Origin of the sequence: Anabaena catenula FACHB-362, assembly GCF_014698735.1 — a bacterium.
GTDB lineage: Bacteria > Cyanobacteriota > Cyanobacteriia > Cyanobacteriales > Nostocaceae > Anabaena > Anabaena variabilis_A.
In genome coordinates this window covers 1-57,671 of sequence record NZ_JACJTQ010000032.1, presented here as the reverse complement: position 1 = coordinate 57,671, position 57,671 = coordinate 1, and the positions used below count along the sequence as shown (strand labels likewise).

Below are 57,671 nucleotides of genomic sequence, written 5' to 3'. Positions count from 1 at the left end.
AGTAATTTTACAGGGTTTTTTAACAATGTTTCTGCCTGGTCAAAAGGTGAAATTTGTGTTGGAAATACCTAATAACAAGGATTTGGTTTATTTAAAAAATTTGATTGAAGGGGGTAAAATGCGGACTGTGATTGATCGCACATATCCTTTGCAAGAATTGGCAGAAGCTCATCGATACAGTGAAGGTGAGCGTGCGGTGGGAAAAATTGCGATTGCTTTGCTCGCCGCAGGCATCGCTGTTAGAACTTCTACATAAACGCCATATCATGTTCAAATCTGTGACAGAATAGTCTTATTGTCCTAGAAGCAATACTATTTACCACTTTCAATATATGACAAACGAAAAACTACTCAACCGTATTACTACCAATCCGAAAGTAATGGTGGGAAAACCAACAATCAAAGGAACACGCTTAACAGTGGAGTATATTCTTAATCTTCTGGCACACGGCGCAACAGTAACAGAAATTCTGGAAGAATATGAAGGTTTGGTAGAAGCAGATATTCAAGCTTGTTTATTATTTGCCTCTCGCTCTCTAGAAAGTACAATCTTTATGCCTTTAACTGCGGAGATTGCGTAGATGCGATTTTTGGTAGATGAAAATACAGGTGTGGCTGTCGCTCGTTGGTTACGTGAACAAGGTCACGAAGTTTTCTCAGTTTATGAACAAGCACGAGGAATTGATGATAGCACAATTATTCAAAAGGCTTTTGATGAAAACTGGATTTTGATTACTAGCGACAAAGATTTTGGCGATAAAGTTTATCGGGATCAGTGTCCACATCGGGGTGTGATTCTTCTGCGTTTGGAAAATGAACGCTCTGGAAATAAAATCAACATTTTACAACAGGTATTTGAAAAGTATATGGAACAGTTAACGGATAGTTTTGTAGTAGTTACTGAATCTCAGATTAGATTTGCCAGGATAAAATAATTGTTGTGTCAGATATTTTGGATATTTCATATGATTACCACTATTGAGCGTTGTTACAGTTTAGATGAATTATGAAAATAAATTAGTGATTGTAAATCGGTATTAATTATGCCATTTTGATTGACAAATGGATAGGATGTGGATAAAAATTCCGGGATATTATCTTCAATTTTTTTGAGTTCAACTTCTCCTATCCAAAAACAGATATCTTCATCATTTGGATTTAGAGATTGGGAAAAAACAAGGTGAATAATTTGGTAAAATTCAATGGCTACATCATCAGCTTCAGGACCCAAGGTAAAGTCAAGACGAATTACACTTGTCGATCAAGCCTCGATGTTTGAAGCTCTTCAAGATACTTTTTAGCATCTTTTTTAAATAACCTATATCTTAAATTATTGCTCTTTAGAATTGCTTCAGACATTTTAGATAGATAAATGTCATAGTCGGGATCTTCGGAACTTCTAGCTGAGAAAGTGTTGATAGCACTATTGATCTGACTTTCTATCTTATCTATGTTTGAATACAAATCATCTACATTTTCTTGTTTGATAAGTTTGCATGGAAAATTCCAGTTCGTAGGCGGTAGTTTGGCTGTTGATGGCGTTAACAAGGTTACGTTGGAGGCGCGAATGAAACAGCGTTGGCATGGGCTTTTGCTGGGCTTGTCCCTGGATAAACTCCCAGGCAGGAGAGGCTTCAATATTAGGTTGCTGAAGAAAATTTTCTAATGGGTTAGTGAGGGTAGTAAATTGCATATTTGCTATTATTTATTGTTCACATTTTTGGGAAGTTCAGTAAATTCAATCTTTCCTTTTTAATAAATGCAACATGGAATATTCTCATCCTGTAAATCCTTTAATCCTGGACATCCTGATTCAGACAAAAATTATAACACAAGATAACTCAATAACATCCATCTCCCTATATTTCTATTTTGTATTCCCACATACAGCAAACAAATCCTAAAACAAAATAAAGAAATCGGTTTTTTGACTACCAAAACCATACACTAATAATAGTAGCTGAGTATACAGAAATCCAAGTTGTAATCCCTTCTACCTGCCATTTTTTGGCAATGAGTACAACTTAATATATAGCCAATTATCTTGCCTAAATCGCTGCAAAGCCTCACAGGTAAAGGGATTTATATTGAGTACAAAAAAACTGAATCCCTACCCCAGAAATACCATTACCCCTGTTATAAAAAGCTAGTACCCCTACCCCAATAGAAAATGTAAAGTTCTGTTAAATAGGGGTTTAAACCTATTGAGTACAAACGTAATAAATTTAATAAATCCAATCAGTATCTGCGGTTGTGTCTGCTTTCGAGTCACCTGATATAAGCATAAAAATACAACATGGCTCTTTTAACCAGACAGTACCGATGCAACAGTCTTTAGACAGTATCAGTAAAACCACAACTGCAATTACAGACTTGCGGAAAAATCAACGTTCTGGCAGTTTTTGGGAGCCATTAATGAGCGATTTTCGCATCATTTTTGAGCGTGATCCAGCAGCACGTAATTGGTTAGAGGTAATCTTTTGTTACCCTGGATTTCATGCTCTGTGTTTACATCGTCTCGCGCACTGGTTACACCTCCGTAAAGTGGGTTTTATCCCGCGCTTAATTTCTCACTGGGGACGGTTTTTCACAGGTATTGAAATTCACCCAGGTGCAGAAATTGGTAAAGGTGTATTTATCGATCATGGCATGGGTGTTGTGATTGGTGAAACTGCCATTGTGGGAGATTATGCTCTTATTTATCAGGGTGTAACTTTGGGTGGAACTGGGAAAGAAAGCGGTAAACGTCATCCCACTTTGGGTAATAACGTTGTCGTGGGTGCCGGTGCGAAAGTTTTGGGAAATATTCAAATTAGCGATCGCGTCCGTATAGGTGCAGGTTCAATTGTCTTAGGTGATGTGCCTCCAGATTCCACTGTTGTGGGGATTCCTGGACGCATTATTTCCCATAAACAAACCAAACGTCTCTCTCCTTTGGAACATGGAAAACTTCCTGATGTCGAAGCAGGTATAATTCGTTCTTTGCTTTCTAGAATTGAGAAACTTGAACAACAACTGCAAACCCTGACAAATCATCAGCAGCACGAGGATAGTTGAATTATGTTTTCACTAGGAGAACAAGTTTTGCAGATTCCTTTGAGCGATAGATGGCAAATTTATCACCGTTTGCAAGAGTTAATGATTACTTGTTCTTGTCCTCCAGATGGTTCTTTGCGAGTGCAAATCCATAGTTTGCAAGAAGCCATTCTTGTCCGCAGTGCAGTTATGCAATTTCTAGCTTCTCGCTGTGAGTTGGTGAAATGGTTAGAAGATTGTTGGCTTCACAGTATTGAGTAAAAAGTGTGTGAGTGATCACAATTTACAACTTCTAGAATGTCTAATCAATACAATATCAGAGGATAATTCATGATGCCAGCATGATTCAGACTCTGAAAAGCTCAAAGTTATTGTTCACTCACAAATTAGCTTGCAGACTGAAGAGAATTAACCTAAGCTTAGGTTTCACTCACTTTACCAAATCTGCTAAATCTACTAAATCTAAAACTTCTCTGACATATTTCATTTCTGAATAGAGTGAAATTAGCAACTAGCACTGGGGATGGAATTTGAGAAATTATTGTCTAGCTTGATATTTTCAACGTCAAATTATGGTACAGCGTAACAGCGATAAGAAATTACTTCACTTTTTGCATAATGAACTGGAACTTTCAAAAGCGGATATTGCTGTCGCATTACGACACCGTGAGTTAGATAGAGGACCAATACCGATGCTACTTTGGCAATATGGTTTTATTGATTTAGACCAATTAGAAAAAATTTTTGATTGGTTAGCAGAACACGCTTAAACAATTCAAAAAGCTGATGGAATGGCTTTTAAATCTAATCTGAGTTGTCAGTCAAAATTTTTGCACTTAGATATGAAGCAAATATTTGTGAGGCATCAATTTTCTAGATCACAAATCAATTATCGAACAAAAATGAGGTTACTACTATGATTGCTACTTTAATTGCTGGACTGAGTATTTTATTGTTTACAGGACTTGCTAATAGCTATATTAGCTACCAGCTATTTGTAGAACATCCAAATCAGAGCCGGAAAAAATCTTCTTAAATTATACCAAGATTTGGTTTTCTGTCATACAGATGTGGTGTGAGTTATTGAGCAATAATTAAAGTTCATAACCCCTGTTTAATAACTAGCGCTATTTTTAGTAGTTAAAATTGAAATTTTAATATTTGTTTTATATCTATTATTACTAGGGATTGTAGGGTTAAAGAGTATTAGTAAAAACTCGGCTAGAGGAATATTTGAGATGAGTCAAATCATTATTAATGATACTACATTACGTGATGGCGAGCAAGCAGCAGGTGTTGCTTTTAACCTAGAAGAAAAAGTAGCGATTGCTCAATTTCTTGATGCCATTGGTGTACCCGAATTAGAAGTCGGTATTCCCGCAATGGGAGAAGAAGAAATTCGGGCAATTACTGCCATTGTTAACTTAGATTTGGATGCTAAATTACTCGGTTGGAACCGCGCTGTAATTTCAGATATTAAAGCTTCTATCGCTTGCGGACTTCAACGAGTTCATATTGCTATTCCCGTTTCTGGTATTCAAATTGCTGCCAAATTTCATGGTCAATGGAGAGTAAGTTTACAAAGACTAAAAGACTGTATTAGCTTCGCAGTTGATAATGGTCTTTGGGTTGCAGTCGGGGGAGAAGATTCTTCTAGAGCAGATGAAAATTTCCTCGAAGATGTAGCATTATATGCTCAAGAATGGGGTGCATCAAGATTTCGTTTTTGCGACACAGTTGGAGTTCTTGATCCTTTTGGAACTCATCTAAAAGTTAAACGGTTAGTATCTACTTTATCAATTCCCGTAGAAATTCACACCCATAATGATTTTGGTTTAGCAACTGCTAATGCTATTGCTGGGATAAAAGCCGGAGCCGTTTCTGTTAATACGACCGTTAATGGTTTAGGTGAAAGAGCCGGAAACGCAGCTTTAGAAGAAGTTATTATGGCTCTAAAATGCATCTATGGTGTTGATTTGGGGATTAAAACCCGACACTTATTAGAACTATCTCAATTGGTTGCTGCTGCATCAGGTGCTAATGTTCAACCTTGGAAAGCAATTGTCGGTAAAAATACCTTTGCTCATGAATCCGGTATTCATGCTCATGGTGTATTACAAAACCCAGAAACTTATGAACCTTTTGCTCCTGAAGAAGTAGGTTGGGAGCGGAGTTTAGTCATAGGTAAACATTCTGGACGGCATTTAGTATCTAATTTGTTAGAACAATATGGCATCTTTTTGAATTCAGAAGAAACCCAATCTATATTAGATGCAGTACGTCAACAATCAACACTAAAAAAACGTAGTCTCACTACAGAAGAACTGTTGAATCTAGTACGTGAACAGAGGTATTCTCATGCAGCGCGATGAATTAGAACTGGACTTACCTCCTGCTTTTGAAATTGGTCAAAAAGTACGAATTCGTAAATTGATCAAAAATGATGGCACCTTTCCTGGCCAAGACATTGGTGCAGTTTTGGCTCAAAAGGGAGACGTTGGTTATGTGGCAAGTATAGGCACATTTTTACAAAATACCTATATATATGCTGTGCATTTCTTAGATACAGGGTTCGTCATCGGTTGTAAAAAGAAAGAACTAGAAATTGTTGAGGAAAATAATGAAAGTAATGCTAAGAATGAATGATGCTGGTACTTTAGTTGCTTACGTTGCTAAAAAAGACCTTGAGGAAGAAGTTGTCAAACAAACAGATAGTGATGCAGGTAAGGTTCTCACTTTAGCTAATGGTTGGGAATTAGAATTTAGTGAGTTACCAGCTACAGAAAGTTTACCTTTAACTGTAGAAGCTAAACGCCTCGCTTAGAAATTTGATGGTAGGGAGATGGTGAGATGGTACAAATCCATCTTGGAAATCATGTCAAAATAATTCGTAATTGATAATCCTTAATTTGTAATTCTCATCATTGAGAAATTGAACTGCTTAATTGATGGTGTCGTTTACTCTCTTCAATTACGAATTACGAATTACGAATTACGAATTACGAATTAGGCATGATTCACCCTATCTAACTCAGTTTGACTAAAAGTTAATTTTGTAATTTTGAGTTATTGACATGGGTGAAAAGTATCAGTCGTTATCAGAATTGAATCTTGAGGGACAGTTTTTAGGTTTTGTTGGTGATAAACCAGGAAAATATAAATATTTAAGTTTAGCAATTCCTTCTGGGAAAGTGAAAGTTAAACTACCTAAAGATTTGCGCTGTTCTCCAGTTTCTTCTTTAGTACCTGGTGAACAAATTCGCGTTGGTGCTATCAGTAAATTGAACCCACGTACAAGTAAGGTTAAACTCAAAGCTTATCAAGTAGAAGCGGTTGGTTTGTGTTTCATTGAAAATCGTCAACCTCAAACCAAAGCTAAGATTATGGTTTGTCAAAAATCTGGTTGTATGAAACGGGGTGGAAAGGGGTTATTATCAGACTTAGAGAAAACTTTGTGCGATCGCGGTTTGTTGGATAAAGTTAAAATCGAACATACCGATTGTCAAAAACGTTGTAGCAGCGCTCCCAATTGTGTTTTGATGTTGGGTAAAAAGCAATACAAGAAAGTTCATCCAGAAGCTATAGCCTCTTTGTTAGAGAATCATTTGAGTTAATTTGTCAAAATATTGTACAAAATCATTGCAAAGGTGAAAGAGATCAACTCTCATTCGCCTATTTTTGCTGTCAAGAGTTACAGCGATTTTCTGGTAAATAAACCACCTTTTTTTGTCTCACGCAGAGGCGCAGAGGCGCAAAGAGGAAACAATACAAGATTCCCCAACGTCATCAATAATTAATCATCTTGGTATTCTTTTCAAAAAAAATCATGAAAAACATCATCATATTAACTACCATTCTATCATTAGCTAGTTTAACAACTATTCCTGCTATTGCTAATTCCAGCCACCAACACCATCAAACTAACAACGGTAATAAAATCAAACCCGTCGTAATTCCTAACAATCAATTACCAGAACCTTTAACCCAAGGAATAGTATTTAGAGAAATTGCAAGTGGAGGAATAACAGGAAGAACCTATCAAACCGTTTTAATGAATAACGGTAGACTCATACGAGTATCAATAGGAGATGCTAACGACTCACAACGTAGTGTTCGTAGAGTTTCCCAAGAAAAAGTAAAACAGTTTGAACGCTTATTAAATAAAGTCAAATTTGCAAAATTCAACAAATTGAGTTATCCAGCACCTCAAGGTGCAGCAGACTATATTACCTATACCCTAACTAGTCAAACAACCACAACACAATACAATGATATTTCTCAATCTCAACTACCAAATAAATTAACTGAGGTTGTCAAAGCATGGAACGAGTTAAAAAATAGCGCCAAATAAATAACCCAAATCCTCAACTTCAAAAATTGAGGATTTAGATCAAACTCTGAATTTTTCTCTGCGCCTCTGCGCCTCTGCGTGAGAAAAAAATCATCCCTTCTCAACCAAATCCTCCAAAACCTGTTGCAAATCATTCGTCAACTCAGCCACCGCTTGTCTCGCAGCAACCCGACTACTTTTATAACCCGAATAACGTTCAGAAACAGATATCGGTTCACCCACAGTTATCTTCACCTGCTGCTTACCCAATTGCGGACGCGGTAAAGGATTAATACCCTTAATTTTATTCACCATATTCCATAAAATTAAAGTCGTTTCCGCAAATCTTTCTACTGTGGGTTTTTCGCGGATGTAAATACCAGAAACAGCCACAAAACTCTCAACTAATCTCATGTGCCACATCCGAAAATATGCTTCTTCCGCAATTCTATCCCCCAAACTTTTCTCAATGGGTGATATGAATTTAATATCTTTAAAATCTTCTCTAAATATATAATTCCAACCTGCTTGTTCTACCCGTCTACATCTATCAGTCCAATTTCCCCTAGATGGCAAATCAAAATACTGTTCAGCAATGAATAACGCAATATTCATCACAGCTTGTAACCGATAAGCTAAAGCTTCATTTCTATCTAAAATTTCCCCATTGATAATCTTTTCATCTGGCAATGTTTGATGATAGAATCGGGTGTAGAATTGCTCCATCATCGATAATAAATGTTCTGACAAAGTCAATAACCGAGGATAAAGCACATCAAAAGAAGTACTATTTGCTGACTTGACAGATAAACCACTTACTGCTTCTAATTCAGTTAATAAATTCGCTATATTTTCCCAAGGTTCATTAACATAACTATATTTAATTCCAATTGGTAAAATTAAAACTTCCTCATTTCTCCCCGCTTTTTGCAAATCTTCCGCACACCAAAAACCCATTTGAGCAATACCCGGTTCCAAAGGACTAACAATCTCCGATAACCCATTTGTCGCACCCTCCGGTGCAGCAGCCATTGGAAACTTACCATTAATATATAAATCCCGCGCTGAACGTAACCCCGTCCAGTCAGCCTTACCGCGTTGAATGGGAGTACCACCTAAATGAGAAGCAAGCCAACCAATATGTTTACCCGCCCATAGAGGAATTCCCCGATCATAGATAAAATGGGCATGAATCGGATGCTGTAGCTGTACACCCCGCTGTCGTGCTACCTTTGGCACAAGTTGGGAAAACAAGTAAGCTAAACAAAGTGGATCTTCTGTTTTAGGATGACGAAATGCCAGCATAAAGCGGATTTTCCCCTCCTGAAATTGCTGATTAAGATCCAGCAAAACTTCCACGTTTTCTGCTTCAATTTGGCTAATAGGAGTTTTCCAGCGTATCCAGTCGGGTAAAAAAAGATGAACAAATCTTAATAGTAAGGGGTTCAGCGCTGGCGGAATAAATTCTAAAGGTGGTTGTGCTTGATACATTACTTCAGACAAGGTAGTTATCTCCTCAAGTTACATAGAAAAAGCAGAATTTGGTTAGTAGTAAGGACTTTAGTCCTCACTAAATGGAAACACTTTAAACATAACCGATTTGAAAAGTTAGGAAGTAAAGGTAAAAAACGATGCGATTATCACAAATGTTATTTGTTACACTGAGGGATGATCCGGCTGATGCGGAAATCCCTAGTCATAAATTGTTACTTCGTGCCGGTTATATCCGTCGCATCGGTAGCGGCATTTACGCTTATCTTCCCCTAATGTGGCGGGTTTTGCAAAAAGTTTCCCAAATTGTGCGGGAAGAAATGAACGCTACCGGCGCACAAGAATGTTTATTACCCCAATTACAACCTTCTGAATTATGGAAGGAGTCGGGACGTTGGGACACCTATACTAAGGCTGAGGGAATTATGTTTTCTCTCGTTGATAGACGAGAACAACAATTAGGACTTGGCCCAACTCATGAAGAAGTAATTACAACAGTTGCCCGTGATATGATTCGTTCATATCGTCAATTACCTCTGCATTTATATCAACTGCAAACTAAATTTCGTGATGAAATTCGTCCCCGTTTTGGTTTGATGCGCGGTAGAGAATTTATCATGAAAGATGGTTATTCTTTCCATGCTGATGAAGAAAGTTTGCAAAAAACTTACCAGGATATGTACAAAGCATACAGTAATATGTTGCGACGTTCTGGTTTAGCTTTCCGAGCAGTAGAAGCTGATTCTGGTGCTATTGGTGGTTCTGGTTCTACAGAATTTATGGTGTTAGCAGATGCGGGAGAAGATGAAGTTCTCTACACTGAAGATGGTAAATATGCAGCAAACGTAGAAAAGGCGGTTTCTTTAGCAGCAGAAGCGGAAACTTCACCTTTTACAACTTACGAAAAACGGGAAACTCCGGGAACTGATACAATTGAAAAACTTTGTAATTTCTTGAAATGTTCTCATACTCAAATTGTCAAAAACGTTTTATATCAAACTGTATATGATAACGGTTTAACGGTTTTGGTGTTGGTAAATATTCGCGGAGATCAGGAAATTAACGAAGTCAAATTACAAAATGAATTGACTAGATTAGCTCCTCAATTTGGTGCAAAGGCTATTATTGCTTTTAGTATACCTACTAGTGAAACAATTGCAACTTGGGCAGCAAAATCTTTACCTTTAGGTTATATTGCACCAGATATTACTGATGATTATATCGCTGGAAGTAAACAGGTAAATTCCCAGTTTGTGCGCTTGGTGGATAAAACCGCTGTGGAGTTAAAGAATTTTGTCACCGGTGCAAATGAAGCTGGTTTTCATGTTGTGGGGGCAAATTGGGGTGAGCAGTTTAAGCTACCATCATTAACCGTAGATGTTCGTAAATCAAAAGCAGGCGATCGCTCTCTCCACAACCCAGAACAAACCCTACAAACAGCTAGAGGTATCGAAGCCGGTCATATCTTCCAATTAGGTACAAAATACTCTGAAGCGATGGGTGCAACTTATACCAACGAACAAGGGGAAGAAAAACCTTTGATTATGGGTTGCTACGGTGTGGGTGTGTCTCGTTTAGCACAATCGGCTGTTGAACAATCCTATGATAAGGATGGCATAATTTGGCCAGTTGCGATCGCACCTTATCACGCCATTATCACAATTCCTAACATTAAAGATGCCCAACAAATCGCAGTTGCCGAAAAACTTTACACCGAACTCAACTCTTCAGGTGTAGAAACATTACTTGATGACAGAGATGAACGTGCAGGTGTTAAATTCAAAGATGCAGATTTAATTGGAATTCCCTTTAGAATTGTCACCGGCAGAGCGATTACTAACGGTAAAGTGGAAGTAGTAAAACGCGCAACTCGTGAATCTCAAGAAATTCCGATTGAGGAAGTTGTCAATACATTGCAACAGTGGATTAAAGAAGCGATAGAAGGGTAAGATTAAACGCAGAGGGGCGCTGAGGTAAACGCGGAGGTACGCTGAGATTTTTTTCTTGGTTAGCCCCCTAAATTGTCAATCTTGTACATCCTTTAATCCTAAAAATCCTGATATGGCTACGCCACGCTACGCCACGCTACGCTATCAGACAGTCAGTAGTAGGTTGGGTTGACGGAAGGAAACCCAACATTTCCCAAAATTATAAAAGGTAAAACAAAATGGCTACAACAGAAATCAAATTTACCCTCACATTACCCGAAGTCCCAGAAATTCATCGTTTAGAAGCAGAAAAAAAAGCCAAAGAAGCATACATCATGACATTATTACGTCATGGAGATATTAGTGCTGGACGTGCAACAGAATTATTAGAAATTGAACGTTGGCAAATTTCTGATTTAATGGATATTTACCAAATATCTCCCTTCCCCACCCAAACAAAGGAAGAACTACAGGAAGAAGTTACTCAAACACTAGAAATTTTAAGCCAGTATAAAAAGTGATTATTCTCGCTGCACAACAGTATTCTCAATCTCCAATTCCTGCATCTCGCAATCGTTTTTCCAATTCTGCTAGACGTTGTAAAGCAGCTTCTTTTTCCCGTCGTTCTTGTTCCTTCTCTCGTCGTTCCTTCTCAACCGACTCAAACCCCCACAATAACAAATTACCCTCTTTATCCCACCACCGCAACCAGTAACCTTCACGGTTTTCTCGCTTTCCTTCCCACACACCAATAAATAATTCCATTTCCCCTAACCAATAACGGTTATTTTCATCAGGAGAACGTAATTGATATTTCCCCGACTCCTGTAAACGATGTACTTCTAAAACACCTGATTCTGGTTCAAAAATCAGATAATTTGGAACTTGTAAAACCTCTTCATAAAAAAACCATTTACCAGGAGGAAAAGTCCGTTTACTAGAATATTCATTCCCATTTGTATCTGAAAGAAATTCCATCACGACAACAGGAATTTCTCCCTGTTTGTGAGGTGTATAACTGCGTTTTACTTCCTCTCTAGGTACGGTAATTTGCGGCACATAAGCCCAATCAGGTGCTTTCACTACAAATTTGTCATTTATTGTGGCACAGATGCCGTAATTGGTCGTTACGAGGGCTGTTGCTGGGAGTTTCCCTGCCAGTTGTAGGCTTTCCGTCAGTGCAGCAGCTAAAGATGGTTGATTGACATTATCCACAGGTTCATCGTCTAAAATCAAGTCTTCAGGCAAGAGTTCCCAGGTAATTTTTTGGGTTGAAGCAGTGACAACCATAGCAACCACAAATGAGGGATTGATTATTGATTATAATATAACGTTAAATTATTTGGTCTCAGAGGGTAGACTGTTATCAGTTAATTACCGCGTCTAACCTAACTGACAAGATATGTATTAATTTCAGGAAACTGCCCTTGAGAACGTGATTAATATATTAAAGGATTAAATTCAAGGAGCAAGCAAAAGTACACATAAGTTTCAATAAATCATACTTTTGGATCTTTAATTTCATCAATAATGAGGATGCAGAGTATTGATTTAGTATTAAATATCTTCCCGTACACCATCTTCATATCCGTATTTCAAGAAACAATTATATTTACATCAAAATTCCGGTGACGGACTAGAACAGTCAACCTAAAATTAAAGATGAGATAAAGTTACTATGGGTGCAGGATTACAAAATGCTGAAATAGCCTAACCAAGAGGATTCTTAATCTAAAATCCCAATTCCAAATTGGTATGAAACAGGCAAAATTAAAATCAGCAGAATTTTCATACATTAAAGCATCTATCGATTTTAAGAACCAAACCATGCATCCTTATCGTCTTTAACCAGGTGTCTCCTCTCGATAACACTATTTCAGCCCTTTGTCAAGTAGGTTTTAGATATGAATGACCAACAAAGAACTAACCGGAATATTTCCTCAGGTGTAATAGCAGCCGTCTCAGCTGCGGTTGTCGCGGTAAGTGGCGGGGTAGCTTGGTTGACTTCCCAAACTCCCAATAGTTCCACACCAGCAAACCCCTCTCAAAGCATCAAACAGCCATTAACAACTCAGCCAGGTAATGAGCAAACTGCCAGTATATATTGGCTGAGACCCACGGAAAAAAGCGTTGAGTTAGTTCCTCAGCCGATAAAAATTGCAGCTGCACAACCCAACCAAGCTTTAGAAGCCGCTTTTAAAACATTATTAGCGGGGCCAACTGAATCTACAGATTCTACAACCATACCCCAAGGTACTCAGCTACTGGGACTAAAAGCTGACAAGAATGAAGTCCACGTCAATTTATCAGCAGATTTTACTAGTGGTGGTGGTAGTACTTCCATGATGGGTCGTGTAGGTCAGGTTGTCTACACCGCTACAACTCTCAATCCTAACGCTAAGGTTTACATTGAAGTAAATGGTAAACAATTGGATGTTTTAGGTGGTGAAGGTGTGGAACTAGAACAGCCTTTAACTCGTGAAAGCTTTAACAAAAATTATCCGCTTTAGCAAAAAATCAATGGTCAGTGGTCAGTTTACCCAAAAATAAACTCATGACCAATGACCAATGACTAAGACTTATTTAACACCCTAAAGTATTCAGCGACTTGTTGCACTACTTCTGGTGGTACAGGCAACGTTTGTTTCATCAGGATTAACCCGCAAGGACTGACTAAGTGTTAACAGTAATCAAAATAATTAGTAATCCGTAATTCGTAATTAATAGAACATACTTACTTAAGTTATTGAGAGAAAAATGCTTTTTCCTAGATTTCAAGCAAGCACTTTTTCAGCGTGGGGCAAGAATTACGAATGATCAATTACGAATTATTTTGACTAATTTCATATAGATATTAATACTTAATCAGGGTTAATTCGCATCAAAGGTTGACCATATTCTACTGATTCGCCATTCTGCACCAAAATTTCCATCACCTGTCCAGAAACTTCGGCTTCAATTTCGTTCATTAGCTTCATGGCTTCAATGATACAGACTGTTTGACCACTGCGGACGCGATCGCCCACTTCCACAAAAGGCCCTTCAGTTGGTGCTGGTGCGCGATAAAAAGTTCCTACCATTGGGGACTGCACCTCTACCAATCTAGCAGCGGGCGTATTCACTGATAACGGTGATTGCGCCCCAGCCACGGAATTATCACGGCTTGTCGTTGCTTCTGGTAACTGTGTGGGTGCTATCTGATTTCCTGTCGTTACCGATGTCAATCCCGAACCCACCACACCACCTAGCGTAGCTTGACCTACCGACAGTACATGATTACCAGCTTTCCGTACTGTTAACTCAAAATTATCGCTTTTGAGCGTTACTTCTGCAATATCCGTTTGTGCAATAGTTGCCAGTAGTTGGCGGATTTCATTAAAGTCTAATGGCACAGTTTTTTTTACCTCGACCTAAACGTAAATGAAAATCTTAAGTGTGGCAGGGATTTAATCCCTATATAAACAAGGGATTGAAATCGGTAATACCAATTTTGGATTGGTCATTGATAATTGGTCATTGGAGAAGATTACTCATTGCCCATTACCCAGTCACTATCCCAACTTGGTATTATGAAAATTATTCCCTGCCTAAATATTTATCTTCTCTGGTATCAATTTTGATACGTTCCCCTTGAGTAATAAACAAGGGAACCATGACAGTAGCACCAGTTTCCACAATTGCGGGTTTAGTGCCACCTGTAGCAGTATCACCTTTAACACCAGGATCTGTTTGGATAATTTCCAGAACTACAGAATTAGGCAATTCTACTTCTAGAACCTGTTCGCCCCAACGAATGACGTTGACTTCCATACCTTCTTTTAGGTATTTTACGCGATCGCCAATTTCCGCTACGGTCAATCTGCCTTCTTCGTAGGTTTCCATATCCATAAAGACCAACTCTTCGCCCTCTTTATAGGTATGCTGCATCGTAATTTTTTCCAGGGTAGCTTGTGGCACAGATTCCCCAGCCCGGAAAGTTTTTTCGAGTACTTTCCCAGTTTGGACATTTCTTAGTGTTGTTCGCACAAAGGCAGAACCTTTGCCCGGCTTAACGTGAAGGAAATCTATCACTCGCCATACAGACCCGTCTAAGACAATAGAGACACCGGGTCGAAAGTCGTTACTAGAGATCATGAAACTTTAAATTTTTGGAAGACAATCGGCATTTATTGTACCCTTCAAAGGTGGTCAGTTGTTAGTTGCTCTCCAAGAAGTGACTGAGAAACAGCAACAAACTACTGATAAAAAACTCAGCAGTCATAACTCAACACTCAGGACTGTTACTGTGGGAAGATTATTCATGGGTGATTTCCTTCTCAACAATTTAATGCTGCATTTGAGCTATCCCATGTTTAACTTATTTAAGTCCTGGCTAGATAACAGCCTCAAGGCAATACTCCTGGTAACTATATTTTTAGGCATAATTACAGCTGGGTGGACTCCTTCGAGTCACGCAGCCCTGCCATCTGGAAATGCGATTACCGATGGCAAAGCTTTGTTACGTAATGCACTTCCCATCGATAACAAACCAGTACGCAAACTGCAAGTCAGTTTAGAGGATATTTCTAACCAACTGCGGGCTAATAAGCGATGGGGCGCAGTTAATAATGACCTCAAACAAGCATCGCGGATACTCGATCAACCTTCCCAAATATTAGCAAGCGTTCCGGAAGAACGCCAACCTCAAGCCCAAGCTTGGCTGACTGATTTGAAATCTGGCATCACAGAACTGCAAGAAGTAGTCAAAACCAAAAACAAAGCCGAAATTCTGCAAGGTAGAGCCAAATTACTAAATCTCGTCAGCTTGTTAGAAGAGTCAATGGTGAAGGAATTCCCCTTTGAAGTCCCTGCTGAGTACAGTAATTTACCTCAACTCAAAGGTCGTGCCACTATCGCCATCAAAACTAATAAGGGCGATCTTACCGTAGTTGTAGACGGCTACAGCGCCCCTGTAACTGCTGGTAACTTCGTCGATTTAGTCCAACGGGGTTTTTATAACGGCTTAGAATTTACCCGTTCTGAGGAATCTTATGTACTCCAAACCGGAGATCCAGAAGGCAAAGAAGTCGGTTTCATTGATCCCAAAACCGGTAAATATCGTGCTGTTCCTTTAGAAATCTTAGTTGAAGGCGAAAAAGAACCAACTTACGGCATTACTCTCGAAGATGCTGGACGTTATCTGGATATGCCAGTATTGCCTTTTTCTTCCTTTGGTGCTTTAGCAATGGCGCGTCCTGAAAGTGACGTAAACGGTGCTTCTTCCCAAGTTTTCTTCTTCCTCTTTGAACCAGAACTTACCCCCGCAGGACGCAATCTTTTAGATGGTCGTTATACTGTGTTTGGCTATCTGACCGAAGGTAGAGAAATTTTAGATAAACTGAACGCAGATGACAAAATTGAATCTGCAACCGTTGTTCAGGGCATAGAAAATTTAGTTCAGCCACAGACAACTTAATTAATTTGGGATTTTAGATATTGGATTGATTCTAAAATCCAATATCTAAATTCACCAGTTCAAAAATTTTTATTCTCTAGAATAATTTGGCTGTAAGAGGATGTTTTAAAAGTCATTAGTCATCTGTCGAAAATCTTTATACCCCCCTAAATTACCCTTAAAAAGAGGGACTTTAATATAGCCTATCACTCCTTCAGCATTAATTTAATTAGCTTAATAAAAGTTCATTTGCATTTTCAAAGAATAACTGAATTTGTTGCCAAGACAACCTTATAAAATAAGTAGCCCAACAAATAATTCCTAAAAATTTGAAGCTATCTTCCACGCTTATTAACTTATCCCCAAAAAATGTATCGGCAAACAATGATAATCCGAAAAATAAAATTGCTGCTGATAAAATGATAAACTCTGTTTTTTCTATTAACCGACTACATTTAATTATAATCCTCACTGTCATTATTAGGTAAATAATATAAATACTGTATTCGTGAATACGAAAAGAATCATACAAAGTCTCATGTAGCATAAATAAGTCATCAATCATTAACACAAGAGTCAAAATTCCAGACCATAACAAAAAATCAGCATATTTACGAAAAGTTGCCTTCTTTTTCAGGATTAAACAAGTACCAAAACAAACAGTTACACATGAACACCAAGCTAAGATTCCGACATTTGAGAATAATCCTATGTAACCTGGTAACTTAGCTGTAGCCAATGGATCACGGACAAATGTAGTAGCAGATAAATTGGTAGCTAACATACCAATTGTTATAAACAATGTAAATGGTATAACCGTAGCTAAAATTATTAAAATCAACAGTCTGATTTGCCGATAATAATCGAAAGCTATGATATTCTTTTTTAGCATTTTTCTCTACTAGTTTTGATTTGATAAATTGTCAGAATTTTTATTAACCTAAATAGGGCTTGCTGATAGCTTGGCGTTAGCCATATAAAATCAGAAAGAAAAATAGATAAGGGTTTCACTGTTTTTGATGGTCGAAAAGTGCAAGGTTTTGGTATAGGTTCTCAAAACAGTTGCATTTTTCCTTGTCGGATAATGGAAATTGAGGATATCCAGATAGCCAAAACTGTTCCCTGTTCCCTTCCCATGACTTGCGTCACGCTACGCTATCACAGACAACTTTTTCAGGAAGCCCTAAGTACATCTGTAATTCTCAAAATTATTTTGATTTAAGATTAGGTTAATCTTTAATTAAAGATAGTATAATTAACTAGATAATTCAAGATATAAATTATTAATTTTTACGGTTCTACCGCTCCCCTTGTGATCAAACATCCTTCTTGGGTATCCATAACCATTGCTGTATATAGGGTTGATATAAATTAATATGCGATTCCTACGGAGTGCTAGTTCCCTCCGGGACCCTCCGCGAACGCTATCGCCTATTTTTGAGATATTAAAACCTAAAATTCCATCAGAGTAAAGGTTTCAGGCATATTTTTTCAAAAAAATCATCAAGGGAGCGGTAGAACCATTTTTACAAAGCAAATTTTATGAAAATCTTGGAAATAAGCACCTAGAGATAACCAACATATCTGTGTTAATAAGTATTCTTCAAAAGTGATACCTTTTACTTGTATGCTAACCATCTTGATTAACCCCTAGATGATACTTTTATCCTAACGTGTAAGTGAAAGACTGATGGTGAATAGCGATTTATCTTGCCTACAAGTAAAAGATATTGGTGAACAAGGTCTTTTAGAAAGATTACAACGCTTCTGTCCAGCAGATGTAATTGGAGATGATGCGGCAGTATTAACCACTAACCCAAATCAATCTTTGATAGTGACAACAGATATGCTCATTGATGGTGTGCATTTTAGTAATGTTACCACTTCCCCAGAAGATGCAGGTTGGCGGGCAGCGGCGGCGAATTTATCAGATTTAGCCGCAATGGGTGCTTTTCCCTTGGGGATCACCGTTGGACTGGGTTTACCTGGGGATGTCAGCGTTAATTGGGTGGAAAGACTATATCAGGGAATGACAGAATGCTTGCAAAAGTATAATGTGCCTATAGTTGGTGGTGACATTGTGCGATCGCCCATCACCACTTTAGCAATTACCGCTTTTGGTCAAGCTACACCCGATTTAATTATTCGTCGTTCCGCTGCACAAGTGGGAGATGCGATCGTTGTCACAGGCATTCACGGAGCCTCCCGTGCAGGCTTAGAATTACTCTTACACCCGGAAATAGGGCAAAACCTCAAAACTGAAGAAAAGGCGGCTTTAATCACAGCCCACCAGCGTCCCAACCCACGTTTAGATGTTATACCCATACTTAGGGAAATCTTAAAATCACAATCTAAAATCCAAAATCCAAAATCTAAAATTGCCGTTGCCGGTATGGATAGCAGTGACGGTTTAGCAGATGCTGTGCTACAAATCTGCCGAGCCAGTCGTGTCGGTGCTGTGCTGGAATATAGCCAAATCACCATTCCCAAAGCTTTTGAAAAATTGCTAACCGCAGAACAAGCGCGAGAATATACCCTTTATGGTGGAGAAGACTTTGAATTAGTGCTGTGTTTACCCCAAGATACAGCAGAGACTTTGGTAAAACAACTCAGCACAGGTGCAGACATTATTGGCACAATCACACCAGGTTTGACAGTTTTATTGCATGATCAAAATCAAAAATTACCTGACCAAATTCTCAGCCTCAACCAAGGATTTGAACATTTTACCAAGTAGGGGCGGGGTTTTCCCGCCCTTTTCCGTCGTCAAGATTTTAGGAGTTAGTTATTACTGTCACCGAAACAGTGCTGAGTAAAACTGACTCTACCCCCAATCACCTAACTATGCCCACTTCGCGGCTACTAATTCCGCCAAATCTAGAACTCGTTGGCTATAGCCCCACTCATTGTCATACCATGCCATGACTTTGATCATGTCATTGCCCATAACCAAAGTTAAGCTGGCATCAACAATAGAAGATTCATCAGTACCTTGATAATCAGATGAAACCAGTTGCAGTTCGGTGTAGCCTAAAATTCCTTTGAGATGACCTTCAGCCGCATCTTTCAGCGCTTGGTTAACTTCTTCAGTAATAGTACGCTTCTCAACCTGAACCACGAAGTCTACCATTGACACGTTGGGAGTGGGTACGCGCAAAGCAACACCATTCAGCTTGCCTTTTAGCTCTGGAATTACCAGCGCTACTGCCTTTGCCGCACCAGTAGAGGTAGGTACAATGTTGATAGCTGCCGCTCTGGCCCGACGTAAATCACGGTGAGAAGCGTCTAGCAACCGCTGGTCACCAGTGTAGCTGTGGGTAGTGGTCATCGAGCCTTTAATGATGCCAAATTTATCATTTAACACCTTGGCAATAGGAGCCAAACAGTTGGTGGTACAGCTGGCGTTACTGATGATGTTGTGTATGTTGTGGTCATAATCATGATGATTCACACCCATCACAAAAGTGCCATCTTCGTTTTTACCAGGGGCTGTAATCAGAACCTTTTTGGCTCCAGCATTTACGTGTCTCATTGCCCCTTCTTTGCTGGTAAAAACACCAGTTGATTCAATAATCAGGTCAATGTCCCACTCTTTCCAGGGCAAGTTATCTGGGTTGCGATCAGATACGCATTTAATCGTCTTACCGTTAACGGTGATGGAGTTATCATCGGCACTAATGTCAGCACCCGTTAACTTCCCTAGCATCGAGTCATACCTTAGCAGGTGAGCATTGGTTCTGGGATCTGATGTGTCATTGATAGCAACAAGATCTATGTTGCTATTTTCTCTACCCACCCAGCAGCGTGCAAAGTTCCGTCCAATGCGCCCAAAACCGTTGATTGCAACTCTAATCACAGTATCTTGCCCTCTGTATTTATGCCTATAAGTTGATATCGTTGACCCCAATCATATCGCAAAGGGGGGGAGTGTTTATAACCATAAAGTGTTAGATCTAAAAAAAAACACACAATTTATTCAGGATTATGCGAGTAAAGGTTGTGAGTGGCGATGTACAATCTCACCGGTTCTGGTACTAAATCAATAATTGAATGGTTTTGGTCACAAAGTTCACGGATTATACTTGACGAAACCTTGACTAAGGGTGTATGCAGTAATTGCCAGTTGATGCTACGAGACTGCTCTCTCACTTGTTGCTCAACTTGCTTGCAGATTAACTCACTTTGAGCTATAGTCTCACCACCTAGTAGTCGGGGTGCGATTAACCAATCGCACATTTGTGCTAATTCATGTCCACGATACCAACGGGGTAAAGTTTGGAAAGCATCCAAACCTATAATCCAATACCAATGAGTATTTGGGTAACAAGCAGATAAATCAATCAGGGTGTTAATAGCATAGGATCTCCCAGAGCGTTCTCTATCAATTAGAGAGATAGTAAACGCTGGGTTATTCTTTGTGGCAAGTTGCAGCATTACTACTCGATGCTCAAACAAAGCCGCTTGTTTATGAGGAGGATGTCTTGATGGCACCCAAATTACCTGTTCTAGGAGTACTTGAGATAAAGCTGTTTCAGCCACAAGCAAGTGTCCCCAATGAATGGGGTCAAATGTGCCACCAAAAATTGCTAGTCGTTGCATCCAGTCCAGGGATTGGGTTAAAGGCAGCAGAAAGGCTGAAAAGCGTTTTTACCGGGACTACTCCATTGAGTAAATGAATTTCTTGCTCTAGGGAGTTGAATAATATTTTCACTGTCAATGTACTATTGTAGTCAATTCATGGTGAGGCTTGATGCACTTTCTTATCGGTTTCACAGACCTTAGCACTTCCGTAACTATTTCCAGTAAAACAATCAAAAATATGTATTTAAGATTACAAGATTTTTTTTCCCGATGTAGCCCCAATTTTCAGAATAGTCATAAGAAGATATTAAAAATAGAAAAAATCTCTTATGAGGGTAATATCTTTCTGAATAAGCAAAAACAAACTAAAAAATTAACCCTTTATTCAGGTAGGAACATCTTACAAGGGCAGTATCAGTAAAAATCAAAATCCTGTTATGATACGCGTGTCATTTGTGATGATTGTGTGGTGTGGTGTAAGAGGAATAAAAAATGAGTAATTCTATAGATTTTAGCGGTAGACCATTTCATTTCATTGGGATTGGTGGGATTGGAATGTCTGCCCTGGCTCATGTTTTGGCAAAACGTCAATTACCAGTATCCGGTTCGGATCTGCGTCCTAACCAAATAACCCGCAAGTTAGAATCTCTCGGCGCTCACATTTTTAGTAGACAAGAAGCCAGCAATCTTGAATTCTTTCTGCCTCAAGTATCGGCTAATGGAGGATCATTAAATTCGCAAGAACAATTGTCTGATGAGAAGACAATACTTCCCCAAGTAATTTGTTCCACAGCTATTAACAACAATAATTTGGAATACAAAGCAGCCTTAGAATTGGGTTGCCCAATTTTACATCGTTCTGATGTCCTAGCTGCCTTGATTGCTGATTACCATAGTATTGCTGTGGCAGGAACTCACGGCAAAACTACAACAAGTAGCATGATTGGTTATATGCTCTTGCAAGCTGGTCTTGATCCTACCATTTTGGTAGGCGGTGAAGTCAACGCTTGGGAAGGAAATGCTCGACTGGGTGCAAGTCAGTATCTGGTAGCTGAGGCAGATGAATCAGATGGTTCTCTGGTCAAACACGCCCCAGAAATTGGGATTATCACTAATATTGAACTTGATCACCCTGACCATTACGACACATTAGAGGAAGTGATTGACACTTTCCAAAAATTTGCCCAAGGTTGCAAAACTTTAATAGGTAGCATTGATTGTGCCACCGTGCGCGATAGCTTGAAGCCAACCATCAGCTATAGCCTAAATCCAGATACCAACGCTGACTACACCGTTACCAACATTGACTATCGCGCTGATGGTACAACAGCACTCGTTTGGGAAAAAGGTAAAGCATTAGGTGTATTAAATGTGCGCCTCTTGAGTCGGCATAACCTCAGCAATGCTCTCGCAGCAGTAGCTGTTGGACGTTTACTCGGTTTAGAATTCGGGGAAATTGCCAAAGGTATCGCCACCTTTGAAGGTGCAAGACGGCGCTTTGAGTTCCGGGGGGAAGCAGCCGGTATTACCTTTATTGATGACTATGCCCATCACCCTAGTGAGATTCGTGCTACTCTAGCCGCAGCACGTCTCCAAGCCAGACCAGGACAGAGAGTAGTAGCCATCTTTCAACCCCATCGTTATAGTCGGACACTGACATTTTTAGAAGAATTTGCCGAATCCTTTACCCATGCTGATTTAGTAGTCCTAACAGACATTTACAGTGCAGGTGAACCCGATTTAGGACAGATTAGCGGTGAACAACTGGCAGCCGAAATTGCCAAGCAGCACCAGCAGGTAATTTATAAACAAACTTTATCCTCAGTGTGCGAGTTCTTGTTGTCAACACTGCGTCCTGGCGACTTGGCATTGTTTCTTGGTGCCGGTAATTTAAATCAGGCGATTCCCGAAGTTATTGCCACACTTCGTGAACTGGCTACAGCCACATCCTAAGTGAAGCCAAATTGCTAGGTTTTGTTTTGTGGGTTCATTCTCTATCTAGCAATGGTTTCTTAGTTAATGTTATTACCGGATCTGAACGGTAAATAAATGTCATAGAAATTACCAATAAAAGCAACGATGACAATCTCCCAGGCAATTGGAAACGTCTGTACTATTTCTGCTTTGACTACCAGGAAACAGGAAACAATTAAGGCGGTCGATAGTAAAGTAATTTACTTACCCGGCACTGATTGTGCTATCAAGCCTCAGGCTTCTTTATCAGCGTTTACTTCCTACAGAGTTGGGGGCGGGGCTGAATGGTACGTTGCCCCTCGCAACTTAGAAGCGCTACAAGCTAGTATTAAGTATGCTCAAGAACTGTCTTTACCAGTAACTATATTGGGAGCAGGTTCTAACTTGTTAGTCAGTGATCAAGGGATACCCGGTTTAGTTATTGCTACTCGTCATTTCCGCTCTAAGCACTTCGACCCACAAACAGGTCAATTAACCGTCGCAGCCGGAGAATCTATTCCCAGCTTGGCATGGGAAGCAGCAGATTTAGGATGGGAAGGCTTAGAATGGGCTGTTGGTATCCCCGGAACCGTTGGGGGTGCTGTTGTTATGAATGCAGGAGCGCATAATAGCTGTATTGCAGATATGTTAGTTAGCGCCGAAGTACTCTCACCCGATGGCACATTAGAAACTCTCACTCCATCTGAATTAGGCTATAAATACCGAACTTCTTTATTGCAAGGCGGCAAACGTATAGTCACGCAAGCTACCTTTCAACTCCAACCTGGTGCAGATCCAGCCAAAGTTATAGCCACAACCAAACAACACAAACAGCATCGGCTTAGTACCCAACCTTACAATTTTCCTAGTTGTGGTAGTGTGTTCCGCAATCCTAAACCTTACACAGCTGGGTGGTTGATTGAACAAGCTGGTTTAAAAGGCTATCAAATCGGTGGAGCGCAAGTAGCACTACTTCATGCCAATTTTATCGTTAATCGTGGTGGGGCTAAAGCCAGCGATATCTTCTGTCTCATTAGTCATATTCAACATCAGGTACAAGAACGTTGGTCAATTTGGTTAGAGCCAGAAGTTAAAATGATCGGCGAGTTTCAACCTGTTTGCTGATAGCTGAAAGGTGACAGTGGGATGGGGTGATGGGGCGATGGGGAGGTTAATAACCCAATTACCAATTACCCATTACCCATTACCAATTACCCACCACATCTATAATTGAATTTGATTTGTTATTCCCAGCATAAGTGGAAAATTAATTATGACAGCAGGAAAAGGACAGGGCTTTGGTTTTGGCTTAGGAAAAATGAAAGAACTGGCTGACGCTTTCAAAAAAGCCCAGCAAGTTCAAGAAGGTGCAAAACGTCTCCAAGAAGAATTGGAGCAAATGGAGATTCAAGGAGAATCTGGTGGTGGACTGGTTAAGGTAATTGTCAGTGGGAACCAAGAACCCAAGCGGGTGGAAATTTCCCCAGATGCTTTGGGAGAAGGTGCGGAAGTACTTTCTGATCTTCTGACAGCAGCCATGAAAGATGCCTACAACAAGTCCACTACCACCATGCGGGAACGTATGGAAGAATTAACCAGTGGACTGGAACTGCCTGGATTTTAGTCATTAGTTATTAGTCATTAGTTCAGTGGTCAGTTGTCACTAGCAACAACAACTGACATCTGACACGCAAAGCGAAATTTATGCCTTACAAGTTACTATTTGTCTGCCTGGGGAATATTTGTCGCTCACCCTCGGCAGAAAATATTATGAATCATCTGATTGAGCAGACTGATTTGAGCGCTAGTATTCACTGTGATTCTGCTGGTACTTCTAGCTATCACATTGGTAGTCCACCTGACCGACGCATGGGTGTGGCAGCCTCTACAAAGTTGGGAATTAAACTAGGTGGTCAAGCTCGCCAATTTGAAAAGTCTGACTTTCAAGAGTTTGATTTGATTTTGGCGATGGATAAAGACAATTTTGAAAATATCCTCGCTGTTGACCGTTCTGGGCAATATCACCATAAAGTTCGCTTAATGTGTGATTTTTGCTCTAGACATACACTCAAAGAAGTTCCCGACCCCTATTATGGCGGCTCTGAGGGATTTAATCAGGTTATTGACCTACTGCTTGATGCTTGTGAAGGTCTGCTGGACTATGTTAAAAGTCAACAAGTTTAGGGAATAGGAGTCAGGAGTCAGGAGTCAGGAGTCAGGAGTCAGGAGTCAGGAGGCAGAAGAAAGATGAATATTAACCCTCATTTTCTCCTGCTACCCTGTAATTTATTCGACAAGACCATGCTTCATCGCAAAACGTACAAGTTCGGCTCGGTTGCTGGTTGAAGTTTTTCTCAATAAACTGCTGACGTATTTTTCTACCGTTCGCGCACTCAGGTGTAGCTGATGACCCATTTCGGCATTAGATAAACCATGAGTCAGTAGTTCTAGGACTTCTTGTTCTCTGGTAGTCAGTGATGAGAGTAGTTGGGATGAATGGATTTGAGTAGACAGAGAATTATGTCCGTTTACTGTTTTTGTAGAGTTCTCTAAATTGTCTTGATGAGAAGAACGGTACTCTGTTTGGATGATTTGCGATCGCTCTAACAAATTACGAATAGCTGCGGCTAATTCTTCTAGTTCAAAAGGCTTAGGCAAATATAAATCGCACCCTGATTGGTAGCCCAGAATTCTTTCTTGGGTTTTTGTTCGTGCTGTTAACAAAATTACAGGTAGTAACCTAAATTCTGTTTGTTGACGCACCCGACGCACCAGTTCATAGCCGTTCATCCTGGGCATGACAATATCTGTGACAATCAGATCAGGATGGTATTGGTCAACCATAGCCAAAGCCTCTTGACCGTCATCAGCCATGATCACCGAATAGCCAGACAGTTCAAGATAATCACTAATAGACAGACGAGTGCCCAGGTCGTCATCCACTACAAGGATCTTCAAGGGCATGGACAGTACACCCCTACCATTTTTGTTACTCAGCAATTTGCTTTTATGAACACTATCAATAGACACTGGCAATATATAGTGTTCTTATGTTTCATAATATGACAGAATTACCTACTAATGACTGCCTGAAGAGTTATTTATAAAGAAAATCTTAAATTGTTTAGAAGTTTTTAGGAAACTTGATGCAAATTAGACTCTCTGTGCTGACTAGTATTGCTTTCTCGGAATTAAAAATTAAAACTTAAAAAAGCCGCTTAAACCAGCTTTTCTGTAATTTTTAGTGCTTGGTTGACTTACGCCGTTGTGTACTCAGTACTGAGAGTTTTGTAATTCGTAACAATTAACTGAGCAGATGCAGCAATTCCTCCCCCATCAAGAAATTATTATGATTATAATATATAAACAAGCCTTTATAGTGCTATGATAGAGGATCACGTTAAATGTAAGCTTGATTAGCCTCAAGCTTACATTTAACTGAAAAATGCATCTTTAGTTTATTTACAGTTAAAATTACTACCTCCATAGATTGATAGAACAGTCTCAAGAAATTTTTAGGCATATTTAACACAAACAAGATTTTCAATGAGTGACAAAAACGAAGGTTATAAAGTTATCACCGACAATCGTCAAGCCCGTTATTTGTATGAAATTCTGGAAACCTACGAAGCTGGAATTCAGCTAACAGGAACAGAGGTCAAGTCAATTCGTGCGGGTAAAGTTAATCTACAAGATGGTTATGCTTTGATTCGTAACGGTGAAGCATGGCTAATAAATGCACATATTTCACCTTACACCTCTAGTGGACAATATTTTAATCATGAACCGCGCCGCACACGTAAGCTGCTGCTACATCGCCAAGAACTTCGGAAGCTAATTGGTAAGGTAGAACAGCAGGGTTTGACCCTAGTCCCGTTGAAAATGTATCTTAAACGCGGTTGGGTAAAAGTGAGTATCGCCTTGGGTAAAGGGAAGAAACTTCACGACAAGCGCGAAGACCTCAAACGTCGTCAAGATCAGCGCGATATTCAACGGGCAATGAAAAGTTATTGAGCAGCTATATTCCTGCCGCCTTAATCATTAGTCTTTAAGCGGACATAATATCAGAAACTTCCGTGTCGGTTTTTCAATTTAGTGGGCTGAGGGTTGTGGGTGAGGTGGATTTGCTGGTTGAGCTAAAGGTGTCCAGTAGCTGGCAATTAAGGCGACCATGAACCACCAGAGAGTATTAACGGCTGGACGATACCAGACAGTATCTACTGTGCCGTGAGCGAGCATACCCAAAATAGTAGCGATCGCTCCCATTACCCAAAATCCCTCTATATTTCTGGATTGTCGCAACCGTTGCATTTGCATAAATGCGGCATTAATGGTGACAATTATCAACCAGAGAAAACAAGCTAAACCCATAAAGCCAGTTTCTACAGCAATCTCCAGAAAAATCGAATATGCACTTAAAGCCGTAAATCGGGGTTGTTGGTAGAGGGGATAGACCTGATTAAAAGAATGGTGTCCCGGTCCAATACCAATAATTGGGCGATCGCGGATCATCTTAAAAACAGCATCCCAGACATTACGACGAAAATTATTACTACTATCTTGGCGGTCTGCAAATATACTGAGAACCCGCTGTTGTACAGGTTCGACAAAAATCACAGCCAGCACCAATACCCCAATTAAACCGCCGACAATAATTGGCAGTGACCAAGTTCGCCAAAAGGTCGGCATTTCCACACTCCACCAATAAACTAGCAATGCCATCACAGTCAACAGTGCCACCAATAAACCAATCCAGCCGCCACGACTATAAGTGAGAACCAAGCAGGAAATATTAACAACAAACATCGTTACAGCTAAAGCTTTTCTAATCCAGCCCTGCCAAGCAAAAATAGCCACCAAGCTGAAAATCACGGCGGGTATCAGGTATCCTGCTAGTAAATTGGGATTGCCCAAATAACTGTAAACCCTTGTAGTCTTGGATAGAGGAGACTCAGGATCAACCCAAGTTGCCAAGGCTTTAGCGCCAAAAAACCATTGTCGGATGCCATATACGCCGACAATCAGCGATATATGTAAGTAAAGACTAATCAGCCAAGATCGGAATCGGGAAAACCTCAGCACCCTAGCGCATAAGGTAAAAAGTAACAAATAGAGTGTTAATGTTGCCAAGTCATTCAATGCTGCCTTTTTCACTGGGGATAAGGCTGTAGCGATCGCGGCTATTCCCCAATAGAGTAATACCAACAGATGAATCGGAGTAACAGATGCTGGATTTCCAGAATTTTTTTCATCTGATAAAGTTAGCAGCCCCCAGAATCCTATACAAGCCACCAATAATACCAGCATTAAACTACTGGACACAAAAGGTGCAAAACCATAGATGAGGCTGAGAAGAGCCGCCGCTATTGTATCTCCCCACTGCATCAAAATACTAGTTTGCCGCCACGGACGCAAGATACCGACCAGAAACCGATGCAGGTAGCTGGTAGTCAAATATTCTTTCAGAGGTACAGAGGATAAAGTAAATCTTTGCCAGACTAAATTCATAGAAATGTTATGACCAATTAGCAGCTACAGCAATCCTAGCGGAGGTTGTGAACATTGTGTAGTTTGGCTTCTTACCCAGTAATTAACTAAGCACGCTCACATATAGCAGGAGTCAGGAGTCAGGAGTCAGGAGTCAGGAGTAAAACCCTCTTGTAGTGATAGTTTCATTATCAATTGATGTCCTAACCACCCTGTCCACGGCTATATAAGTCACCCAACATCCACTATAAACAGTCAGGATTAACAATTGATTTTATCTTTGACACTCCCCGCTCTAGTTGGTCATCAAACGTCATTCATTAAGTGCGAGGAAGTTGCCGATTGCCGTGGCAAAGTAATCACATAACGATATCCTGATTCTGGGGAACCTTGAATCGAAATTTGTCCTCCGTGCAGTTCTGCCAGTTGACAGCTAAGTAACAGACCTAGTTTCTCACGAGATAGATTACCAGCTAAAGAGGCTAAATTCTGATCAGAAGCGCCAACCAAAATTCTTAAGTGATCATTAATCAATTTTTGTGACTGTTCCCATATTCGGGGATAAGTCTCCTGATTTTCTAAATGAATATCATACTTTCCTGCCTCGCGTACCATTTCCAACATTGGCAAGGAATCGACGTGCAAGTAAGGATCAATCTCGCTGATGCCATCTCCCAACCAAGGATGGGAAACCCAAACAGTAATACAGAGTGTATCTTCTTTATAAGCAACGTGAATACGAACAATACTACTTGTTGCAGAAAGTTGAATCACACTAAACATCAAGTGATACAGCATTTGCCGCACTTTATCTTTATCCAAAGGCCAAATGCGATTGCGTCCTGGTTCTATAGATAAGCGAATATCTTGCTCACGGCGACCAGCTACTTCTGCTAGGGTATTGATAGCTTGTTGACACAGCATTTCCACATCTACAGGGACTAAGTTCAACTCATTTGAACTATCATCCATGATTCCTAGCTCAGTAATTTCATTGACTAAGGAAAGTAAGTAACGCCCACTGTTTTGGATAATCTCCAGATATTCCCGCTGCTTAATCGTTAAAGGCCCATAAATTTCCCGGCCCAGAACACCAGCCATCCCCAGTACAGATGTTAAAGGTGTACGTAACTCTTGAGTTAGCTGGCCTAAAAGTTCGAGTTTGAGTTGCTTAGTAGAACTAGAGCCTTGTTCTAAAATGGGTGGGGCAATTTTCAGATCTATTGTCTGGTCTTCTAGGAATGAAAAGCTAGGAATTCTGAGGGCAGGACTTTGTTCTGATTTTCCTTGCAGTAATCGGTTGCGTTCAAATTCACTCATGCTCCAACGAGCAATAATTTGCAAAAACTCAATATCGCGCTCTGAAAAATTGCGGGGTTTGCGATCCATAACTGCCAATGCACCTAAACAATACCCAGAAGCATCAATTAATGGCGCTCCTAAGTAGGAGCGGATGCCATAATTCTGCACTAACTTGCTAGAGGTTATTTCTGTATCATTAATATTTTCAGTATCATTAATTACTAATACTCGTAATGTCTCTACCACTTGGGTGCAAAAGGAATCTCGGCGTAATAATTGACGGCTTTGTGCCAGATCATTCATTAGTCCTAATCTTGATAAGCCTACCGATGATTTGAACCAGTGGATTTCTTGATCTATAAATCCCAAAATGGAAATTTCTGCTTCCAGAAAGTGGGCAGCGGTTTGAGTAGCTTCTTCAAATACTGGAATCGTTTGGGGTTGCTTCAACCCTAATTCTGACAATAGTTTGAGGCGTTGTTGTTCTTTGGTTGGTAAAGAATTCCAACCATCATTAGGGACAAATAATTTATTTTCATGCTCTACCATTGCCGCTGCTACCTTGATACTTCCTAGATACTGTAAGTTTTATAACCACTGTGATGAGGTTACTATTTCCTATTTCTCAGCATTCCCAAATTTCACCTGCAATTAACAACGTTGGCAAAAATTTATTATTTATATAAAGTCCGGCTAATTGCTTATCAAAAAACTCCCCGTGTCTCCGTGTCCCCGCGTCTGTGCGCGGTTCCCTAATGATAAGTATTCAACCGGACATAATATGAGTTATGGGAGGTGGTGAACAAGTATCTAGGACTGATTAATTACTGGTAGTAAAATTTTTACTGAGTTTCAGGATTTTCACTTTTTGAGCTAGGATATTGCTACTTAATTTTTAATACTACGTGGTAATAAATCAAATGACGATTAAAGTTCCTTTTGTAGACCTAAACTCACAACATCAGCCAATTCAAACTCAATTACAACAGGCAATTCAGGATGTATTAGCAAAGGGAGATTTTATTTTAGGTCAAGCTTTATCGGATTTCGAGACAGCCTTTGCTGCCGCATCTAGTACAGAATATGGAATTGGTGTGGCATCTGGAACCGATGCGATCGCTCTTGGTCTGCAAGCTTGTCACATCGGTGCTGGTGATGAGGTGATTTTACCAGCCAATACCTTTGTAGCAACATTGATTGGTGTAGTCGGTGCTGGAGCTAAACCAATTTTAGTAGATTGTGACTCGAAAACAGCCTTAATTGACTTGGAGGCAGCCGCTCAAGCCATTACACCTCAAACCAAAGCTATTATTCCCGTACATCTATATGGGCAGATGGTATCACCAAGCCAATTATTAAACTTTGCTAATACTCACAAAGTCTTAGTTTTTGAGGATGCAGCCCAAGCACACCTGGCTGAACGGGAAGGATATAAGGCAGGATCAGTAGGTATCGCCGCCGCCTTTAGTTTCTATCCCAGCAAGAATTTAGGGGCATTTGGGGATGGAGGGATGGTAGTAACCAAAGATGCAGACGTAGCGGCAAAAATGCGCCGCTTGCGAAATTACGGCTCATCTCAAAAGTATGTACATATTGAATCAGGTACTAATAGCCGCTTAGATACCTTGCAAGCCGCAGTGTTAAACCAAAAATTCCCCTATTTATCTCAGTGGAATAGCGATCGCCTGACCATCGCCCAGCTGTATGATAGAGAACTAGCACCCTTAGCGTCTGCTGGTATTATTCCTATGGAAAACCAAAGCGGCACAGGACACATATATCATCTTTATGTGATCAAAATTGATGATTCTTGCCCCCTAGAACGTCAACAATTACAAGCACAACTGACCGCAGCAGGAATTCAAACTGGCATTCATTACCCAATTCCCTGCCATCTTCAGCCCGCATTTAGTTATTTGGGTTATCAACAAGGAGACTTTCCCCAATCAGAAAAGCTATCTCAACAAATACTATCTTTACCAATGTATCCAGGTTTGAAAAATAGTCAAATCAGAGAAGTTATAGATGCTATTAATTCAAGCTTGAAATTAAAACAAAACTGAGTTGAATTTATTTTATTTACTCACCAATATCCAGTATTCATGGCAATTTTGAATTTTGAATTTTGAATTATAACTATGGCACTCCAGCAACAAATTAAAAGCAGAAACACAGCCCAATTGTTAAGTTTCGGAATTTTCGGAATTTTGCTCCTGCTTTATGCTCCTATATTGCTACATTGGTTAGATGGTTGGCTGCACAAAACTATCAGTATAGAACATGAGTATTTCAGCCACGGTATTATCGGTCTACCATTTGCTGGTTATCTAGCTTGGACAAACCGGAAACAGTGGCAACGTTTAGCTAATATTACCCATCCTATTGGCCTTGGCTTATTAATAGTAGGGGTGATTTTTTATTTAAGTGGTGTGACTGAATGGGTTAATCTTTCCTTGCCCATCATACTGTCAGGACTTTGCTTATGGTTCAAGGGAATACCAGGGTTAAAATTACAAGGATTTCCCCTAATACTAGTATTTTTAGCCACTCCAACAGCATTACCTTACTTGATAACTCCCTATAGCTTTCCTCTCCAAAGCTTTATTGCTGGTACAGCTGCCTTTATCCTCAATCAATCTGGGATGACAGTAGTAGTAGATGGTATAAATTTATATATAGGAGGGAGAATTGTGGAAGTAGCCCCCTATTGTGCAGGCTTGAAAATGTTATTTACCACTCTCTATGTTGGCTTAATGCTGCTTTATTGGACAGATGCTTTATCTTCACGGCGGATAACTTTTGGCTTTCTATCTATAGCTGTGGTCATTAGTGTAACTGCGAATATCATTCGTAACACTTTACTGGCATTCTTTCACGGTACAGGCCAAGATGGAGCTTTTTCATGGCTACATGAAGGTTGGGGTGGCGACCTCTACTCTGGTTGTATGCTGTTATTACTAATACCTTTGCTAAATTGGATGAATCGTTATTTCTCAGAAGAATCAGCAATTAGTTAGACGAGGAAGTGGGGGTTAATTAACAGTTTTGGAACACGCATACATATAGCAGGAGGCAGGAGGCAGAGGGCAGGAGGCAGGAGGGAAAGCCTTATTATATCTAAGTTTCAAGGATTAATAATGTCCTAATTATCCTGGCTACAGCTATATTTGAATTCGGTCGATGTCTAATCCGTCAGTAGTGGTGCATAAATTGCATATTTAGGCGAGGGAACAGGGAACAGACTAAGTCCCCCTGTCTCCGCGTCCCTTCCTTCTCCTGAATTCTGCCGTAGTTATATTTATTTGTGCATTCCTACTTATTTGCAAATATTTCCACATTTAATCGAGTATAATGCAGTCTAAGTGTGAGAAATTTTACTAATGACTTCCTTATCCAAGTTTTTCAAAGAACAGCAATGGAGTCAGGTAGCAGTGCTAATATTGCTGCTACTGCTGTTAGGTATAGGAGCAGTTCCTGGATACCTAACAGGAAAATGGTCATGGAAACAGCCACCGCCAGTAAGAGAACTCAAGGAATTGAAAAATATCCGCAAAGTGGGATTAAGTCTTCCTGGGTGGCAAACCATTAAACAATCAGAATCACAAATTGGCGAACATAAATGGTCTTTACAAATACTCAAGCCAGAAGATTCAGCAATTGAGGTTATACTGCTGTTGCTACCACAAAACGGACCTAGAGATCAACCAGAGATAGAGTGGACAGATATTAACGGCTGGGGGAAATTAACTTGGGGACAGTGGAACATAGCTCAATATCGTGATGCTGAATTTACTGTTAAACAGCCTTCCGTTATAGAGTCAAATGCCACCAAAAAAGTTGAAGCTAGATTTTTTCGAGCAACGACACAACAAAAAACTTTTGCTGTTTTACAATGGTACGCCATGCCAGATAGTGGAACTTCATCACCAGTAAAGTGGTTTGTGGCAGACCAATTAGCACAGTGGCAAAAAAAGCGTGTTCCTTGGGTGGCTGTAAGCATTATGATACCAATTGAGCCTTTTGGGGAAGTGGAAACATCTTGGACAAAGCTTCAGTCTCTGGGTGCAACAGTGCAAACTGCATTGATGGCGAAGGCTCTTTAAAGTATATTATTTAACTACACCTCACTGATGTTTATAGTTTCCAGTTCTCATATGCGTAAATTCAGCGTCCTGTGTTTTTTAACTCTTCAGGTGAGTGTTAGCTTAACTACATCTATCTCACCCGTTGCAGCCCAGCCTTCACCTTCTTTAGAACAATCACCAGAACAATTTTCCGTACCTCCTACAAGTTCTGATGTTATATCTCCTAATGAAAATGACGAAATTTCTCCGCAATTCAACCGCTATCTCTTAGGGATAGGAGATGGAATTAGCGTTGTAGTTCAGCGTCCTCCTGGCCCATACAGGTTAGGAGTTGGCGATGCTATTGCTGTAACAGTTGAGCGTTTTCCAGACTTAAGTTTTCAAGCTGCAATTAATGTAGAAGGAAATATTGCAGTACCCCTATTGGGGGTTATATCTTTACAAGGCTTGAGTTTGCAAGAAGCACAGGAAAAAATTAGAGCTGGTTTAGATCGTTATGTCATTAATCCCAAGATATTGTTATCGCTGAGTGGGCAACGTCCAGATTTGAGTTTTCAAGCCACAATTAGTCAAGACGGCAATATTGTCATCCCACAAGTAGGGAAAGTTTCTGTACAAGGCTTAAGTTTGGAAGAAGCCCAAGAAAAAATTCGCTTGGCTTTGAGCCGTATTACTACTGATACAGTAATAGTATCTTTAGGACAGATGCGACCAGTACAAGTTACTATTACTGGGGAAGTATTTCGTCCAGGAATTTATTCTGCGACTTCCGGAATGCCTCGAATTAGTGATGTTTTACCTTTAGCAGGTGGTTCCACCTTGACTGCTGACCTACGACAAGTGCTAATTCGTCGTAAATTAACTGATGGTTCCATAGTTTCACAAAATATTAATTTATATGCAGCTTTGCAAAATGGTGGTTCACTACCTAACCTACGCTTACAAGATGGAGATGCAATAATTATACCTCGCCGGGAACTTGGTACTGATGACGGTTATGATCGCAAATTGGTGGCACGTTCAACTTTAGCGATTCCCCAGATTAAAGTCCGAGTGTTAAACTATGCCGCAGGAGGAATTGCTACGCAATCACTGCCGAATGGTAGTACATTTCTAGATGTGTTGGGAAATGTTCCTCTGAATACTGCTAATCTTAGGGATATTGCCTTGGTTCGTTTTGATCCTGAAAAAGGAAAAGCTGTTACTCAAAGACTTGATGCCAAAAAGGCACTTGGTGGTGATGCTTCTCAAAATGTGGCACTACAAGATAATGATGTGATTGTTATTGGGAGAAACCTAATTGGGAGAATTAGTAATTTATTAAATATCATTACTCAACCCTTTTTTAATGTGCAGTCATTTACTCGCTTTTTTGAGAACTTTGGTAGCGGCTTCTTTGGTGGTGGTTCAACAAATAGATAATTTTCAGGAAGAATTTATGACTAATAACTAATAACTAATAACTAATAACTAATAACTAATTAAATACTATGACACCACCAATTGTTAAACGCTATATTATTGCCTTTGAAAAGTATAAGTGGATTGGACTGGCTAGTTTTTCTGTAGTAATAGCTGGTTCGGTAGTAGTGGCAATACAACCAGATCCACCAGTTAGTTACGTAGCAGAATCAGCTTTGAACTATGTTAGTCCCACAATTTCTTTCTCCAAAACTGGTACGGAAATTCAAGAACAAGGTAAAGAACTGACACAGGAAATTTTATTATCTAATCAAATTATTGAAAATGTGGCAGCCAAGGTAAAAACTAAACCAAAAACCATTGGTGCAAATGTGTCAATTAAATTGCCTAAGGCAGACAAAAGTGGGAAATTAGACTCTTCAGGTATTATCCTTAAGTATGTAGATAGCAATCCCAACCGAGCCAAAGAGGTGTTGGATGAATTGATGAAGTCAATGGTTCAGTTGAGTAGCGAGATTAATACTGGACGATTGAAAGCTATTATTAAAAAACTGAATGATCGCTTACCAGAGTTTAAGCAAGAACTCCAAGCTGCTGAGAATAAACTAGAACAATATGATCGCCTGGAGCGACCAGCAATTTTGGCAGCGGAAAATGGAAGTTTGCTAGGTGGTATTACTACTAGCCAAAATCAACAAAGGCAAATTAAATTTACCATTTCTGGAATTGATGCCCAAATTCGTAGTTTAGAAAATAAGTTGGGGTTAACAGTTGGACAGGCTTATGTTTCTTCGGCTTTGAGTGCTGATCCAATTATTGCTAACTTGCGAGCGCAAATTTATCAAGCTGAATCACAAATTGCCGTTCTCAGGAAAGATTTACGACCTGAACACCCGACAATGATTCAACTACAGCGCCAAAAAGAAGCCTCTGAAGAATTACTCCAAGAACGTGCATCTGAGGTGTTAGGTGGTGGTGGGATTGCAGCCCCTATCCAAGCGAATGTGAAGGGTATTCGTACCCAAAGTAGTCTAGATCCCACGCGGCAGGCATTAGCAAACCAAATGGTGGCTTTGCAAACCCAACGAGAGATGCTAGAACAACAACTAAAACAGCAAAAGGAACAGGAGGAACAATTAAGGCGTGAATCTTCTCTTGTACCCAATAAACAATTAGAGCGATCGCGTTTGGAGCAGGTAGTTGGTCTGAAAAAAGCTATCTATGACCAAATGCAAGCAAAGCTTACTGATTCTAAAACCGCAGAAGCAGAAACTGTAAGTAGTCTCAGTATTGCCAGCCAGCCAACAGTTAATGCTGTTCCTATTAAACCAAAGAGTGTGCCTGCGACATTGGCTATCGGTGGTTTCTTGGGTGTGGTCATTGGTGGTGGTGTGATATTTTTGTTGGGGTCACTGGAAGGAACTTTCAAAACCAGAGAGGATATCCGCGAGAGTCTCAAACAAAAAGAGGTGCTACTGCTGGGAGAATTGCCTTTCATCCCAGTTGATAATTTAGATCCAGATGCCTTACCAGTGTTACTTTCCCCAGATTCGCCCTATTTGGAGTTTTATGAGAAGTTTCGCAGTAATTTGCGCCGGATAGGCGGTAAAAACTTAAAGGTTATATTGATTACTAGCGTCAGTAGCCAAGAGGGTAAAACAGTGAGTGCTTACAACTTGGGTATAGCTTCCGCACTGGCTGGGAAAAGAACCTTGATTATCGAAACAGATTTGCGATCGCCCTCCCGCGCTTGGGCCCTGAAAGTTGCTCCTGACTCCTATGCCACTATGGAACCCCTGCTTTATTATTCCAGCTTGAGTGACTGTATTCGCTTAGTTCCCGATGTCGAAAATTTATACATTATTCCTAGCGCAGGCCCTGTGCGTCAATCTGCTGCCATCATTGAATCTGGCGAAATGCGCCGCCTGATAGAAGACGCACGCGAACGCTATGATTTAGTCATATTAGATACTAATGCTCTCAGTATTTCCAATGATCCATTGTTAATTCAACCTTATAGTGATGGTATAGTCCTGGTGGCACGACCAAACTATACACAGGAAAATATGTTGGGTGAAGCCATTGATCAATTGGTAGAAGATGAGTTAGGGCTGTTAGGATCTATTATTAATGGTGCTGACATCAAAGTTAATCTACCTGAAGTATTGGTAGAATTACGCACCTCTACGCCTGAGATAGACCTGGAAGTGATTGAACCAGCAGCCGAAATTTCCACGATTTTCGGCAAAAAATAGAGTCTACTCACCCTGAAACAACCTAAACAGAGGGGCAAAAATCATCCCGAATACAAAGCCGCCGATGTGCGCCCAGTAAGCAACTCCCCCAGTTTCTACACTCATATTGGCAGATGCTTGCAAACTGGCAAAACCAGAAATGAGATTTTGAATAAAGAAAAGACCAATCATTACCAATGCAGGAACATTGATAATGGTGACGAAAAACCCCAAAAAAACTAAGGTTTTAATTTTTGCTTGAGGAAACCAAAGAAGATAAGCACCTAAAACCCCAGCAATTGCACCACTGGCCCCCAAAGAAGGAATAGCAGAATTCATGCCAATAAACCATTGACATAAGGCAGCACAAGCACCACAAGACAGATAAAAAATCAGATATTTAAAATGTCCTAAGCGTTCTTCAATATTGTTACCAAATATCCATAGATAGAGCATATTGGATATGAGATGCCACCAACCGCCATGTAAAAATTGTGAAGTAAATAACGTTGTCCACTCCCCAGCTAAGTTATTTGTGAACTCTCGTGGTATTAAGGCATATAGCTGAAAAAACTGCTCCAATTGTCCATTAGACAAACTTACTTCATGCAGGAAAATGACAATATTCATGCCAATCAATCCGTAAGTGAAATACGGAGTGATTCGCGTTGGGTTTTCGTCGTAAAGAGGAAACACAGGCGTTTTTTCTCATGATCTATTAATTGCAATATAGCCTGACTAGCTGGAAATTGGTCAGCGAAAAAGGAAAAATAATCCCGTGTATGTACTGTGGCAATCTCCCTATCAAGTTGTTTTTTAAACTTGCCAGATGAGGGTTAATAGGCCGATAATCTAAGTATGCAAGTTTGACTAAAATCTAAAATATGGAAATCAACCGAAATCCTATTGAATCGCTAACCGCTAAGGTGCAAGCAGCAGTTACCGATACTCAAAATTTGGCTAACCAAGCCATTTCTAAAGTTCAAGAAACTACAACTCAGATCGTGGATTTTGCACAAGCAGCGCCCAGTTCCATAGCTAGTGCTGGTATAATTGCTACTCAGGAAGCTTTTAAAATTGCCAACAATATCCGGTTTGAGAACTTGCCAGCAGGTTTGCAACTCAAATTTGCACGGGCTGGTGTGCGCGGTGGGATGCGAAATATTCAAGAAGCAGCGAAAGTATTTGAAACCATTCCGGCACAAATTCGCGCTCAAGGCCCAGAGGCAATTCGTGAATTTTGTCAAGATAAAGACTGGAGCCATATTCAAGCTCATGTCAATGGTGGCGGAAGCGAAGCTACTAACGGCATTTTTGAGCAATTTTGGGTTAATCGCGCCCGTGGTGGTGTGGATATGACTCCAGAAGAACTAGCAGTTGCCAAGCAGGTTTTGGCTGATGCAGCATTTAAAGCAGCAGTTGCAGAGGTAGTTGGCGCAGTTATCAAAGGAGCAGTTGCCGCCGCAGTAATTGAGTTAGTATTCTCCATATTGGAAAACTCATTGTTATGCGTTGAAGGCAAAATTACACAGCAGGAGTTAGTGCATAAAGTCGCCATCGCTACTGCTAAAGCTGGTATTTCTGGTGGTGTAATTACAGGAATTCTTTTAACAATCTGCATGATATTTCCGCCAATTGCGGCACTTTTAGGCGCAGCAGCAATTCCCTTGGCAGTTGCAGGTATTGGTTTTATGGGAGTTCGCGCTTGGGAAATATTCTGTCATGCAGATAGCTTATTTGGTATCACCGCACAAACACAAAAATTCCTGGGAATGACTCAAGCAACGAGTTAAATGCAACTTTAAAAAGATTCTTCCTGAGATCTATCGCTAAACAAACCTAAAATTAGCCCCAGAATCGCCCCAAAAATAAAACCACCGGCATGGGCCCAATAAGCGATTCCGCCACCTTCCATGCCGATGTTGGTAGGTGCTTCTATCGTAGCGACTCCGTAAAAAGCTTGTTGGAGAAACCAAAATCCTAAAAAGAAATATGCAGGAACACGAAAGGTAGGGAAGAAAATACCTAGAGGAACTACACCAAGAATTTCCACGTTGGGAAAACGGAAAATGTATGCACCCATTACACCAGCTATAGCTCCACTTGCACCTAAAGAAGGAATGTTAGAGTTTTGAGAAAAGTACCATTGGGTTAATGATGCTAAAACACCGCAAGATAAGTAAAAAAGTAAATATTTAAAATGACCTAATTTATCTTCGACATTGTTACCAAAAACCCACAGAAATAACATATTCCCAACTAGGTGCAAAAAACCACCGTGCAGAAATTGGGAAGTAATTAAAGTTGCCCATTCTGGTACTGGTTGATGAACAGAAATTCCTGCAAAGCTTAAAGTAAGTTCCTTTGGTACTACAGCCGCAAGATGTAAAAACCCATTTAATGCTTGGGGAGGAAGACTAGCTTCATAAAGAAAAGCAAGGACATTGGCAGCGATTAGTCCATAAGTCACATAGGGCGTAATTTCTGTAGGATTGTTGTCTTTAAGGGGAACCACTGGCGTTTTCCTGATTTTTGATCCACTAGCTTCAAGGTAACTAATTTTGCCAGTAATTGCTTCTATCTAGAGGGCAGTTTTTGTCTAAAACACTTTTCAGTCTTTTATAGTTTATGATTTAATTATCACAGGCATTACGATAATCTACTTACACATAAAATTTTATGGACTTTGTTATCTTAGATACTGAAGGAAACCCCAACTTAAGTGAATTAGCTATTGTTGATAGTCAAGGCGTGGTCATTTATGAAGGTTTTTGTGATGGTAATTCTCATGGTTTTGAAAATGTCTTAAATCTCAAAAGCCTGAAAACATTATTAACGGAATTTCTGACTATTGTTGAAGATAAAAAAATTATCTGTCACTATGCAGAACATGATATTGATATCCTCAAACGTAGTTTTCGACAAGTTGGTTTACCTTGGCAACATTTACAATTTGATTGTACCTGGATTCTAGCAAAAGACTGTTTTCCAGATTTAGAAAGTTATTCTTTAGAGTATTTGAGTAAATATTTTAATCTTCGAGCTAATAATCAATATTTTCTTCCTAATATGGCACATACCGCTCGCTATGATGCCACTTTTACATACCACCTTTATAGGAAAATTATGTTAGAACATCTCAAACAACAACCGAATCCATTTAGTAGCAGTCGAGTTGATACTCCTTTCCAACATCATCCAGATTATCCTGATACTTATCATCGAGAATTCCAGATTTTACAAACGGCTTTAAATAACATCAAATCAGATCCGAATCATCAGAGTAAAGGTGTAGTGGTGATTGGAGAACCAGGTACTGGTAAAACTCATTTAATGATGCGACTTGCCAATGAGAGATTATCCAGTAATAGATTACTGTTTATTCGTCAACCTAATAATGCTCAATCTGTACTTTATCATATCTACAGTAGAATTTTAGAATCTTTAGTTGAAAAAGCCGTAAATTTACCACAATTAGACTCTTTAATTATTAACACTTTTCGCAAAATAGTTAGTCTGAATGATAGAGAAGTTAAACAAAAAGATATAGATATTCTCAAAGCTTTATATGATTTAGAAGATAATAGTATTAATGCTCTGGGTAAAGAAAATACTCACCGAAAACGGGAATATTGGCAATATATAGAAAAAACCATTAATGAATGGTGGATGAGCAATTATGCTGCGGGAAGTTTTGCTTTATCTATTATTAAAGGAATGGTTAAATATTGCGGTTATACAGATTATAAATATAGAAATATTACCACTCGCTGGTTAGCCGGAAATGTTTTAACTGATGAAGAAGCAGAAACTGTTGGTTTACCAAATTGGGGAGAGGAAATTAGTAAAGAAGCTTTTTCTTTAGAAGCTATTTCAGTTTTAGGTAAATTATCTAGTCTGGATGAACCTTTAATTATTATTTTTGATCAATTAGAAGGTTTAGGACTTTCTCATAATCAAGAAATTCTGTTAAATTTTGGAGAAGCAATTAAAGAAATTTTTACCCATGTTCCAAATAGTTTAATTATCTTAAATTTATTTCCTGACAGGTGGGAAAAGTTTAAAACAACATTTGATCAATCTATTATTGGACGAGTATGTCAATATCAAGTTTCTTTACGTCAACCTACAGAAGTGGAAGTTAAATCTATTCTCAAGGTGAAAATGCAATCTGTAGATATTACCTTAGAACAGCTATTTTTCCCTGAAGATTTAGATGATATTTTAGGAAAAAACCCTATCCGTGCTGCTATAAATCGCGCTGCTAAATACTATGACTATAGAGTTAATGGAATTTCTTTACCAGATGAAAGAAAACCAATCCGTGAATTAGATAGTAATGAGAAAATCGAACAGCAATTGAAATTTCTACAGCAACAACAACAGACATCAATAGAAGTTTTAAATCAACTAATTCAAGCTATACAAACACCTAATTCTGTTGATTTAAGCAACTTACAGGCTAAATTAGTACCCTATTTATCAGGTGAAACTGCTATTCCTCCAAATCCTGTGATTGAATATTTAAATGAACATGGAACAGAGTTGGAACAAAAATATCATAATGCAGCGATTATTAGTGATGGTGATGATATTGGTAAATTGAGGAATATTGCGGAAGCTTTAACTCACATCCAGTCATTTAAATTAACACAATATCGCTTAGGTAAAAGGGTATTACCAGAACATATTGTTATAGAACATGGGCAAAAACATCATGTAATTGCTTTTCTAGAAATTAGTGGGACTCCCTTTACAACTCGAATTAATAATTTCAACGAATTGGTAATTAATAATCCTCAAAGTAAGTTTGATTTAATTAGAGATGAACGTCAACCAGAGATTACTGGTAAAGTGGGTAAAGAAAGAATCAAACAACTAGAAAATAGTGCCAATGGGAATTTTGTGCTATTCAATAAAAAAGATAGAATTCTTTTCGATTTGATTTATGATCTCATTATTCAGTATTTATAACAAAGATTTAGATGTAGATTTGGAATCAGCTTTAACTTTTGTGACTACTCATCAAGAATGGTATCACTGGATTTTTTCTATATTTGGTTTTACTCCACCCAAAAAATAAAATATCCTTTCTTTGTCAAGACTTTCAAGAGTCCTATCTCCTAGAAAGAAACAGGCTTTTAGAGGATGTTAAAAAAATCGCCAAGTAGAGTGGGTTATGGACTACCTTCCTAACCCACCATAAACTGAAGGAATAATGGTGGGTTACCCTGTGCTAACCCACCCTACAATTTTGGTTTTGGTTTTGGGTAATTTATTTTTTGGTGTTCCCTTAGAGGATGTTTGAAAAATCGCCAAGTTTACTAGAAACCCCTCTTCATAGACGCGAAGCAGCTTCTTGTAGGGTATCCCCCACAGGGAGAGAGGCTTTGATTCTTACTCCCATTATCTGGTAGGGAAAGGGTTGGAGGTTAGGTTTCAAGCAATTTGATATCTAAATAAAATACTTTGAAAACATCCTCTAAATTTTCTATAACTTAATAAGATCATTGTACTTATTAAGGCTTATACTAGATTAAGCTTTATATATTTCCTCTGTATCGGTTTTCAGGTGCAATTAGACTATGCTGCTAGGTGGACGTTATGAGATGATCGAAGTCTTAGGAACTGGTGGTTTTGGCATTACTTATAAAGCTACAGACACCCAAAAACCCAGTAAACCTATATGTGTGGTGAAGGAACTTCTACCTCAACACCATTTCAATACTCGCATTGCCAATTTTTTTGAAAAAGAAGCGAGAATATTAGAAATGTTGGGTACACATCCCCAAATTCCTCACCTACTAGCGTACTTTGAGGAAAATCAAAAATTCTACATAGTGCAAGAATTTATTCAGGGACGGTGTTTAGACAAAGAAATTCTGCGCGGTAAGCCGCTGAGTGAAGGTTATGTCACCAAATTATTAGAGGATGTTTTAGAAGTTTTAGCTTTTGTCCACCAGCAAGGGGTTATTCACCGCGATATCAAACCGCCAAATCTGATTCGGCGACAGCAAGATGGCAAAGTATGTCTAATTGACTTTGGTATAGTTAAGGAAATGGCTTCCCAAATCGTGAATAGTCGTGGTAATCCGCAAAGTTCCGTTGTGGCAGGTACTTATGGTTATATGCCATCAGAACAAGCTAGAGGAAAAACGGTTTTTCAAAGTGATATTTATGCCGTGGGGATAACCGCTATTCAAGCATTAACAGGCTTAAGCCCGCAAACTCTCGAAGAAAACCCGGAAACAGCCGAATTAGAATGGAAACAAGAAGTCCAGCTAAGTGATAATTTAGCGGAAGTACTAACGAAAATGGTGCGTCGTCACCATAGTTTACGCTATGCCAATGCTCAAGCGGCTTTGGATGATTTAAAAAAATTCACTTCTTCTGTACCTTCAGCAATTCCAGCACCCCCAGCACACCCTGTTATAGTTAATCCTCCCAGAAATATATATTTTCAGGAAGTGGCTAGTCGCGCTCAACAAAGTCAGGGAGATTTTTCTGTTGTGGCGTTGAAAGTATTGGAACTAAAAAGAATTGAGTTAGGTTTATCTGAACTCGAAGCACGGGAAATTAGAGCAGAAGTTTTACAACCCTATCGCGAGTCTCAACTTCATCAACAAAAACTGCATCAGGAACAAGAACGCAAGTTAAAAAAGTATGAACAAATATTTACCGCTGCTGTTAATCAAGAATATCCGTTTAGTGCAGATATGATTAAATACCTGCAAGAATATCGTCAGTATTTAGGGTTAAAAAATGAATATATATCTGTTATAGAAAAACGAGTTCTGGCTTTAAAAGAGGCAGAGTATGAACGTCAAAGACAAGAATCCAAAAGATTTCCTCAAAATCAGCAACTAGTTTCAAAAACAGAGGAAAAGCCTAAAACTGAAGATCGAAATAAACAGGAACCTTTAGAAAATAAAGTGAGTGATAATGCACGATCCTCATCCAATTTTAAAACTAACTTATTCGAGTTTGAGACAGCAAAATTAATTTTAAAACCTGGATTTTTTGGTTTAGGAATAAAGTGGGAAATTCAGCGCCTTAAGAAAAAAGCAGCTTTGTTTTTAGAAGAATTAGAAAATGGCATAATTTTAGAATTAGTTGCAATTCCTGGTGGTAATTTTTTCATGGGTTCGCCAGAAAATGAACTGGAAAGCACGGATAGGGGAAGTCCTCAACATCCAGTGACTATTAAACCTTTTTTTATGGGGAAATTTACTGTCACCCAAGCACAATGGAAAGCCGTTTCTAGTTTACCAAAAGTTAAAATTGATTTAAACCCAGACCCATCTCATTTTAAAGGTGCTAACCGACCAGCAGAACAGATATCATGGTATGAAGCACAGGAGTTTTGCGCGAGATTATCACGAAAAACAGGTAAATTATATCGCTTACCCAGTGAAGCAGAATGGGAATATGCTTGTCGCGCAGGTACAAATACACCATTTTATTTTGGCACTACCATTAGCACTAATTTAGCAAATTACAATGGTGAATATGTTTATAGTAATGGCTCAAAAGGTGTTAACCGCAAAGAAACGACAAATGTGGGAACTTTTCCAGCCAATGCTTTCGGTTTACACGATATGCATGGTAATGTATGGGAATGGTGCGAAGATGGTTGGTACGATAATTACATAGGTGCGCCAACTGATGGTAGTGCGCGATTGAGTGGAAGTGATAATCACCCTCGTCGTCTGCTACGCGGTGGTTCTTGGTCTTACCGTCCTGTCTACTGCCGTTCTGCGTATCGCGTTAGTTACGTTGCGACTTGCAAGGATTTTAATCACGGTTTTCGTGTTGCTTGTTCTGCTCTGTCGAGTTAGTAGTTATTTATATTCCTACTCCACAAAATAAGATTTTTCAATTTCACAAATCATGTTTTCTACCAATTCTCTAGAGAATCAACTTCAACGCTGGAACGAAATTATTCGTAATCAACCAAATAATCCTAATGCTTACATTCAGCGAGGGATGTTTTACTTTAAACTGGCTAAAATTGAGGAATCAATTCAAGATTTTGACACCGCAGAAAAGTTAGATTCTCAAATCACACCCTATCTTTGGCAACGTGGTTTATCTTATTATTATGCCCAAAGATTTGCTGAGGGTGCAAAACAGTTTGAAATAGATTTAACTGTAAATTCTCAAGATGTAGAAGAAACAGTTTGGCGATATCTTTGTATTGCTCGTTTATCCGGTGTGACGGAAGCGCGTAATTCTTTGTTACCTGTGAAAAATGACTCCAGACAAATTATGCGTTCTGTCTATGATTTGTTTGCAGGAAATTGTACAACTGATGATGTGTTAAATGTGGGTGAGTTGCAAGGAGTAAAAGGTAATTTTTACAGTCATCTTTATTTGGGTTTGTATTACGAAGCTGAGAATAATGTGGAGTTAGCGCAAGAGTATATTGTTAAAGCTGCTGATAATTATAAGATTGATGATTATATGTGGTATTTAGCGGTGGTGCATAAAAACCTGCGAAAATGGTCTTGATAAAATACTAAAGTAAGGGAATCGAGCAGTTTGAGTCAAAACGATAGAGCTTCTCAAGATGATTATCAACTTGTGGAAGTTGTGCAATTGGAAATAACTAATCCTAATATAGAAGTAGGAAGCGGGTATGAGTGGACAGGGAAAGGAGCAGAACCACAATGGGACAACTCTAAATCAACCAAAGCCTATGATCATATTGAACGTCATCATGGACCGAAACTAACACCAGAGCAGTTAAGGGGAAGAATGGCGAGTAAAAATAAAAACCAAGGTCAATGGTTAAATGCTGATGACTGGGTAAAAGCAGAGCAGGTGATACCTAAGTATCCTGGTAGATACATTATAGATTTTAAACGTCCTATTGGTAGGGTTTATCACCCAAATGGAACTCTAACGGAAAATGTAACTCGTGCATTTGTACAAAGAAATGATGATGGAACCCTTAACTCTGCATATCCTGTACCAGATAGCTATATTTTGACATCATTAAATAGGAGTGACAAAAGTGAATAGTACACAAAAATTTTCTATTCAATTAACTGAACGTTGTTGTGAAAATTGGTTTCTACCTCCTGAAGATACATTGGGAGAACTTTCTCATTTAGAAATGGGACTAAGACGTTTTTGTTTTGAGCATAATCAAAAAGTATTACTAGAGATGGGAGACACAAAACAAGAACTTTTTTTAGATCCTGATATTATTCTTATTTTGGATGAACTACCAGAAAAAATATCTCAACTTTTGAGGAATCAAAAAATTGAATTAAGCTTTCCTGAAAGTTCGATAGTCATATATTTAGAACCTATAGATTCTCTAAATATGAATTTTACATGGAAAAATTACGGTTATTCAGTGTCAGAACAAAAATTTCTCGTGGAAAGATATGATCTCATAACAATGCTCAAAAATTTGCTATGGAAAATTATAAATCAGGCAGTGCTAACAGGTTATATTACAGATAGTGAAAAAGAAGAATTCTATAACCGCATAGCTAGTGACACGAGACAAGTATTAAAGTCATAAAGTTTTATCTATAAAGTGAGCGTACACTTTTATAACTTCTTCAAAATTCCTCTTTTTTGCTATTAAACTTTCCTCAAAAACTCCCTGATCGTAATTTCACATTCAGGAAAAGCTAAAGGTGATATTGTCAAATTTTCTGCTAAAATACTTTCACTTTGATAACCTTCTGAATTGGGTAGACGATATACATATAATTTACGTCCATTAACATCTAAAACCCAATAATCAATAATACCTGATTTCGCATAAGCTAAAGTTTTCACTTCTCGATCATATTTAAGACTAGAATCAGCAACTTCAATAATTAAAAAGACTTCTGATGGTTGAGGGTGATGATCTTCATAATCTAAAGGATCGGTTTTAACGACTGCAATATCAGGTTCGGGTTCTGAGTAATCATCCAGCTGAATGGGTGACTGAGTTCTAATTAAAACTTTGTCACTTAAACGTTGATTTAATATTCTTTGTGTGCGGGTAATAGCGGCTTCGTGTGCAGTTCCTTTGGCGGCCATTTTGATAATTTGTCCTGCTATTAATTCTAAGCGTTCGTCTGGGTGAAATATTCCCGTTTCCGCCATTTGGTGATATTCTGTAACGGTAATTTGACGAATGTTAGTTAGCATAAGATTTAGTTAATTTTTACTGCTATCTTCCCAACATTTTATCCCTGAGATGTTTAATGCGATCGCGCAATTTTCCCGCTTCCTCAAATTCCAACTTCTTCGCAGCTTCTTTCATCTGTTTTTCTAACAGGGTAATTAACTCTGGAATATCTTCTAACGATAATTCATCTAAATGATCATCCACCACCTTTAAATCACCTGAATTTAACCGCCGAGATACATCTAAAAAAGACAAAATTGCATTACCGGATTTTTTCACAATTGGTTGCGGTGTAATTCCGTGCATTTTGTTATGTGCTATTTGAATACCCCTTCTGCGGTCGGTTTCCTCAATAGCTTTAATCATGCTCTTTGTTAAATTATCAGCATACATGATTGCTTTTCCGCGAATATGACGTGCTGCGCGGCCAATTGTTTGAATTAAAGAACGTTCCGCACGTAAGAAACCTTCTTTATCTGCGTCCATAATTGCGACTAGAGAAACTTCTGGTAAATCCAAACCTTCTCTCAGTAAGTTTACACCAACCAACACATCAAATTTACCTTCGCGTAAATCTTGTAAAATTTCAATACGTTGAATGGAATTAATCTCAGAATGCAAATATCTGACTTTAATTGCTTTATCTTCCAAATATTCAGTTAAATCTTCCGCCATGCGTTTAGTTAAAGTAGTAATTAACGTTCTTTCGTGGCGGTCAACTCTATCTTTTATTTCTCCTAACAAGTCATCAATTTGTCCTTCAGTGGGACGGACAAAAATTTCTGGATCAACTACTCCCGTTGGTCTAATTACTTGCTCAACTATATTATCTTCAGAAATTTCTAATTCCCAATTTCCAGGAGTAGCAGAAACGAAAATACATTGATTAGGCTTTTGCCAAAATTCCTCTGCTTTTAAAGGACGGTTATCCGCCGCACTGGGAAGGCGAAAACCATGATCAATTAATACTTTTTTCCGGGCTTGATCGCCGTTATACATCCCCCGAATTTGGGGAACAGTAACGTGAGATTCATCTATTACCAATAACCAATCTTTAGGAAAATAATCAATTAAACATTCTGGTGGTTCTCCAGCTTGTCTACCTGCTAAATGACGAGAATAGTTTTCTACACCGTTACAATATCCGACTTCTCGCAACATTTCTAAGTCGTAACGAGTGCGTTGGTCTATGCGTTGTGCTTCTACTAATTTTCCTAATTCTTCTAATGATAATTTTTGCTGTTTTAATTCTGCGGAAATATCTTCACAAGCAACTTCTAACCGTTCTTCTGGAGTGACAAAGTGACGTGCAGGGTAAATATTTACAGCTTGCAAACTACTGAGAATTTCTCCAGTTACCGGGTCAATATAGCGAATTGCGTCAATTTCATCACCAAAAAATTCAACGCGAATAATGCGGTCTTCATAAGCCGGGCCAATTTCTAAAACATCACCTCGAACGCGGAATTTTCCCCTGCCCATTTCTATATCGTTGCGGCTATACTGCACAGATGTCAAATCGCGCAAAATCTGCCTTTGATCAACTTCCATACCTATCTGAAAAGGGATGGCTGCTTTTAAGTATTCTGCCGGCATTCCTAAGCCGTAAATGCAGCTAATGGAAGCCACAACGATGACATCCTTGCGTTCAAATAGAGAACGGGTGGCGGAATGTCGCAACATATCTATCTCATCATTAATCGCCGCTGTTTTTTCTATATATGTGTCAGTGACGGGAATATAAGCTTCTGGTTGATAATAGTCGTAATAGCTGACAAAATACTCAACAGCGTTGTTGGGGAAGAACTCCCGTAATTCATTACATAACTGCGCGGCTAGGGTTTTATTATGCGCCAAGACTAAAGTCGGTTTCCCGATTTTCTCAATAACTGCGGCGATGGAAAAAGTCTTACCAGTTCCCGTCGCACCGAGTAAAGTTTGGTAACGATTACCTGCTTGGATGCTGGCTACAAGTTGTGCGATCGCTTGAGGTTGATCGCCAGTTGGAGTAAAGGGAGCTTGAAGACAAAATTCCGTCATACAGTTTTGCTGAAGATACCCTTTACCATAGTAGCTTCACCATCTGTTACCGTGGGGTTTTACAGCAGAATTCAGGAGTCAGCAGAGGACACGGGGATGGGGGGACGCGGAGAATGAGGGACGCGGGGATGGAGAGACGCGGGGAAATAGGGAGAACTCAGCAGCGGATTCAGGAGGAAAATACCCTTGATAGCTGATTTTTGGTTGAAATTTTGTAGTGCATTTACCTGCAATCTGCTGTATGTCAATTCACTTAGGGACTTCCAAATAGAAAAATCCCCAATTTGTAGGGTGGGTGTAGCCCTGCGGGTATGGCTTTGCTAGAGCGATCGCGTAACCCACAATTATCCCCTAAATTTATGGTGGGTTACGGACTACAGTCCTATAGCCTGCGTGGCGTAGCCATACCCACCCTACGATTTTTGGGTAATTTATTTTTTGGTGTTCCCTTAATTAAAGCTACAAATGAATTTCCTTCCGCATCTGTTCATTTGTATCAATCTTCAAGTGAAACGGTATTGGTAATTAAAGCAATTATTAGCAATAATTTTTAACAAAATTTGACTCTTTACATTTACTTATGTATCAGTTGTAAAGAAACTTATCTTTAAGGGAGGTTTTTTAAGGTTACACTCTCATATATAGGAAAAAATATATCTTTCCTTACTTATTGTAAAATTCACTTAATAAGCCATAGGTGTTAATTTATCAAGCGCCTGAGCTTCACAGGAGACATAACAGTGGAAGAAAATAACCAGAGTACTAATTTGAACACAGAAGAAGGTTCTCAGGGAACAATTATAGTTGCTGGAGAGCGTCCCATTGGCAGCAATGGCTTACAAGTCGCAGAAACATTCTCAAGCGCTGGATTACGTCCTATTGGCACAAGTAGCTTGGAAGTGATTGAATCCTATAACGAAATGGGAATTCGTCCCATTGGTGCTAACACCTTTCAAGTCGTTAGTAGTATTAACCTGTCTGGTATTCGTCCCATTGGTTCCAGTTCAATAATAGTGTCTGAAAATTATTCAGTCTTCGGTAATCGTCCAATAGCACCAAATATTGTTGATGATTCGGAAATTCTGATGGGTTTTCTAGATTAGAGCCGATCTGAAAACTTTTGGACGGATATAATAGTGCCTCTAGCACGCTACGATTTAGCACTTACGTAGTTTGCCGGAGGCATAATTAATTTAAAAACATCAAGCTTTAGCAATAATTGGATTTAAATAACAATACCTTCGCCATTTTTATGTAGGTTTCTCGTTCCCATACTCTGTGTGGGAATGAATTCTAGAAGGCTCTGCCTTTAATAACCGCTTGAGGCAGAGCCTCTGTGATCACATTACCAGTCAGAGACTGGGAACGAGATAAAACTTTTGTTACTAGAATGGGGGTTTTAAAGCCTCTCTCCTTGTAGGAGAGAGGTTTGGAGAGAGGTTTTAAGTATATATTTTGACTTTACAAACATCCTCTTAGCCAGAGCCTCTGTGATCACATTACCAGTCAGAGACTGGGAACGAGATAAATAATTCAAGGTGCGTTAGCCTACGGCATAACACACCCTACGCACTACAAAAATGATATTAGTAAAATTAGGGAAACATCTATAAAATTTAAGTAAATTTTCTATAGTAGGTTGTTAGCTGTATATGTATTAATTTTAATAAATAGCTGGCTTCTGCCCTGAATATGTGGATAATAACGTGGCAGTCTGCCTAGAGTATTAGAAACATCGACATTATCAACAGGGTGAAGATCAGCAATGGGTAAAGCAATAGGAATTGATTTAGGGACAACTAACTCTGTCGCTGCTTTTAAGTTGGCAGAAGTGGAAGTAGTGACAGCAAATGATAACACGCCTCCAGACAGGAAACTCACGCGCTCTGTAGTTGCTTACGACCAAGGTAAATTTTTAGTCGGAGAACAAGCTTACAACCAGCTACGCCATGACCCCGAAAACGTGGTTATTTCGATTAAACGCTTGATGGGTAGGGGTTTTGGTGATTCAGCAGTAAATAAGCAGAAATCAGAATTTGGTTACAAAATTTCCCAACCGACACAGGGAACAGACAACAGCATTGCGGTGTGGTTAGGAAATCAAGAATACCAACCAGAGGATATTTCAGCGGAAATTCTCAAAAAAGTGGTGCAAAATGCTCAAGCTTATCGCCAAGGAATTGGTAAAACAGTAGAAATCATCGACCAAGCTGTAATTACTATTCCGGCTTATTTCAACGATAAACAGCGCTACGCTACCCGCACCGCCGCACTGAAAGCCGGACTAACTCCTTTGGAACTGCTACCAGAACCGACAGCAGCAGCGATATCCTACGGGTTTTCACCTAATAGCGACGATGTCAAGACGATTTTGGTTTATGACTTTGGCGGTGGGACATTTGATGCTTCAGTAATTACCGCAGCCGGAACTTCATTTATTGAACAGGGGAAAGCAGGAGATTTATGGTTGGGTGGTGATGACATCGACTCACGGCTAGTTAAGTTTGTCAAAGAGCAAGTTGCTCAACAAGAAAGAATTGGCGATATTGAGGGATTAATTGCCAAAATGCCCTACTACCAACGAGTAAGGTTTAACGCTGATTTAAAGATAGCGGTAGAAAGAGCAAAAGTAGAATTAAGTAGTTTTACCGTGGCGATGATTGCGCCTTCTACGCAATTATTTGATGAATTGGGAATTGCAATTCCCATTGAGGTGAAAATCACCCGCGAGCAATTTGAAATCATGATTAGTGATTTGGTGGAAAATTCGCTGCAAATTTGCCGCCAAGCTCTAGAGTATGCTCAATATCACTTGGAAATGGTAGACGTGGTGCTTTTGGTTGGTGGTTCTTCTCAAATTCCTTTGGTACAAAGCAAACTTAAAAAGGCTTTTGGCGCTAATAAAGTAGTTTTGCATCCCCGTCCTATGTACGCAGTGGCTGAAGGTGCGGCGATTGTGGCGGCTGGACAAACAGATAAAGTCACCACAGTATCCCGCGATTATGCCATTAAATTAGCAGATGGCAAATACACAAAAGTGATTAATCGGGGTGATATTTTGCCAGTGACAACATCCCACACTTTTAAAACTATCGCTGAGGGACAACGCCTAATTCATTTTCAGTTTTTCAGTCCAGATGAAGATAATAATTATGAAAGAATTGGGGAGATGTGGTTGGGTTTAGATGAAAAGTATCCAGCCGGAACCGAAATTACAGTGTATTTAGAGTTGGATGAAAAGAACAGCGATTTGCGAATGACAGCAACTTTAAAAAATGCTCCAGGGGTGAAAGTTAGTTGTACTTTTTCTCGTGGTCGTTCCGATGAGAGAATATATCAAGATTTAGAAGATGCGATCGCCCAACTCAATCATCAAAACCTGACTATATTCGGTGTGGAAGAAGCGCTGAAGTTAGCAGTACCAGTGGTGCAATTAACTAACCAAATTATTAATCCTGTCACAGGAGAAGAACGCAGCGACTTACGTCTAAGGGCTGGGGAGAATTTGCAAAAATTCCAGGTTTCTATGTGTCCAGAACGCCTAGAAGCGGAAACTCAGATGCATGAGTGCGATCGCATAGTCAGACTTTGTGGGTTTATGATTCTCAAACCCCAGCAAGAACGATTGCAAAAACTAAGTCAAGAATTGGAATCTGCAATTAACACCAATAACCGCTCCGCAATGGAGTATCACAGCGAAGAAGCAAGACGAGAACTCACCAACCTACCCGAAGAAGTACAGGTAATTCAAGCTTGTATTATCGCCATCCAACAAGCCAAAGCAGTCGCACCTACCCAAGCAAATGCGATGTCTGACAAACTTTCGCGCACACTGTTAGCAATGTCTAATGGCGATGGTAACGAAGCTGAACGTTTGTTGCGTGAACTGCAACCAGATGTGCAACATTGGCTAAATCAAGATTTACCAACTAATAGCATTATCACAGGACTGACGCGATGAATACTAAGCTCAACTGTCCTGTGTGTGGTTATCAAGAAATTGAGGGTAATATTTGCCCTAACTGTGATGCTGATCTTGCCCTCATTCGTACACTTCAAGATTTACCTCAACTAGAAAAACCGCTTTCACAAAGCAAATTTAGTAAATGGACTTTGACTGTAGCTTTGCTAATGTTGATGATAGGTATTGGGTTAGGTGCAGGAGGCAGTTTTTTGATTTTAAAATCATCTCCTCCTACTTCCACAATAGTTAGTACCCCCAAACCATCTGTAAATTCATCGGTGACATTGAAGCAGCAACCCAAAACAATTACTTACACAGTCAAACCAGGAGATAGCCTGAGTTTAATTGCTGAAAAAATCTGCGGTAAAGGAATTACTTGGGAAGTTATAGCTGAGGCTAATCCTCGATTAGAAAAACGGGAAAACTACTATATAGATCCTGGTGAAAAATTAACGATTCCTAGCAGTTGTCAGGAGAAGAATCAATGAGCCTTCTTGACAGCATCAAGGAAACCAGTCAGAAAGCCGAAAAACTCGCTCAACACAAGCAATTGCGAGAAGCTATTACCGTTGCTCAAACTGCACTCGCTGTTTGGGCTGAAAAACCAGGGTTTTGGGAACGTTGGCTGGGTAAATTATTCATCGGTAATCTTGTAGATAATCTGGAACAACAATTAGAAGATTGGCGTAAACAAGTTGCAGCAGCAGATAATTTAGCTAATCAAGCCCAATTGATTCTTCAGCGAGATCATGGTGATCCTTTAGAAACTCAAGCTTTATCTAGTGCGATCGCAATTTATCATCTTCATAACCGAATTCTTCATGATAAGCAGGTATCATTAGCGATTCAGAACAGCCAACAGGAACTGGAAAAGCGAGAACAATTTCAAGTCTTGGTGAAGCAAGCACAATCACAGGCAGAAAATCGCTTTTTCATCAACGCACTCACCACATATCAAGAAGCTGAAAAGTTATACTCTACAGATGCAATAAAACAAGCTATTTCAGAAATTCAAATCCAAGTTCAGCAAGAAGAAATTTACATCTCGGCGCTAGAAAAAGCAAAGCAAGCTGTATCTGAAGGCAGATTGCGGGGAGCGATCGCACTTTTAGATTTTTCTTTGACAAATTTTCCTCGTTCCGACGGCATAAATTTACTTGAAAAGATAAAATCAATAGTTCAAGGTAGAGAACTATTCCGTCAAGGATTAGCAGCCGAAAAAGCCGGTTATTTACCAGCAGCTAAATCTTTGTATGAAAATGCAAAATCCCTTTTACCTGATTTTACAGATTGCCAAATCCGCTTAGGTTTAGTTGCAATTAAAATGCAAGATTGGGAAAATGCACTATCTCACTTACAAGGTTTATCAGGACAACAAGCCGCTTATTTGCGAGGGTTTGCACTAGCTCAACAAGCAAATTTACAATCAGCTTATCGAGAATGGCAAGGTGTATTTATTCCGGCAATTAACGAGCAACGAGAAATTATTAAATGCATTGCTCAACATCAACGGTTACTATCTTTACAGAATATTGAAGAGTTAGTCAAAGCTGAAAATCTAGCAGCAGCTAAAATAGCCAGTACGGAATATATCCAAAAATTTGGAGCTAATTCTGTAGTTGAAGTTAATCTTCAAGAACATATTGAACCAAGTTTAGAAGCCGCAGTTTGGAAAGATTCAGACTGGACAAATATTGCTACTAAAATGAAAAATATCTGGATTGCTAATCCTAATATTACTACATTACACAATTGGACAGTAGCAACTTATTATTATTCCCAAACTAACTCTGATAAATTATTTGATTTAATTATTGCTCTATCCACTGCAATCGCAAATTTACCAACAGATCCAACTCTTGAAGATGTACCTTGGCTGGGGAATCAAGCTGTTGATTTTACTTCTATATCTGTAGAACTAAAACGCCGTTTAGAAGCAGCAATTGATAATATCAAAAATACCAATATTCAAGATTATGAAGATTATTTAAATCTGCGCGATTACTACCGTTGGGAGTTAGTCACACTCAGATTTATGGGAGAACCTGCAAACTCTGGAATACAAGTCAATGATGTATTTATTACACCTGGCTGTTATCAAAAGTTTAGTTCTCAATGGCAAAATATTTTAACATATAAAATACATCCTAGTCAAAAAATTCTCCGTTCTCTTTACACACCTTGGGGTTTAGCAGTAGCTGCTTGTTTAGAAAGTGATAGTCAAAGAGCAATTGAAATCAAACCGACAACTCCAGCTAATAATGAAGTCGAACAATTTGCTCATCAATTCATCGCTTATTATCAAGGTTGCTATTACTTACAGCAACAAAAATGGCAATTAGCAATTCTACCCTTGCAAAACGCTAAAGCCGAAATTCAAAATAATCAAGATTGGCAAAAAGAAATCGATAGACTTTTTAGTTTGCAACGTCAAGCTATATCAGAGTTTTCAGAACATTTAAAATTTGCTCAGTTTTGGTATGATATTTTCAGCAGTAATTCGGCTAGAAGTTATTTAGCTGAATATAAAGCAGAAGAAATCAGAAAGCAGCTGATTAATGAAGAAATTACCGCAGTAAAAGCTTTAGAAAAACTGCAAGAGATTAAAAATATTGATGACAGTAATCCTGTTGTCATTAGCATGATCGAAAAAGTGGAATTTAACCAAGATTTGGAAGAAATTGAGCAACTTTTTCATCAAAATCGTTTTGAAGAAATGGTGAATAAGGCTAAAAAATCACGCTATGATAGAGTACGTTATATTGTCGCCGAACTTTTTATAGATTTATTAATTGATGGGATTAAAAATGATACTTTAACTGATGGTGAAGCCATACTTAATCTCGGAAAATGGGCTTATGAAATTTGTCCAGATGAACCTGCATTCCAAGAAATTTACCGTAGCCTCAAACTTTGTTGAACAAGGGTGAATGATGAAAAGTAATCCCTACGATATTCTGGGTATATCTCAAGCCGCATCAAAAGCCGAAATTACCAAAGCTGTAGCCTTAGCAATGAAGCGCAAGCAATATCCTGTAGATGTGATTGCTAAAGCGCAAAAAAGCTTGATGAAGTCAGAAGAAAGAATTATTGCTGACTACTTGCGTCCAATATTGCCAACTATTAAGCGCTTCAAGTATAGTAACTTAGAGGCGTTGGCACAAACAGCACCATCACTGACCTTGTTATCAGAATTTGATAATTTAGATCATGCGATCGCTCAAGCCACCCAACAAGAAAACCTAGAACGAGAACCTTTACCAATTCCCTTATCAGAACTATTCACCGAAGGCATGACAGCCTGTAAAGAGGGACGCTACCCCAAAGCGATCAAATACCTAGAAGACTACTGCCAAGGCTGTAAAGAACACAATAGTCAAAACTATCTGCAAGCGCAAATATGGTTGATTAAAGCCTATCAAATGGGTGGACAATTACAAAGAGCGAAGGCCATTTCGCAAATGTTGAGTAATCATACTCATCCTCAAGTCAATACTTGGGCTAACAAAATCTTAGCTATGTTATCTAAAAAAACATAACCGTGTCAGAATTACCTCCAACTTATCCTCTAAGTCAAGAGTTACGCGATTTACTCATCCAAAAACTTGGTATTCTCGGAAAAGAAAATGTTGTCTTGCAACAATCTCTAAGAGAACAAAAAACTCAAACCGCAGCCCAAACTGAAGATTTATTTTTAGAACTGTTAGAAGTTGCTGATGCACTAGAAGCATTATTAGACTATCTGGAAAATAACCCCAACCCCAGTCCAGAATTTATAGAACGCTTACCTCGTTCCATAGCCGCAGTTAATCGTAAATTTCTCAGTGTACTAGGAAAACGGCAACTTTTACCGATAGAATTGACAGGAACAGAACCAGATTTTAACTTGTGTCGAGTTATAGATCGAGAAGAAAGAACTGATGTTCCAGACCAAACAATTACTAAAATTGTCCGTCGCGGATTTCGTTGGGGTGAGAAAATTCTCCGTCCTACAGAAGTAATTACCGCTAAAGTAGAATCAAATTTAGATGAGAATATAAATGAAACTATAAATGAAACTATAAATTAATATTCAGATTATTTATAGCAGATTGCAAATCAATGAGGTACAGAATCAAAATTGAAACCTAGACACCAATCCAGTTTTACTCCTGACTCCTGACTCCTGACTCCTGACTCCTGACTCCTGACTCCTGACTCCTGACTCCTGACTCCTGACTCCTGACTCCTGACTCCTGACTCCTGA

General features: G+C 39.2%; 55 protein-coding genes (1 of these 55 running past the window's edge). 39 read left to right on the top strand and 16 right to left on the bottom strand.

The features are described 5' to 3' along the window. From H6G68_RS18905 to H6G68_RS18895, 3 genes are all read left to right on the top strand, one after another. Window positions 1-256, top strand: the 3' end of a protein-coding gene (locus tag H6G68_RS18905; protein ID WP_190908021.1) for an NAD(P)-dependent alcohol dehydrogenase. The gene continues 716 nt to the left of window position 1, outside the view; the window shows 256 of its 972 coding nt (coding positions 717-972); the start codon falls outside the window, past its left edge; the stop codon is at window positions 254-256. A 76-nt stretch (window positions 257-332) separates the two neighbouring features. After that, window positions 333-581, top strand: coding sequence for a DUF433 domain-containing protein (locus H6G68_RS18900; protein ID WP_190908020.1), 249 nt, complete (start codon window positions 333-335; stop codon window positions 579-581). Beyond that, a complete protein-coding gene (locus H6G68_RS18895; RefSeq protein WP_190908019.1) occupies window positions 582-935 on the top strand; it encodes a DUF5615 family PIN-like protein in 354 nt (117 codons plus the stop codon). Window positions 936-988: 53 nt separating this feature from the next. Here the strand turns inward: H6G68_RS18895 and H6G68_RS18890 are convergent, their stop codons facing one another. Further along, on the bottom strand, window positions 989-1,231 hold the full coding sequence (locus H6G68_RS18890; RefSeq protein ID WP_190908018.1) for a hypothetical protein: 243 nt from the start codon (window positions 1,229-1,231) through the stop codon (window positions 989-991). Window positions 1,232-1,465: 234 nt separating this feature from the next. Further along, window positions 1,466-1,693, bottom strand: coding sequence for a PDDEXK family nuclease (locus H6G68_RS18885; RefSeq protein WP_242045319.1), 228 nt, complete (start codon window positions 1,691-1,693; stop codon window positions 1,466-1,468). 629 nt (window positions 1,694-2,322) lie between these two features. Between H6G68_RS18885 and cysE the strand changes: the two genes are divergently transcribed. From cysE to H6G68_RS18845, 8 genes are all read left to right on the top strand, one after another. After that, on the top strand, window positions 2,323-3,057 hold the full coding sequence (gene cysE, locus H6G68_RS18880; protein WP_190908017.1) for a serine O-acetyltransferase: 735 nt from the start codon (window positions 2,323-2,325) through the stop codon (window positions 3,055-3,057). A 3-nt stretch (window positions 3,058-3,060) separates the two neighbouring features. Then, window positions 3,061-3,297: an Asr1405/Asl0597 family protein gene (locus H6G68_RS18875; protein ID WP_190908016.1), complete on the top strand. Its 237-nt coding sequence runs from the start codon at window positions 3,061-3,063 to the stop codon at window positions 3,295-3,297. A 311-nt stretch (window positions 3,298-3,608) separates the two neighbouring features. Next, on the top strand, window positions 3,609-3,806 hold the full coding sequence (locus tag H6G68_RS18870) for a DUF2949 domain-containing protein (protein WP_190717212.1): 198 nt from the start codon (window positions 3,609-3,611) through the stop codon (window positions 3,804-3,806). A gap of 468 nt (window positions 3,807-4,274) precedes the next feature. Beyond that, complete coding sequence (gene nifV, locus H6G68_RS18865) at window positions 4,275-5,408, top strand: homocitrate synthase (protein WP_190908015.1); 1,134 nt, start codon at window positions 4,275-4,277, stop codon at window positions 5,406-5,408. Next, a complete protein-coding gene (locus H6G68_RS18860; RefSeq protein ID WP_016951714.1) occupies window positions 5,395-5,682 on the top strand; it encodes a nitrogen fixation protein NifZ in 288 nt (95 codons plus the stop codon). Before nifV ends, H6G68_RS18860 begins: the two co-directional genes overlap by 14 nt. After that, on the top strand, window positions 5,657-5,860 hold the full coding sequence (gene nifT / locus H6G68_RS18855; protein WP_026104217.1) for a putative nitrogen fixation protein NifT: 204 nt from the start codon (window positions 5,657-5,659) through the stop codon (window positions 5,858-5,860). The genes H6G68_RS18860 and nifT overlap by 26 nt, the downstream gene beginning before the upstream one ends. A 250-nt stretch (window positions 5,861-6,110) precedes the next feature. Beyond that, window positions 6,111-6,650, top strand: a complete 540-nt coding sequence (locus H6G68_RS18850; protein WP_190908014.1) for a (2Fe-2S) ferredoxin domain-containing protein — start codon at window positions 6,111-6,113, stop codon at window positions 6,648-6,650. Between the two features lie 212 nt (window positions 6,651-6,862). Next, a complete protein-coding gene (locus tag H6G68_RS18845) occupies window positions 6,863-7,387 on the top strand; it encodes a hypothetical protein (protein WP_190908013.1) in 525 nt (174 codons plus the stop codon). 90 nt (window positions 7,388-7,477) lie between these two features. Here the strand turns inward: H6G68_RS18845 and H6G68_RS18840 are convergent, their stop codons facing one another. Continuing rightward, window positions 7,478-8,857 (bottom strand): 1-acyl-sn-glycerol-3-phosphate acyltransferase, encoded by a 1,380-nt coding sequence (locus tag H6G68_RS18840; RefSeq protein WP_190908037.1) that lies wholly within the window; start codon window positions 8,855-8,857, stop codon window positions 7,478-7,480. A gap of 140 nt (window positions 8,858-8,997) precedes the next feature. Between H6G68_RS18840 and H6G68_RS18835 the strand changes: the two genes are divergently transcribed. Together H6G68_RS18835 and H6G68_RS18830 are read left to right on the top strand one after the other, a co-directional pair. Continuing rightward, a complete protein-coding gene (locus H6G68_RS18835; protein ID WP_190908012.1) occupies window positions 8,998-10,806 on the top strand; it encodes a proline--tRNA ligase in 1,809 nt (602 codons plus the stop codon). Window positions 10,807-11,024: 218 nt separating this feature from the next. Further along, entirely contained in the window at window positions 11,025-11,306 is a 282-nt protein-coding gene (locus tag H6G68_RS18830; protein WP_190908011.1) for a UPF0175 family protein, read from the top strand. 25 nt (window positions 11,307-11,331) lie between these two features. On the opposite strand, the gene H6G68_RS18825 is transcribed toward H6G68_RS18830, so the two are convergent. Beyond that, complete coding sequence (locus tag H6G68_RS18825; protein ID WP_190908010.1) at window positions 11,332-12,075, bottom strand: Uma2 family endonuclease; 744 nt, start codon at window positions 12,073-12,075, stop codon at window positions 11,332-11,334. A gap of 614 nt (window positions 12,076-12,689) precedes the next feature. Between H6G68_RS18825 and H6G68_RS18820 the strand changes: the two genes are divergently transcribed. Further along, window positions 12,690-13,295 (top strand): GerMN domain-containing protein, encoded by a 606-nt coding sequence (locus H6G68_RS18820; protein ID WP_190908009.1) that lies wholly within the window; start codon window positions 12,690-12,692, stop codon window positions 13,293-13,295. A 351-nt stretch (window positions 13,296-13,646) separates the two neighbouring features. On the opposite strand, the gene accB is transcribed toward H6G68_RS18820, so the two are convergent. Both accB and efp read right to left on the bottom strand, forming a co-directional pair. Continuing rightward, window positions 13,647-14,177, bottom strand: a complete 531-nt coding sequence (accB, locus tag H6G68_RS18815; protein WP_190908008.1) for an acetyl-CoA carboxylase biotin carboxyl carrier protein — start codon at window positions 14,175-14,177, stop codon at window positions 13,647-13,649. A 184-nt stretch (window positions 14,178-14,361) separates the two neighbouring features. Next, window positions 14,362-14,919: an elongation factor P gene (gene efp, locus H6G68_RS18810; RefSeq protein WP_190908007.1), complete on the bottom strand. Its 558-nt coding sequence runs from the start codon at window positions 14,917-14,919 to the stop codon at window positions 14,362-14,364. 214 nt (window positions 14,920-15,133) lie between these two features. On the opposite strand from efp, the gene H6G68_RS18805 reads away from it, so the two are divergent. Then, window positions 15,134-16,240, top strand: coding sequence for a peptidylprolyl isomerase (locus H6G68_RS18805; protein WP_190908036.1), 1,107 nt, complete (start codon window positions 15,134-15,136; stop codon window positions 16,238-16,240). A 208-nt stretch (window positions 16,241-16,448) separates the two neighbouring features. Here the strand turns inward: H6G68_RS18805 and H6G68_RS18800 are convergent, their stop codons facing one another. Then, a complete protein-coding gene (locus H6G68_RS18800) occupies window positions 16,449-17,111 on the bottom strand; it encodes a hypothetical protein (protein WP_190908006.1) in 663 nt (220 codons plus the stop codon). 801 nt (window positions 17,112-17,912) lie between these two features. On the opposite strand from H6G68_RS18800, the gene thiL reads away from it, so the two are divergent. Further along, a complete protein-coding gene (gene thiL / locus H6G68_RS18795) occupies window positions 17,913-18,956 on the top strand; it encodes a thiamine-phosphate kinase (RefSeq protein ID WP_190908035.1) in 1,044 nt (347 codons plus the stop codon). A gap of 105 nt (window positions 18,957-19,061) precedes the next feature. Here thiL and H6G68_RS18790 read toward each other — a convergent pair whose 3' ends face one another. Then, entirely contained in the window at window positions 19,062-20,075 is a 1,014-nt protein-coding gene (locus tag H6G68_RS18790) for a type I glyceraldehyde-3-phosphate dehydrogenase (protein WP_190908005.1), read from the bottom strand. A 116-nt stretch (window positions 20,076-20,191) separates the two neighbouring features. Next, complete coding sequence (gene nadD, locus H6G68_RS18785) at window positions 20,192-20,818, bottom strand: nicotinate (nicotinamide) nucleotide adenylyltransferase (protein WP_190908004.1); 627 nt, start codon at window positions 20,816-20,818, stop codon at window positions 20,192-20,194. A 474-nt stretch (window positions 20,819-21,292) separates the two neighbouring features. Between nadD and murC the strand changes: the two genes are divergently transcribed. The 4 genes from murC (at window position 21,293) to H6G68_RS18765 (ending at window position 24,937) form a co-directional block, all read left to right on the top strand. Continuing rightward, entirely contained in the window at window positions 21,293-22,753 is a 1,461-nt protein-coding gene (murC, locus tag H6G68_RS18780; protein WP_190908003.1) for a UDP-N-acetylmuramate--L-alanine ligase, read from the top strand. Window positions 22,754-22,879: 126 nt separating this feature from the next. Beyond that, window positions 22,880-23,878, top strand: coding sequence for a UDP-N-acetylmuramate dehydrogenase (gene murB / locus H6G68_RS18775; protein WP_190908002.1), 999 nt, complete (start codon window positions 22,880-22,882; stop codon window positions 23,876-23,878). A 148-nt stretch (window positions 23,879-24,026) separates the two neighbouring features. After that, on the top strand, window positions 24,027-24,377 hold the full coding sequence (locus H6G68_RS18770) for a YbaB/EbfC family nucleoid-associated protein (RefSeq protein WP_016951738.1): 351 nt from the start codon (window positions 24,027-24,029) through the stop codon (window positions 24,375-24,377). 80 nt (window positions 24,378-24,457) lie between these two features. Then, the gene (locus H6G68_RS18765) at window positions 24,458-24,937 is read left to right on the top strand and encodes a low molecular weight protein-tyrosine-phosphatase (RefSeq protein ID WP_190908001.1); all 480 of its coding nucleotides are present in this window, start codon (window positions 24,458-24,460) and stop codon (window positions 24,935-24,937) included. A 102-nt stretch (window positions 24,938-25,039) separates the two neighbouring features. Here the strand turns inward: H6G68_RS18765 and H6G68_RS18760 are convergent, their stop codons facing one another. Further along, window positions 25,040-25,717, bottom strand: a complete 678-nt coding sequence (locus tag H6G68_RS18760) for a response regulator transcription factor (protein ID WP_127056288.1) — start codon at window positions 25,715-25,717, stop codon at window positions 25,040-25,042. Between the two features lie 582 nt (window positions 25,718-26,299). On the opposite strand from H6G68_RS18760, the gene smpB reads away from it, so the two are divergent. Continuing rightward, window positions 26,300-26,767, top strand: a complete 468-nt coding sequence (gene smpB / locus H6G68_RS18755; protein WP_016951742.1) for an SsrA-binding protein SmpB — start codon at window positions 26,300-26,302, stop codon at window positions 26,765-26,767. 78 nt (window positions 26,768-26,845) lie between these two features. Here the strand turns inward: smpB and H6G68_RS18750 are convergent, their stop codons facing one another. Next, entirely contained in the window at window positions 26,846-28,261 is a 1,416-nt protein-coding gene (locus H6G68_RS18750) for an IctB family putative bicarbonate transporter (protein ID WP_190908000.1), read from the bottom strand. Window positions 28,262-28,546: 285 nt separating this feature from the next. Further along, window positions 28,547-30,091: a GAF domain-containing sensor histidine kinase gene (locus H6G68_RS18745; RefSeq protein WP_190907999.1), complete on the bottom strand. Its 1,545-nt coding sequence runs from the start codon at window positions 30,089-30,091 to the stop codon at window positions 28,547-28,549. Between the two features lie 371 nt (window positions 30,092-30,462). On the opposite strand from H6G68_RS18745, the gene H6G68_RS18740 reads away from it, so the two are divergent. From H6G68_RS18740 to H6G68_RS18720, 5 genes are all read left to right on the top strand, one after another. Then, window positions 30,463-31,605: a DegT/DnrJ/EryC1/StrS family aminotransferase gene (locus tag H6G68_RS18740; RefSeq protein ID WP_190907998.1), complete on the top strand. Its 1,143-nt coding sequence runs from the start codon at window positions 30,463-30,465 to the stop codon at window positions 31,603-31,605. Between the two features lie 75 nt (window positions 31,606-31,680). After that, window positions 31,681-32,559, top strand: coding sequence for a cyanoexosortase B (gene crtB, locus H6G68_RS18735; RefSeq protein WP_190907997.1), 879 nt, complete (start codon window positions 31,681-31,683; stop codon window positions 32,557-32,559). Window positions 32,560-32,922: 363 nt separating this feature from the next. Continuing rightward, window positions 32,923-33,645 (top strand): cyanoexosortase B system-associated protein, encoded by a 723-nt coding sequence (locus H6G68_RS18730; RefSeq protein ID WP_190907996.1) that lies wholly within the window; start codon window positions 32,923-32,925, stop codon window positions 33,643-33,645. Window positions 33,646-33,672: 27 nt separating this feature from the next. Beyond that, window positions 33,673-35,049, top strand: a complete 1,377-nt coding sequence (locus tag H6G68_RS18725) for a polysaccharide biosynthesis/export family protein (protein ID WP_190907995.1) — start codon at window positions 33,673-33,675, stop codon at window positions 35,047-35,049. A 68-nt stretch (window positions 35,050-35,117) separates the two neighbouring features. Next, window positions 35,118-37,304, top strand: coding sequence for a GumC family protein (locus H6G68_RS18720; protein ID WP_190907994.1), 2,187 nt, complete (start codon window positions 35,118-35,120; stop codon window positions 37,302-37,304). A 3-nt stretch (window positions 37,305-37,307) separates the two neighbouring features. Here H6G68_RS18720 and H6G68_RS18715 read toward each other — a convergent pair whose 3' ends face one another. Then, window positions 37,308-37,979, bottom strand: a complete 672-nt coding sequence (locus H6G68_RS18715) for a rhomboid family intramembrane serine protease (RefSeq protein WP_190907993.1) — start codon at window positions 37,977-37,979, stop codon at window positions 37,308-37,310. A gap of 188 nt (window positions 37,980-38,167) precedes the next feature. Here H6G68_RS18715 and H6G68_RS18710 point away from each other — a divergent pair, with 188 nt between their 5' ends. Beyond that, complete coding sequence (locus tag H6G68_RS18710) at window positions 38,168-39,076, top strand: hypothetical protein (protein WP_190907992.1); 909 nt, start codon at window positions 38,168-38,170, stop codon at window positions 39,074-39,076. Window positions 39,077-39,084: 8 nt separating this feature from the next. On the opposite strand, the gene H6G68_RS18705 is transcribed toward H6G68_RS18710, so the two are convergent. Continuing rightward, entirely contained in the window at window positions 39,085-39,798 is a 714-nt protein-coding gene (locus tag H6G68_RS18705) for a rhomboid family intramembrane serine protease (RefSeq protein WP_190907991.1), read from the bottom strand. A 164-nt stretch (window positions 39,799-39,962) separates the two neighbouring features. On the opposite strand from H6G68_RS18705, the gene H6G68_RS18700 reads away from it, so the two are divergent. The 5 genes from H6G68_RS18700 to H6G68_RS18680 all read left to right on the top strand — a co-directional run bounded on the left by H6G68_RS18700 (window position 39,963) and on the right by H6G68_RS18680 (window position 46,818). Next, window positions 39,963-42,257, top strand: coding sequence for an exonuclease domain-containing protein (locus H6G68_RS18700; RefSeq protein ID WP_242045316.1), 2,295 nt, complete (start codon window positions 39,963-39,965; stop codon window positions 42,255-42,257). Between the two features lie 611 nt (window positions 42,258-42,868). Further along, window positions 42,869-45,121, top strand: a complete 2,253-nt coding sequence (locus H6G68_RS18695) for a bifunctional serine/threonine-protein kinase/formylglycine-generating enzyme family protein (RefSeq protein ID WP_190907990.1) — start codon at window positions 42,869-42,871, stop codon at window positions 45,119-45,121. A gap of 52 nt (window positions 45,122-45,173) precedes the next feature. Continuing rightward, window positions 45,174-45,794 (top strand): tetratricopeptide repeat protein, encoded by a 621-nt coding sequence (locus H6G68_RS18690; protein ID WP_190907989.1) that lies wholly within the window; start codon window positions 45,174-45,176, stop codon window positions 45,792-45,794. Window positions 45,795-45,824: 30 nt separating this feature from the next. Further along, a complete protein-coding gene (locus tag H6G68_RS18685) occupies window positions 45,825-46,307 on the top strand; it encodes a hypothetical protein (protein ID WP_190907988.1) in 483 nt (160 codons plus the stop codon). Then, window positions 46,300-46,818, top strand: a complete 519-nt coding sequence (locus H6G68_RS18680; protein WP_190907987.1) for a hypothetical protein — start codon at window positions 46,300-46,302, stop codon at window positions 46,816-46,818. The genes H6G68_RS18685 and H6G68_RS18680 overlap by 8 nt, the downstream gene beginning before the upstream one ends. A 62-nt stretch (window positions 46,819-46,880) precedes the next feature. On the opposite strand, the gene H6G68_RS18675 is transcribed toward H6G68_RS18680, so the two are convergent. Next, on the bottom strand, window positions 46,881-47,441 hold the full coding sequence (locus tag H6G68_RS18675) for a Uma2 family endonuclease (protein WP_190907986.1): 561 nt from the start codon (window positions 47,439-47,441) through the stop codon (window positions 46,881-46,883). A gap of 22 nt (window positions 47,442-47,463) precedes the next feature. After that, window positions 47,464-49,461 (bottom strand): excinuclease ABC subunit UvrB, encoded by a 1,998-nt coding sequence (gene uvrB, locus H6G68_RS18670; RefSeq protein ID WP_190907985.1) that lies wholly within the window; start codon window positions 49,459-49,461, stop codon window positions 47,464-47,466. 311 nt (window positions 49,462-49,772) lie between these two features. On the opposite strand from uvrB, the gene H6G68_RS18665 reads away from it, so the two are divergent. From H6G68_RS18665 to H6G68_RS18635, 7 genes are all read left to right on the top strand, one after another. Then, window positions 49,773-50,015: a hypothetical protein gene (locus H6G68_RS18665; RefSeq protein WP_190907984.1), complete on the top strand. Its 243-nt coding sequence runs from the start codon at window positions 49,773-49,775 to the stop codon at window positions 50,013-50,015. Between the two features lie 186 nt (window positions 50,016-50,201). Beyond that, window positions 50,202-50,564 (top strand): hypothetical protein, encoded by a 363-nt coding sequence (locus tag H6G68_RS18660; protein WP_190907983.1) that lies wholly within the window; start codon window positions 50,202-50,204, stop codon window positions 50,562-50,564. Window positions 50,565-51,226: 662 nt separating this feature from the next. Next, on the top strand, window positions 51,227-53,422 hold the full coding sequence (locus H6G68_RS18655; protein ID WP_190907982.1) for an Hsp70 family protein: 2,196 nt from the start codon (window positions 51,227-51,229) through the stop codon (window positions 53,420-53,422). Then, window positions 53,419-53,913 carry a LysM peptidoglycan-binding domain-containing protein gene (locus H6G68_RS18650; protein ID WP_190907981.1) on the top strand — a complete coding sequence of 165 codons (495 nt, stop codon included), beginning with the start codon at window positions 53,419-53,421 and terminating at the stop codon, window positions 53,911-53,913. Before H6G68_RS18655 ends, H6G68_RS18650 begins: the two co-directional genes overlap by 4 nt. Beyond that, window positions 53,910-56,345, top strand: coding sequence for a tetratricopeptide repeat protein (locus H6G68_RS18645; protein WP_190907980.1), 2,436 nt, complete (start codon window positions 53,910-53,912; stop codon window positions 56,343-56,345). The genes H6G68_RS18650 and H6G68_RS18645 overlap by 4 nt, the downstream gene beginning before the upstream one ends. Before the next feature lie 10 nt (window positions 56,346-56,355). Next, window positions 56,356-56,964: a molecular chaperone DnaJ gene (locus tag H6G68_RS18640; protein WP_242045315.1), complete on the top strand. Its 609-nt coding sequence runs from the start codon at window positions 56,356-56,358 to the stop codon at window positions 56,962-56,964. A 2-nt stretch (window positions 56,965-56,966) separates the two neighbouring features. Next, window positions 56,967-57,494 (top strand): nucleotide exchange factor GrpE, encoded by a 528-nt coding sequence (locus H6G68_RS18635; protein WP_190907979.1) that lies wholly within the window; start codon window positions 56,967-56,969, stop codon window positions 57,492-57,494. The last annotated feature ends 177 nt before the right edge of the window (window positions 57,495-57,671 follow it).

What these genes read in the sequence shown, in the direction of transcription:
- H6G68_RS18900 (WP_190908020.1), top strand. Translation starts at nt 333, where the DNA reads ATGACAAACGAAAAACTACTCAACCGTATTACTACCAATCCGAAAGTA.
- H6G68_RS18895 (WP_190908019.1), top strand. Translation starts at nt 582, where the DNA reads ATGCGATTTTTGGTAGATGAAAATACAGGTGTGGCTGTCGCTCGTTGG.
- H6G68_RS18885 (WP_242045319.1), bottom strand. Translation starts at nt 1,693, where the DNA reads ATGCAATTTACTACCCTCACTAACCCATTAGAAAATTTTCTTCAGCAA.
- cysE (WP_190908017.1), top strand. Translation starts at nt 2,323, where the DNA reads ATGCAACAGTCTTTAGACAGTATCAGTAAAACCACAACTGCAATTACA.
- H6G68_RS18875 (WP_190908016.1), top strand. Translation starts at nt 3,061, where the DNA reads ATGTTTTCACTAGGAGAACAAGTTTTGCAGATTCCTTTGAGCGATAGA.
- H6G68_RS18870 (WP_190717212.1), top strand. Translation starts at nt 3,609, where the DNA reads ATGGTACAGCGTAACAGCGATAAGAAATTACTTCACTTTTTGCATAAT.
- nifV (WP_190908015.1), top strand. Translation starts at nt 4,275, where the DNA reads ATGAGTCAAATCATTATTAATGATACTACATTACGTGATGGCGAGCAA.
- H6G68_RS18860 (WP_016951714.1), top strand. Translation starts at nt 5,395, where the DNA reads ATGCAGCGCGATGAATTAGAACTGGACTTACCTCCTGCTTTTGAAATT.
- nifT (WP_026104217.1), top strand. Translation starts at nt 5,657, where the DNA reads ATGAAAGTAATGCTAAGAATGAATGATGCTGGTACTTTAGTTGCTTAC.
- H6G68_RS18850 (WP_190908014.1), top strand. Translation starts at nt 6,111, where the DNA reads ATGGGTGAAAAGTATCAGTCGTTATCAGAATTGAATCTTGAGGGACAG.
- H6G68_RS18845 (WP_190908013.1), top strand. Translation starts at nt 6,863, where the DNA reads ATGAAAAACATCATCATATTAACTACCATTCTATCATTAGCTAGTTTA.
- H6G68_RS18840 (WP_190908037.1), bottom strand. Translation starts at nt 8,857, where the DNA reads ATGTATCAAGCACAACCACCTTTAGAATTTATTCCGCCAGCGCTGAAC.
- H6G68_RS18835 (WP_190908012.1), top strand. Translation starts at nt 8,998, where the DNA reads ATGCGATTATCACAAATGTTATTTGTTACACTGAGGGATGATCCGGCT.
- H6G68_RS18830 (WP_190908011.1), top strand. Translation starts at nt 11,025, where the DNA reads ATGGCTACAACAGAAATCAAATTTACCCTCACATTACCCGAAGTCCCA.
- H6G68_RS18825 (WP_190908010.1), bottom strand. Translation starts at nt 12,075, where the DNA reads ATGGTTGTCACTGCTTCAACCCAAAAAATTACCTGGGAACTCTTGCCT.
- H6G68_RS18820 (WP_190908009.1), top strand. Translation starts at nt 12,690, where the DNA reads ATGAATGACCAACAAAGAACTAACCGGAATATTTCCTCAGGTGTAATA.
- efp (WP_190908007.1), bottom strand. Translation starts at nt 14,919, where the DNA reads ATGATCTCTAGTAACGACTTTCGACCCGGTGTCTCTATTGTCTTAGAC.
- H6G68_RS18805 (WP_190908036.1), top strand. Translation starts at nt 15,134, where the DNA reads ATGTTTAACTTATTTAAGTCCTGGCTAGATAACAGCCTCAAGGCAATA.
- H6G68_RS18800 (WP_190908006.1), bottom strand. Translation starts at nt 17,111, where the DNA reads ATGCTAAAAAAGAATATCATAGCTTTCGATTATTATCGGCAAATCAGA.
- nadD (WP_190908004.1), bottom strand. Translation starts at nt 20,818, where the DNA reads ATGCAACGACTAGCAATTTTTGGTGGCACATTTGACCCCATTCATTGG.
- murC (WP_190908003.1), top strand. Translation starts at nt 21,293, where the DNA reads ATGAGTAATTCTATAGATTTTAGCGGTAGACCATTTCATTTCATTGGG.
- murB (WP_190908002.1), top strand. Translation starts at nt 22,880, where the DNA reads ATGACAATCTCCCAGGCAATTGGAAACGTCTGTACTATTTCTGCTTTG.
- H6G68_RS18770 (WP_016951738.1), top strand. Translation starts at nt 24,027, where the DNA reads ATGACAGCAGGAAAAGGACAGGGCTTTGGTTTTGGCTTAGGAAAAATG.
- H6G68_RS18765 (WP_190908001.1), top strand. Translation starts at nt 24,458, where the DNA reads ATGCCTTACAAGTTACTATTTGTCTGCCTGGGGAATATTTGTCGCTCA.
- H6G68_RS18760 (WP_127056288.1), bottom strand. Translation starts at nt 25,717, where the DNA reads ATGCCCTTGAAGATCCTTGTAGTGGATGACGACCTGGGCACTCGTCTG.
- smpB (WP_016951742.1), top strand. Translation starts at nt 26,300, where the DNA reads ATGAGTGACAAAAACGAAGGTTATAAAGTTATCACCGACAATCGTCAA.
- H6G68_RS18750 (WP_190908000.1), bottom strand. Translation starts at nt 28,261, where the DNA reads ATGAATTTAGTCTGGCAAAGATTTACTTTATCCTCTGTACCTCTGAAA.
- H6G68_RS18745 (WP_190907999.1), bottom strand. Translation starts at nt 30,091, where the DNA reads ATGGTAGAGCATGAAAATAAATTATTTGTCCCTAATGATGGTTGGAAT.
- H6G68_RS18740 (WP_190907998.1), top strand. Translation starts at nt 30,463, where the DNA reads ATGACGATTAAAGTTCCTTTTGTAGACCTAAACTCACAACATCAGCCA.
- crtB (WP_190907997.1), top strand. Translation starts at nt 31,681, where the DNA reads ATGGCACTCCAGCAACAAATTAAAAGCAGAAACACAGCCCAATTGTTA.
- H6G68_RS18730 (WP_190907996.1), top strand. Translation starts at nt 32,923, where the DNA reads ATGACTTCCTTATCCAAGTTTTTCAAAGAACAGCAATGGAGTCAGGTA.
- H6G68_RS18725 (WP_190907995.1), top strand. Translation starts at nt 33,673, where the DNA reads ATGTTTATAGTTTCCAGTTCTCATATGCGTAAATTCAGCGTCCTGTGT.
- H6G68_RS18720 (WP_190907994.1), top strand. Translation starts at nt 35,118, where the DNA reads ATGACACCACCAATTGTTAAACGCTATATTATTGCCTTTGAAAAGTAT.
- H6G68_RS18710 (WP_190907992.1), top strand. Translation starts at nt 38,168, where the DNA reads ATGGAAATCAACCGAAATCCTATTGAATCGCTAACCGCTAAGGTGCAA.
- H6G68_RS18700 (WP_242045316.1), top strand. Translation starts at nt 39,963, where the DNA reads ATGGACTTTGTTATCTTAGATACTGAAGGAAACCCCAACTTAAGTGAA.
- H6G68_RS18695 (WP_190907990.1), top strand. Translation starts at nt 42,869, where the DNA reads ATGCTGCTAGGTGGACGTTATGAGATGATCGAAGTCTTAGGAACTGGT.
- H6G68_RS18690 (WP_190907989.1), top strand. Translation starts at nt 45,174, where the DNA reads ATGTTTTCTACCAATTCTCTAGAGAATCAACTTCAACGCTGGAACGAA.
- H6G68_RS18675 (WP_190907986.1), bottom strand. Translation starts at nt 47,441, where the DNA reads ATGCTAACTAACATTCGTCAAATTACCGTTACAGAATATCACCAAATG.
- uvrB (WP_190907985.1), bottom strand. Translation starts at nt 49,461, where the DNA reads ATGACGGAATTTTGTCTTCAAGCTCCCTTTACTCCAACTGGCGATCAA.
- H6G68_RS18665 (WP_190907984.1), top strand. Translation starts at nt 49,773, where the DNA reads ATGGCTTTGCTAGAGCGATCGCGTAACCCACAATTATCCCCTAAATTT.
- H6G68_RS18655 (WP_190907982.1), top strand. Translation starts at nt 51,227, where the DNA reads ATGGGTAAAGCAATAGGAATTGATTTAGGGACAACTAACTCTGTCGCT.
- H6G68_RS18650 (WP_190907981.1), top strand. Translation starts at nt 53,419, where the DNA reads ATGAATACTAAGCTCAACTGTCCTGTGTGTGGTTATCAAGAAATTGAG.
- H6G68_RS18645 (WP_190907980.1), top strand. Translation starts at nt 53,910, where the DNA reads ATGAGCCTTCTTGACAGCATCAAGGAAACCAGTCAGAAAGCCGAAAAA.
- H6G68_RS18640 (WP_242045315.1), top strand. Translation starts at nt 56,356, where the DNA reads ATGATGAAAAGTAATCCCTACGATATTCTGGGTATATCTCAAGCCGCA.